Here is a 57671-nt window from a genome sequence, read left to right on the forward strand (position 1 = left end):
GCGTCCCATGAAATAAAAAACGCTCCGCGAGGATCGCACTGCGGCAATAAGGAATCATGTCGCCAAAGCGACCCGCCGCAGGCGGAGAATCCCGCAAGCGGGATTCTTTCTTATTTCATAGGAAAGTGAAAATGCGTCCCATGAAATAATAAGCCCTCCGGGCAGGATGCACACAATGCATCCATATTGACTTAGATTCGTATTTATTTCTTTCTTCACAAGACCACGGGGATAGTATGGCGGTTTCGAGGCTGTGCATCTGTGGTCTATATTTTATTGAAAATAAAAGTTAGATGTGATGGCGGGCAGAAGGGTGCCCAAAAAAGAAAGGAATCTATTATGAAAAATCAATCATTAATGACATTAGGATATTATCAGGTACTGGAACGATTAAAAGAATATGCATTTTCAGCAAGTGCAAAAGAGCGCATCGGAAATATGAAGCCTCTCTTGTCTGAATTGGAGCTTAAAAAACATTTAAGGGATACGTCACAGGCCAGGAGTCTGACAGAACTTTACGGAACACCGCCTCTGCCGGCCATGGACCGTATAGATGAATATATAGAAAAAGCAGCCAGGGAAGCATTGCTTCTTCCGGAAGAGTTGGAAGAGATCGGTATGTTTTTAAACTCAGTAAGGCGTCTCAAAGCTTACCTGCAAAAAGGGGAGGACCAGCAGATTAGTCTTGCATTTTACAATCAGAATCTGGAGGCTTTGGACGATTTGGCAGAAGAGATTCAGAGATGCATCAGAAACCGAAGGGTTGATGATTATGCGTCGCCTTATCTGAAGGATATCAGGAAACAGATGATTCTGCTCAGTGAAAAGATTGGGGAAAAAGCAGAAAGAGCATTAAAGGCAAATCAGGCCTATCTCAGTGATTCTTTTGTGGTTAAAAGGAATGGAAGATACTGTATCCCGGTTCGGAAAAAATGCAGAAACATGGTAGCGGGAACTGTAGTGGAACAGTCCTCTACAGGAGCTACTATATTTATGGAGCCGGCATCTGTGTCAGAATTCAGGGAAGAACTGGAGATTTATCAGATCGAAGAGGATTCAGAGGAACGCAGAATTCTTTATACTCTCATGAATCTGACAGCAGAACATGAAGCGGCACTCAGAGAAAATATCCGTGTTATAGAAAAACTGGATTTTATGTTTGCCAAAGGCCGCCTGAGCCTGGATATGGATGCAGTGGAGCCAGAGATCAATCTGGAACATTATATCAGGCTTGAAAAAGCCAGACATCCGATGCTTTCCGGAGAAAGCTGCGTGCCTTTGGATTTTGAAATTGGAAAGAGCAGCCGCGGTGTTGTTATTACCGGGCCTAACACCGGGGGGAAAACAGTGGCGATTAAAACAGTGGCACTGATGAGTGCTATGGCTTGTTCGGGGCTTCATGTGCCGTGCCGGAAAGCTGAGATCTGTATGAACAATGAAATTCTCTGTGATATTGGAGATGGACAGGATATATCGGATAATTTGTCTACTTTTTCAGCTCATATAAAAAATGTGCTGGAAATATTAAAAAGAAGCCAAAAGGACAGTCTTGTCATACTGGATGAGCTGGGTTCGGGGACGGATCCTGCGGAAGGAATGGGGATTGCTGTGGCGATTCTTCAGGAACTGAGAAACAGCGGAGCATTATTTCTTGTAACGACTCATTATCCTGAGGTTAAGGAATATGCAAACCGGTATCCGGAGGTGGTAAATGCCAGAATGGAGTTTGACCGGGAAAGTCTGAAGCCGCTGTACCGGCTGAAGGTAGGAGAGGCTGGAGAGAGTTGTGCCCTGTATATTGCAAAGCGTCTGGGGTTTCCGGGAGAAATGCTCTGTGAAGCGGCCAAAGAGGCTTATGGAGAAAAAAGTGAGGCCGTCATTGACACATTGCAGCTGAGTGACAGAAAAGAAGGCCTCAAAAGAGAAAAAGCGCCTTCTATTCAGAAAATACCGCCTAAAAAAGAAAAGAGAGAAACTGGAAGAAAATTTATTACCGGAGATAGTGTCACCGTTCTGCCAGAGGAACAGATTGGAATTGTCGTGAGGCCGTCAGATGAAAATGGCCGGGTTTTGGTGCAGATTAAAAAAGAAAAAAAGCTGTACAGCCATAAACGGCTGAGATTAAAGGTGGCAGCAGAGGAGTTATATCCGGAGGATTATGATTTTTCCATCATATTTGATTCTGTTGAGAACAGAAAAGCAAGGCATAAGATGGGAAAAGGCTACAGGGATGACCTGGTTATCCGGACAGACGAATAAAAATGAACTGGTTTGAAAGGAGAATTATATGAAAATAAGAAAAGAAGAAGAGAGAGATTACGATGAGGTTTACGATCTGGTGAAAACAGCTTTTGATTCAGCAGAGCATGCAGACGGAAATGAGCAGGATCTGGTGAAAGCACTTAGAAAAAGCAGCGCTTTCGTGCCGGAACTCTCTCTCGTTGCTGAGGAAAACGGGAAGATCACAGGTCATATCATGTTTACAGAAGTAAGAATCGGTGATAAGACAGGGCTTGCCCTGGCCCCGCTGTCTGTGCTGCCGGAATGCCAGAATCAGGGCATCGGAATGGACCTGATAAAAGAAGGTCACAGAATTGCCTCTCAGATGGGGTACGGAATCTCTGTTGTGGTAGGAAGTGAACGTTATTATCCTAAGGCCGGATATCAGAAAGCAGAAGATTATGGCGTGAAAGACCCCTTTCATGTGCCGAGCGAAAATTTTATGATATGCGGTCTCGGAGAAGAAATAGGAAAGTACCAGGGTACTGTTTTATATGCAGAAGAATTTTATACTGAAGAGACAGGAAAAGAACAGGAGGAATCAGAATGACGGAAAAGGAAAAAGCAGCATTGGGAATGCTGTATGATGCCAATTATGATGAAGATCTGAAGGCGGAGAGACTTGAATGCCAGACCTTATGTGCGGAATATAACCGCCTGATGCCCAACGAAATGGAAAAAAGAACAAAGCTTATGAAGAAGATTCTCGGAAAAACAGAAGGAGAATTCGTTATAGAGCAGCCGTTTATGTGTGATTACGGAAGTAATATTGAGATTGGGGAGCGCTGCTATCTGAATTATAACTGTATTATCCTGGATGGAGCTGAGGTTACATTCGGACATGATGTTTTCGTGGCGCCTAATTGTGCCTTTTATACTGCAGGGCATCCTTTTAATATAGAACAGCGGAATGCAGGGCTTGAATATGCCTATCCGATTCATGTGGGGAATAATGTATGGATCGGGGGAAATGTAACTGTGCTCCCGGGTGTGTCTATAGGGGACGGCACCGTTGTAGCGGCAGGAAGTGTGGTGACAAAGGATCTGCCCGAAGGAGTTCTGGCGGCAGGCAATCCATGCAGAGTAATAAGAAAAATCGGGCAGGAGTAAGAGGTTATATGTCCTTTGGGCTGGCGCGCTGATGCGCGATGAGGTATACTTTAATAAAAGAAGAGGGAAGGAAGTGTGATGCATATGACAGGTCTTATTTTACAGCTGGAGTACAGTGTCAGGATTCTGCTGGCCGCAGCCTGCGGCGCATGTATCGGTTATGAGAGAACCAACAGGCTGAAGACCGCGGGCATCAGGACTCATGTGATCGTGTCACTGGCCGCTGCATTGATGATGATCATTTCCAAGTATGGATTTAACGACATTCTGGCAACACATAATGTGGGATTGGATCCATCCAGAATCGCAGCAGGGGTTGTCACAGCCATTGGATTTCTGGGCGCAGGGATTATATTTGTACATAATCAGAGCGTCAGCGGTCTGACTACAGCGGCAGGTATCTGGGCTACTGTGGGAGTCGGCATGTCTGTGGGAGGCGGTCTGTATGTGATTGGAATTTTCAGCACGATTCTGCTTATCATTGTACAGTGGATTCTGCACAGGGACTTTAAGTGGATCAAGACCCCGACTGTTGAAGTCATTACCTTAAAGCTGCCCAACAGCCCGGAAGCTGTGGAGATGATTCAGGAGACAATCCGCGAGGAATCCATAGAGATCCTGAATATCTCAGTGGAAAAGAAGGGGGAGGAAAGCATTAAGGTGAGACTTGATGTGAAGCTGCCTGACAGTTTTGATCTGTATGATGCGATTCAAAGGCTGCTGGAAAACGAAAATATTGAATCTATTGATATCTGAGGCAGAAAAGGAACCCGATATGATCAGAAAAGCACGGCAAGATGATGTAACAAGAATTACAGAGATTTATAATGAGGTGGCAGCCAATTCAGCTGCCACCTTTGATTTGCATGCAAAGTCGTTAGAAGACCGGGCTGTGTGGATGGAAGAACACAAGGGGAACCATCCTCTGCTCGTATACGAAGCGGATGGAACAGTGGCCGGCTATGCAGGATTGTCACCTTACCAGGATAAAGAAGCTTTTGATGCCACCGTGGAACTGTCCATTTACCTGGACAGCCGATACAGAGGCAGGGGAATCGGCACAAAGCTTATGGATGCAATCCTTTCTCTGGCGAGGAGCAGGGATGATATTCATACCGTTGTCTCTGTCATCACAGGAGGAAATATAGTTAGTCAAAAGCTGCATGAAAGCTTTGGATTTTGTTACTGCGGAACTATCAGGGAGGCAGGGTATAAATTCGGAAAATATCTGGATATAGACACCTACCAGTTAATTGTCAGAAATAAATAAGATTTTTGAAATTCTTTCTTTTATTCTATATGATACCCTTAGAAAGAAAAGGGGGCGGTTTTTATGGAAAGAAAGAGAGAAGGAAAGTTTAGGAATGCCGTTTTTAACGGGGTATTCATGTTTTATTTTGTGTTCTTAGTGGAAAATATTTTATTTAAATATGTACAGCCCTGGCAGATGTTCCAGTCCGGCAGGTATTTCGGGAGATCGCTGAATCTGGTACCGTTCAGACAGATCTTATCATCTTCCGGAATTGGGGATCTGAATATTTATGGAAACATTATTTTATTTGTTCCTCTGGGGATTTACCTGATGTTCTATATGAAAAAGAGTAAGACGGTGAAAAGCCTGGCATTTATTTTTATCTTAAGCTTATTTTTTGAATCATTTCAGTATGTGGCAGCCATCGGAGCTACCGATATTGATGATATTATATTAAACTGTTTAGGAGGACTTATGGGCATTATATGCTACAAGTTTCTTGTATTTATATGCAGAGGAAAGGAACAGACGGCAAAGACAGCTGTCACATGGATTGCAGCGGCGGCGGGATTACTTACTGCGGTTCTTGTAATACTGCTTTTTGCATATAATTAATGGTTTACAAGAGGCCGGATATATTTTATACTGAGTTTATAAAAAAGAAATGAGGTGGAAGGATGATTATTATTTCTTGCTAAAAATGAATCTGCATAGATTAAGAAGGACTGCCTTCTGATTTTATGCGTTCTGCAAGAAAGATCATCCAGACTGCTGCTATATAGAGTAATGTCAATGTACGCCCGGCGTGCCTGATGTTTTTGTATGCAAACCTGCAGGAAGATTCTTTCCTGCAGGTTTTTTTCGTAGGAAAGTTCTTGGAACCTTCCTGCGGTTTGCTGATTTAAGACTAGGAGGTATATATATGTCGGCCATTCAAATATCAAATTTAACATTTTCCTATGACACAAGCTTTGATTATATTTTTGAACATGTCAGTTTTCAGATTGATACAGACTGGAAACTGGGACTCACCGGACGGAACGGCCGGGGAAAGACAACATTTCTGAACCTTTTAATGGGAAAATATGAATATCAGGGCTCCATTCAATCGAATATGAAATTTGACTATTTTCCATTTCAGGCAGATGATCCATCTCTGATGACGCTGGATATTTTGGAGACTATGAATCCGCAGTATGAGCTGTGGAAGATTATAAAGGAACTGTCGATGCTGGATATTTCAGATGAAGTGCTGTACCGGCCGTTTGAAAGCCTTTCCAATGGAGAGCAGACGAAAGTACTGCTGGCAGCGCTGTTTTCCAAAGAAAATCGTTTTCTTCTCATTGATGAACCGACCAATCATCTGGATGCCGGTGCCAGGAGAAAGGCGGCAGAGTACCTGAAATCAAAGAGAGGATTTATCCTTGTCTCGCATGACCGGATGTTTCTGGATGAGTGCACAGACCATATTTTGTCTATCAACAAAACAAACATTGAAGTGCAGAGAGGGAATTTTTCTTCTTGGTATGAAAATAAGATGCTCAATGACCGGTTTGAGATGGCGGAGAATCAAAAATTGAAAAAAGAAATCGGAAGGCTCACAGATACACAGAAAAGAACAGCCGGGTGGTCCTGTGAGGCGGAAAAGACGAAACGGGGTACAAGGAACTCCGGCCTGCGTCCTGACCGGGGGTTCATCGGCCATAAGGCGGCAAAAATGATGAAGCGGTCGAAGGCCTCCGAGATGAGAAAGGAGGAGGCTGTCAGAGAGAAATCAAAGCTTCTCAAAAATATTGAGAGTGTGGACACCCTGAAGCTGGCTCCGCTTGTTCATCATGCAAAGAGGCTGGCAGAGTTTAAGGATACAGCAGTCTTTTACGGAGACAGGGCAGCGGCAGAACATCTGAACTTTACAGTGGAGCAGGGGGATCGGATTTCGCTTTCCGGGCCAAACGGATGCGGGAAATCCAGTGTTCTGAAACTTTTGACAGGAGAGGAAATTTCATATACAGGATCACTGTATATTGCAAAAGGTTTAAAAATATCTTATGTGCCTCAGAACACAGCAGGATTAAAGGGTGATCTGAAAGATTATGCCTGGCAGTATGGAATCGATGAAAGTCTATTTAAAACTATTTTAAGAAAATTAGACTTTTCAAGAAACCAGTTTGAAAAAAGAATGGAAGAATTCAGTGAGGGACAGAAGAAAAAAGTCCTGATTGCAAGGAGCCTCTGTGAAAAAGCACATCTGTATATCTGGGATGAGCCGCTGAATTTTATTGATGTATTTTCAAGGATACAGATAGAAGAGCTGCTGCTGAAAAGCCGCCCAACGCTTCTGTTTGTAGAACATGACCGGGCGTTTGGAGACAAGATCAAGACAAAAGAAGTAAAAATGAGATAAAAAACATAAATTAGCTGCGGATCTGGCCTGAATGAAGACTCTTTTTTATGGAAAGAATATCTCCTGATAAGCAAAAGGAGGTATCTATGAAAAACTGGATAGAAAAGCAATTTCATTTAAAACAATATCATACAGATTTAAAGACAGAATTTCTGGCCGGGATCACAGTATTTGTAACTATGGCCTATGCACTGGCAGCAATACCGAACATGCTGGAGGAAACAGGAGTGGATAAGCATGTGATGATGACCATAATGGTACTGCTCATTGCAGTCACTACTCTAGCAATGGCATTTTACACAAACCGGCCGTTTGCACTGGCTCCGGGCTTAAGCAGTGCAGGGATTGTGGCGGCTATGATCGCAGGGGATCAGGTGCCTGTAAAGATTGCCGGAGGCATCGTCTTTTGGAGCGGGATTTTGTTTCTGCTGATTACCTTCTTTGGGCTAAGGGAGGCGGTAGTCAGGGCCATACCTGCCAGCCTGAAATATGCTGTAAGTGCAGGAATCGGTTTGTTTATCGCGCTGATCGGAGCCAAAGGAGCGGGGCTTATTGCGGCAGACCAGGCCAGGAACAGTCTTTCTTTTGGAAATCTGGGCTCCCCGGAGGTTCTTATCGCCGTGCTGGGATTTGTTGTTCTTCTGATTTTAAGGGCAAAGAGAGTGCCCGGGGATATGATCCTTTCTATTTTGACTGCCACGGCAGCAGGAATACCGCTTGGTGTCACAAAACTGCCTGACAAGATAATATCCATGCCGGCCCCTATAGGGGGACAGCTGTTTAATATTGACATTTTAGGGGCGCTGCATGTATTATATTTGCCTTTTTTGATCGCCTTGTTTGTACCGGATTTTTTTGCCACAGTAGGAACAATTCTGGGGGTAGGAGCCAGAGCAGGATATTTAGATGATAACGGAAATTTTGACGGCATTGACAGATGCTTTCAGGTGGATGCTGCCGCCACCAGCTTTGGAGCTTTGTTCGGAATGCCGGGGATGACAACGTACCTGGAGTCTTCAGCGGGGATAGAGGCCGGAGGCAAGACAGGACTTACGGTAGTGTTTACCAGTATCTTTTTTCTGCTGGCCCTGTTTTTTGCACCGGCAGCCCTGATTATACCCTCTGCTGCTACAGCACCGGTGCTGGTCTACATTGGGATCAGCATGCTGGAAGCTATGAGACACATTCATTATGATGATATAACAGAGAGTATGCCGGCGTTTATGTGTGTTGCCTTTACGGCTCTGGCAGGAAATATTGCCAATGGGATCTGCACAGGGATTCTTTCTTATCTGGTTATGAAAGCGGCAGCAGGGAAAGTAAAAGAGATACATGTGTTCATGTATCTCTTGGGTGCGGTCAGTGTGCTTTACCTTTATACACTTGTCTAGGCAGCAGGTGCTTATTGTTTTTTTCGGAATTGCAGATAGGAGAAAATAAACGGTACAATAACTATGACGGCCAGGACTGACAGGAAGACGGGAACTTGAAGGGAAGCTGGCGCCAGGGCTGCCAATGCGGTCACAAGGCCTCCTGTAACCCACAGCTTTCCGGTAAAACGGTGTGTTCTGAACCAATTTTGTTCATCAGCCAGAGCCCAGGGAGTGCGGATACCTATAAAGTAATTATGCTTGGTCTTGGGCAGAAGGTTACCCAGAAAGATGAACAGGGAGCCTATGCCCAGGCAGAAGATGAGATTTACATTAAAATCAATGCGGAAAGCTGCGGCTATTGTCATAATCTGTACTGCAAAGAAGACCAGTCCGATTACAAAATTATATCGGTTATATTCTTTTTGGAACTTTTTATAATTGCCGGAGTTGGGATCCGTCCGCCGCATGGCCTGAAACAGTACTGTCATCAGAAAGATGAATACAGGAAACAGGAATATAATAAGTTTTGGGGCATACCGGTCTATGGCTCCCTGGGTATTCCAGTGTGCAGGAATCTGTTCCGGCAGGGAAGAGAAGACTGCAAAGGAAAGCAGCAGGGAGACTGCTGTTAATAAAAGGCTTGGTTTATATTGTTTCATTTATTTATCCTCCTTAAAACTCTGAAACCAATGGATTACTTCTTCAAATACAGAAAGATTTAATTCGTAATAGATATATTTTCCTTGTTTCTGATCAGTGATCAGATTTGCATGTTTTAAAATGTTCAGATGATGGGATACGGTAGCACCTGTCATCTGAAAATGGCTGCATATTTCTCCTGCTGACATGGAGCCGTCTTTCAGCAAGTCTAAAATCTCCCTTCTGGTAGAATCCGACAATGCTTTAAATGTTTCCTGAAAACCCACGGTACCTCCTCTCTGAATCATTTAGAAGTTTATCTAAATGAATTGTATCACAAGGTTAATACAATGGCAAGAACATTTAGAAAAATATCTAAATGTTCTGGGCAATATCATGCAAGATTTTTAACATGGGTTTGTGTTAAACTTAAAAATATGAAAGAAATAAGAGAAATATTTTATGACAAACAATTAAATATCGAAGCCTATGGGTTTTATGGCCTGAAGCAAAAGTTCCCCAATCATTTTCATGATCACTATGTGATCGGATGCATTGAAAGCGGAATGCGTAAAGTAACATGCCGGGGAGAAAAATTTCTGATTGAGCCGGGTGATCTGCTGTTTTTCAACTATAGGGAAAACCATGCCTGTGAACAGGTTGGAGATTTTCCGCTGAACTGCAGATTTATCAATATTAAAAGGGAAAGGATGAAAGAGATCACAGAAGAAATCACCGGAAAGAGTGAATATCCGGAGTTCGTTAAACCAGTGATCCGTCAGTGCTCAAAATCAGAGATGCTCCGGGAGGTCTACCGCATGGTGGCAGAGGGGAAGGAAGAGTTTGAAAAGGAGGAATTCTTTTATCTTCTGATGGAGCAGCTTCTGTCAGAATACGCAGTATTTGAAAAAAAAGGTGTCCAGGTGCCGGATACAGAAAGGCTCAATGCCGTCTGTGACTATATCAAGGAGCACTATAGTGAGAATATCTCCCTGGAGCAGCTCTGCAGAATCGCCGGGGTCAGCAGATACAGCCTTATCCGGTATTTTACTAAATATAAAAAGATAACACCATACCAGTATTTGGAATCGACTCGGATTAACCAGGCAAAGCTGTATCTGGAGGAAGGGATGGAACCGGCGGAGGCAGCGGTAATGACCGGATTTTCTGACCAGAGCCATTTCACCAATTTTTTTAAGCGGCTGTTCGGCTTGACGCCTGCCCAATATCAGCGGATTTTTACAGATAAGAGAGGATATTAGTTATGGAAGACAAAAAATACATACAAGGCCATCTGTTTGCGATGGCTACAATTTTTCTTTGGGGCACCACATTTATTTCAACAAAAATTCTGCTCCGTGAGTTTGAGCCGATCGAGATTCTTTTCTTTCGGTTTCTGCTTGGTTTTTTAGTCCTGATTCTTATTTATCCAAAAAGGATGAAGACAAGAGGCTGGAAAGAGGAAAAATATTTTATAGCTGCAGGTCTGTGCGGCATTACCCTGTACTATTTGTTTGAAAATATTGCACTGACATACACAATGGCTTCCAATGTGGGAGTCATTATTTCGATATCTCCATTTTTTACAGCACTGCTGGCAAGGATTGTGACAGGGGAAAAAGCTCTTGGAAAACGCTTCTTTTTAGGATTCTTTCTGGCTATGTGCGGTATCTGCCTTATTACTTTCGGCGGAAGCACAGCGCTTCATCTGAGCCCAAAAGGAGATTTGCTGGCGGTTCTTGCGGCATTTGTATGGGCAGCATATTCTATGCTCACAAAAAAGATCGGAAGCTTTGGACATAATATTATACAGGCCACAAGACGCTGTTTTGCATGGGGACTTTTATTTATGTCTCCTGTGCTCCTTTTTACAGACTTTTCTCTGGAAACAGAACGGTTTTTGGAACCGTTAAATATGGGAAATCTTTTATTTTTAGGGATTGGAGCATCCGCCGTCTGTTTTGTAACATGGAATACGGCGGTGAAACGTCTGGGAGCAGTGAAGACGACCGTCTATATCTATATGGTACCGGTAGTAACCATTGTTACTTCTGTCCTTATACTCGGGGAAGTGCTGACGGTAAAAGCCGCAGCTGGGGCATTTCTCACCATAGCCGGTCTGTTTTTATCAGTGGAAAGGAAGAAAAAAAGCAAAGATTGTGACTTGCTCACAGAAGTATTTCAGAAAAGCGATATAATGGGATCAGAAAGTAAATAATGATTTGATAAAAAGGAGTGACCATTATGTCAGTATTAAAAATAACAAGTGCAAATTTTGAGAAGGAAGTATTAAATGCAGAGGAGCCGGTGCTGATTGATTTCTGGGCAGCCTGGTGCGGACCATGCCGGATGATGTCACCGGTCATTGATGAGATTGCAGAGGAACTCAAAGGAATAAAAACAGGAAAGATTAATGTTGATGAAGAACAGGAGCTGGCGGTAAGATACCGTGTTATGTCCATTCCTACAATTCTGATCTTTAAGAATGGAAAAATTGTTCAGAGCTTTGTAGGAGCCAGAGACAAACAGGAAATTGTGAGGGCGCTGAAATTGCAGATGGCAGAATAAGATGATACGGGAATGTGCTATAATAAGAAGGAAAAAAGACAAGTAAAGAAAGGGGTTTCCTTATGAAGATTTATGATTTGATTATCATCGGCGCGGGTCCGGCAGGTATGTCCGCAGCCATTTATGCAAAAAGAGCCATGCTTGAAGTGCTGGTATTAGAAAAAGAGGCGATGTCAGGAGGACAGATCGTACAGACCTATGAAGTTGACAATTATCCTGGGCTCCCCAAGATGAACGGAATGGATTTGGGGGATCAGTTCTTTAACCATGCGTCTGATCTGGGAGCAGAAGTAAAAACAGGGGAAGTACTGGAGATTAAGCATGACCAGCCTGTCAAAGAGATCGTGTTAAAAGACGGAGAAGTACTGAAGACTAAGACTGTCATGCTCGCAACGGGAGCTACTCACAGAAAGCTTGGTGTTCCCGGCGAGGAAGAATTGATCGGGCTGGGTGTCTCCTACTGTGCAACCTGTGACGGAGCTTTTTTCAGGAATAAAACTGTAGCTGTCGTAGGCGGCGGCGATGTAGCTCTGGAAGATGCACTGTTTCTGAGCAGGATGTGTGAAAAAGTATATTTGATCCACAGAAGAGATGAATTCAGAGGTGCCAAGATCCTTCAGGATCAGGTGGCGAAAAACGACAAAATTCAAGTGATTTGGAATACAGTTGTGACGAAAATCGACGGAAATGAGAGAGTAGAATCTATTTCCATCAAAGATGTGCATAACGATGTGGATAAGTCACTCGATGTCGACGGATTATTTATCGCTGTGGGAACGGCTCCGCAGAGCACTCTCTTAAAAGATGAGCTTAAAATGGATGAAAGAGGCTACATTGTAGCAGGAGAGGACGGGGTAACGAATATTCCCGGAATTTTTGTAGGTGGGGACCAGAGGACCAAAAATCTGCGCCAAGTGGTGACTGCTGCCGCAGATGGGGCAAATTGTGTGGTATCAGTGGAGAATTATCTCCAAAAGTTAGAATTGCCAGACAATTAGAGGAACAGCCTAAAAACTTAAAAATCAAGGGTAAAAGTTTGTTTTGTCATATTTGTATAAGAGTCATATTTTCAAGTATTAAATCGAAAAATACAGAAAAAAAACATCACATTTTATCCACACCCTAAAATAGCGGTTCTTCGCTGTAATACAGTTATACACAAAGTTATCCACATTATCCACAGTTGATAAAGGTCGAAACAGCGGAAAGAAATTCGACAAAATGAAACATCTGTTTTGTATAGAATTTATAAAAAGATTTGTTTTCAATGGAAAAGCTATATGATATAATAATTAATATCAAATAGTAAAGGAGTTGGAAGCCATGAATTTCATTATTAGCGGTAAGAACATCGAAGTAACAGAAGGAATCAAGGCGGCAGTAGAAGAGAAATTGGGCAGGCTCGACAAGTACCTGACTGATGACATTGACATCATCGTTACTTTGAGTGTTCAAAAAGAGAGACAAAAGATTGAAGTAACAATTCCTATGAAGGGGCACATTATACGTGCAGAACAAGACAGTGCGGATATGTACGTATCCATTGATTTGGTAATTGATATTCTCGAACGTCAGATCAGAAGATATAAAACCCGTTTGATGAGTAAAAAATATGAAAGTGCAGGATTAAAGCAGGAGTTCATCGACAAGGACGAGGATGTGGATGATGATGAGATTCGTATCATCAGAAGCAAAAAGTTTGCGATCAAGCCGATGGATGTGGAGGAAGCCTGCATCCAGATGGATCTTCTGGGCCACAATTTCTTCGTATTCCGTAATGCCGACACTTTTGAAGTGAACGTAGTATATAAAAGAAAAGGCAGTACATACGGACTGATCGAACCAGAATTTTAGATGTAAGATGTATGATTTTTTAGGGAGCCGAGGCTCCCTTTTTTTATTGCATAGGAAATTCCTTTGGAATCCCCTATGCAATAAAAAGCACTCCGTGCAGGATGCGCACAAATGCATAGAGAAATTATTTGCCTGTGGCAAATTGCATTTGGCGCGCAAAGTGAACAAGCCCTTCAAAGAGTGAGGGGTTGGGGAGATGAGGTGGGCGTGCCCACTTTGTTATTTCATTTCATAGAAATGAATGCTATTAGGCTTAGAGATAAAACCAGAAATAATAAGAAACTATTAATGGAAAGAATCGAAAAGAGTTATATGGATTGAAATTAATCCATATCAGTTTATGGGCTGTAGGGAGACTTTTCTAAAAAGCAAAGGATACAAAGAAGCAAAAATACCAGACATGAATTATATCCTTATATTTCGAATAGAAAAAGGTGTTGTATATGTGCTTGGCATCTTTCACCTATTAGAAAATTACATGAATAAATTATAAAATTGGCACTGGATCTCGCAAGAGTCTAGTGCTTTCCTTTTATCAAAAGAATGGCGGTATACTCTTTATTGGAGAAACACATTTTATCTGCTATGGATGCGGCAAAGATTTGGAGATATTCATTTACTTGTCTGTTTTGTATTTAATAAGAAAGTACTCAGGCGGGCAGGGCCGCTTAAAAAGCGGTTCTAAATGCGATAAAAGTGTACTTGTATGCGGGTAACTGCATATTCTTTTTAACAAAAGCTTTTGTTGCCTACCTATTCCATAAGTGTTACAATATCATAGATTACATGTGAATTTGATTATTTGGGAGTGAAACTATGAGTTTAATAGGAAAAATTTTTGGTTCGCACAGCGAAAAAGAGCTGAAGCGGATCAGTGGAATAGTTGATAAAATCGAAGCATTGGATGAACCAATGCAAAAATTATCCGATGAGGAATTAAGAAATAAGACCGCTGAATTTAAAGAACGGCTGAGCAGCGGGGAAACCTTGGATGATCTTCTGCCTGAGGCCTATGCGGTTGTCAGAGAAGCCAGCGCAAGAACCATCGGGCTGAAGCATTACCGGGTTCAGCTGATCGGCGGAATCATTCTTCACCAGGGAAGAATCGCAGAGATGCGTACTGGTGAAGGTAAGACTCTGGTCTCCACTCTTCCTGCTTATCTGAATGCCCTGGAAGAGAAGGGTGTCCACATTGTAACAGTCAATGATTATCTGGCTACCCGTGATGCCGAATGGATGGGACAGGTCCACAGCTTTTTAGGTGTTACCGTGGGCGTTGTCACCAATGATATGGAAAACGATGAACGCAGGGCCGCTTATAACTGCGATATTACGTATATCACAAATAATGAACTCGGATTTGATTATCTGAGAGACAACATGGTGATTGAAAAAGAAGATCTTGTACAGCGGGATCTTCATTATGCCATTGTGGATGAGGTCGATTCCGTTTTGATTGATGAGGCCAGAACGCCGTTGATTATTTCCGGCCAGAGCGGAAAGTCTACAGAGCTTTACCGTGCCTGTGACATTCTGGCAAGACAGATGGAGCGGGGTACTTCCAACGGAGAGCTTTCCAAGATGGATATTCTTATGAATGAGGATATTGAGGAAGACGGAGACTTTTTGGTCAATGAGAAGGATAAGCACGTGCTTCTGACTGCCCAGGGTGTGAAGAAGGTGGAAGAATTCTTCCATATTGATAATCTGGCAGATCCGGAAAACCTTGCAATCCAGCACAATATCATCCTGGCACTGCGTGCCCACAATCTTATGTTCATCGATAAAGATTATGTGGTAAAAGATGACGAGGTACTGATTGTTGATGAATTTACCGGACGTATTATGCCTGGAAGACGGTATTCAGACGGGCTTCATCAGGCTATAGAGGCAAAAGAGGGAGTTAAGGTAAAGAGAGAGTCCAAGACTCTGGCTACCATTACATTCCAGAATTTCTTCAATAAATATGATAAGAAATCCGGAATGACCGGTACAGCGGAGACAGAGGAACAGGAATTCCGTGAGATCTACGGAATGGACGTTGTGGTTATCCCAACCAATAAGCCGGTCGTACGTGTTGACCATGAAGATGCGATCTATAAAACAAAACATGAAAAGATGAATGCGGTTGTGGAAGAGATTGCTGCCTCCCATGCCAAAGGACAGCCGGTTCTTGTAGGTACGATTACCATCGATATGTCAGAGGAACTGAGCCGTATGCTTAAGAAGCGCGGCATCAAGCACAATGTGCTGAATGCTAAGTTCCACGAAAAGGAAGCGGAGATCATCTCTCATGCAGGTGAGATAGGAGCAGTTACCATCGCTACCAACATGGCAGGCCGTGGTACGGATATTGTTCTGGCAGACGGAGTATCTGATCTTGGAGGACTTAAGATCATCGGTACGGAGCGTCATGAATCCAGGCGTATTGATAATCAGCTGAGAGGACGTGCAGGCCGTCAGGGAGACCCGGGTGAGTCCAAATTCTACCTGTCTCTGGAAGATGATCTGATGAGACTGTTCGGGTCTGAGCGCATGATTTCTGTGTACAATGCTCTGGGAATACCGGAAGGAGAAGAGATTCAGCATAAATCTATCAGCAGAACGATTGAAAAGGCTCAGAAGAAGATTGAGAATAATAACTTTGGAATCCGTAAAAACCTTCTGGATTATGACCGTGTAAACAATGAACAGAGAGAGATCATGTACAAAGAGCGCCGCCGTGTACTGGACGGGGAAAATATGAAAGACTCTGTTCTTCATATGATTAAGGAAACTATTTCTGACTACGTGAATCAGTGTGCCAGTGAGGATGCAGCACCGGAAGAATGGGATATGGACACTCTGAATGCAGAACTGCGTCCGATCATTCCGTTTGGAAAGATTGAGCTGAGCCAGGAAGAGATCCAGTCAGGGAAACCGGAAATGCTTGCTGAGCGTCTGCAGGATGAGGCTGTGGAGATGTATGCGCAGAAGGAAAAAGAATTTGAAGATTATGACCTGAGAGAGATTGAACGCATTATTCTGCTGAAGGTCATTGACCGCAAGTGGATGGATCATATTGATGATATGGACCAGCTGCGGGAAGGAATCGGCATGCAGGCATACGGACAGAGAGATCCCGTCGTGGAATACCGTATGGCAGGGTTTGAAATGTTTAATGTGATGACAAAGGCAATCCAGGAAGAAACAACCGGAGCTCTGTTCCATGTAGAAATCGAACAGAAAGTGGAAAAAGAGCAGGTTGCCCAGGTCACAGGCACAAATAAAGATGACAGCGGTGTAAAGACTCCGTATAAGAGAAAAGGGGAGAAGATCGGAAGGAATGATCCATGCCCATGCGGAAGCGGAAAGAAATATAAAAACTGCTGTGGAAGAAATTAAGGAGTTTTTAGAGTGATTGAATTAGATCAGTTAAAATATAATCTGAATTCCTACCGGGAGCCGCTTGAGAAATTAAGCGGTTCTCTTGGCTTGGAAGAAAAAAAAGAGCGGATTGAGCAGCTGGAGCTTGATATGGAAGCGCCGGGATTTTGGGAGGACTTAGAAGAATCCCAGAAAGTAGTAAAAGAGGTCAAAGGCCTGAAGGACCAGGTAGAGGGCTATGAAAGCCTGACCGGGCAGTTTGAAGATATTGAAACTTTAATTGAGATGGCGGCAGAGGAAGAAGATGAAGAACTGGCAGCAGAAACCCAGGAAGCTTTTGCGGAGTTTGAGGCGTCCTATGAAAGCCTGCGTATTTCTACGCTTCTGAGCGGGGAATATGACAGGAATAATGCGATTTTGAGCCTTCATGCAGGAGCCGGAGGAACCGAGTCCTGTGACTGGGCCAGTATGCTGTACCGGATGTACACCCGCTGGGCCGGCAAAAAGGGATTTGAGACAAAGGTCATTGACTATCTGGACGGGGATGAGGCAGGGATCAAATCTGTCACTGTAGAGATTAAAGGCGAGAATGCCTATGGGTATCTGAGGTCTGAGAGAGGTGTCCACCGTCTGGTGAGGATATCGCCGTTTAATGCAGCCGGAAAGAGGCAGACATCCTTTGCATCCTGCGATGTGATGCCGGAGATTGATGAAGACTTAAACGTGGAGATTGCCGATGAGGATATCCGCATTGATACCTACAGGGCCAGCGGTGCCGGGGGCCAGCATATTAATAAGACAGACTCTGCTATCCGGATTACCCATCTGCCTACTGGAATTGTTGTCCAGTGCCAGAATGAGAGGTCACAGCATAAGAATAAAGACCAGGCCATGAAAATGCTTAAGACAAAGCTGTATCTTTTGAAGGAACAGCAGCATTTAGAAAAGCTTTCAGACATACGGGGAGATGTGGGAGACAATGGATGGGGCAGCCAGATCCGTTCCTATGTGCTCCAGCCTTATACTATGGTAAAGGATCACAGGACAGGAAAAGAGAGCGGCAATCCTTCTGCTGTACTGGACGGAGACCTGGATGGATTCATGAATGCATACCTGGCATGGAGTGATGATTAAGAAGACGCTGCGGTATGTGGCCGGAACAGTTGCTGTTCTGGTCCTGTCCGCGGCGTTGTTTTCTTTGTTCTGTTTTTGGCAGGTTGCATCTTCGGATGAAGTGTTGTATATGGAAGATCAGCAGTCTATACCAAAAGCCGATGCTGTGATTATACCGGGGGCTAAAGTGGCAGACGGCATTCCTTCTGACCCTCTGAAAGACAGGGTGGAGACGGCGGTAAAACTGTACAGGTGGAAGAAAGCCCGCAAGTTTTATCTTTCAGGAGGAAAAGATGAAACTGAGGTGATGAAGAAAATGCTGTTATTACAAAACATTCCTGAAGATTCTATTGTGGTGGATGAAGGGGGAATGGATACATATGATACCATCTTCCGGATCCGCAGCCAGGCAGAAGATAAAACATTTCTTATTTCAACACAGGAGCAGTATGCAAAGAGAACAGCATTTTTGGCTGAAAAACTTCAGCTGAAGGCAAGATGTGTCCGGGCGGATCAGATGTTTTATAAAAGTGCAGGGAAGACAAAGGTGAGAGAATATTTTGCATGTACTAAGGCCTGGCTGGAGGTAGTCCTGTTCAAACCGGAGCCCTATTATTCACTCAGGGAACTTCCAATCAGGGGAGAAAACGACAGATGAAAAGACGAATGTTCCTGCTTTTTGCTGCAGTGTTCCTTCTGTCCGGATGCCGGCAGGAGATAAAAAAGAATCCGAACAATGAAGGATATGACCGGCAGAAGGCAGTGGATTATGCAGTAAAATATGCGGAAAAAAGAAATCCTGAGTACCCAAATATGCAGCTTAACTGTACCAATTTCGTATCCCAGTGCCTGATAGCCGGAGGGAAAAAAGAAGATGCGGGAAAAGCACCGAAAAGCGGGCATGGCATCAGCTTTGACAGAGATAAAAATAAATGGTACAGTAATAAAAAAGTGTGGAACAGCAGGCGTCCTGCAAGTTTTTACACATCGGCAGCTTTTGTGCGCACTGATGCCTTTTTTGAGTATTGGACCAAGGGAAGAGGGCTTGAATTAAAGAAATACAGGAATACATTTGACGGACGAGGGAAACTGATCAAGGAAGCAGAGCCGGGGGATGTATTTCTGTTTTATGATGGGGAAGGAACTATCGTCCATTTTGGACTCATTACCAAAAAAACGGATCATGATTTGTTTTTTTCGGCAAATACAAAGGATAGAAAAAACTTCAGTATATGCAGTATTAATTCAAGTTATTATCCTTTATACGGAGTTTTATTTGTAAAGTAGCAAAACTTAAAATCACAAAGGAGGGTCTATATGAGGAACATCAGAAAGTGCACCGGAACGGGGCTTGATATGCTGACCGCAGAAGTTAAAATTGAGAAGGGCAGCACAGGAGACCGTACCTATACGGCCAACTGGGAGGAAGTTAAGAATACCTCCACAGAAGAAAGTACGGCAAGGGAACAGACAGCAGATACTTCTGAGACAACGACAGGCGGTAAGGAAACAACAACATCCAAAGAGAAAACAGAAGAAAAGAAAGGAAGTAATGTTGCCGGAACAGGTGATTTTACTTCTGCGGAACTTGTGAAATACATTTCGCTGTCTGCGGCAGCACTGCTGTGTGTTATTTGGCTGATCTTCAGATACTTAAAAAAATAGAGACGGGATTACTGCAGGGCATACATTCTGCATGGATTGTATGCCCTGTCTTTTTAATTAATTATTAAATGGTTGCTTCTTTTATGAAAATATGATAGTATCGTCTGGAAAAACAAGTGTGTTCAGCACACGTACAGAGGTGGACTATGTTAGAAGATTCAAAGTATTATGTTATTAAGAAAAAGGCAGTTCCTGAGGTTCTGTTAAAGGTCCTGGAAGTGCAGAAGCTTCTGGATGCCGAGCAGGCAAAGTCCATTCAGGAGGCAACAGAGATTGTGGGGATCAGCCGGAGCTCTTACTATAAGTACAAAGATGACATTTTCCCTTTTCATGCAAGCAAGAAGGGACGAAACATCACATTTGTAATTGAAGTGGAGGATCAGCCGGGTGTCATGGCCTCGGTACTTCAGGTGTTTGCTAAGTATAAGGCCAATATCCTGACAATTCACCAAAGCATTCCAATCAATGGGAAAGGGGTGCTGACTGTCAGTGTGGACATTGTTGATATGGAGACGGATGTGTCTGCCATGATCGAAAGTGTAGAGAAGCTTGATAACATAACATATGTAAAGATAATTGCAAAGGAGTAAAGCAGATGATAAACATTGCAGTATTAGGATACGGAACGATTGGTTCAGGAGTTGTAGAGGTTATTGAGACAAATCACGAGAGCATTAACCATAAGATCGGAGAACCGATCCATGTCAAATATGTGCTGGACAAAAGGGATTTGTCTGATACACCGGTGGCCTCAAAAGCAGTCACAGATTATAATACAATTTTAAATGACGATGAGGTAAGCATCGTAGTTGAAGTTTTAGGCGGTGTGGAACCCGCATATACTTTTGCAACGCAGGCATTGGAGCATGGAAAAAGCGTGGCAACGTCAAACAAAGAACTGGTGGCTGAAAAGGGAGCAGAGCTTTTGGCCCTTGCAAAGTCCAAAAACCTGAACTTCTTATTTGAAGCCAGTGTGGGAGGGGGAATCCCGATCATCCGTCCATTAAACCAGTCTTTGACGGCTGATGAGATCAATGAGATCACCGGAATTCTCAACGGTACGACAAACTATATTCTGACGAAGATGGCAGATGAAGGAGCTGATTTTGACGAAGTCTTAAAAGATGCCCAGAATAAGGGGTATGCCGAACTTCATCCGGAAGCAGACGTAGAAGGTTATGATGCGTGCAGGAAGATCGCAATTCTGACTTCCCTGGCATTTGGAATGCAGGTAGATTACGAGGATGTACATACCGAAGGCATCACAAAGATTACAGAAACCGATATGAAATATGCGAAAGCCTTGAACATGAGCATCAAACTTCTTGGAACAAGCAAAAAAATCGGAGATAATGTATATGCTATGGTATGCCCTATGATGATTGGAAAGGACCATCCTCTCATCGGAGTCAACGATGTGTTTAATGGTATTTTTGTAAACGGAAATGTGATTGGAGATGTGATGTTCTACGGAGCGGGGGCAGGAAAACTTCCTACAGCCAGTGCTGTCGTAGCTGATGTCATTGACGCGGCAAAACATAAAGAGAGAAATATTATGCAGATTTGGAGTGAGAAGAAGCTTCATCTTGCAGATATCGGAGAGTTTGAACATAAATTCTTTATACGTCTGCCGAAAGACTGCGACAGTTCAAAAGTAAAAGAAGTTTTTGGGGATGTAGAAGAAGTTTCAGCAGAAGGGGTGACAGATGAATTTGCATTTGTTACACTGAAAATGAAAGAAAAAGACTATCAGGAGAAGATCAAAGCGTTTGAATCCGTTTTGGGAATGATCCGTATTAATGTAAAATAGATTTGGAGGACTAGTTTATGAAATATGTTGTTGTGTTGGGAGACGGGATGGCCGATGAGCCTATAGAGCAGCTCGGCGGAAAAACACCGCTCCAGGCGGCCAGAACCCCGGTTATGGATGCCATGGTAAAGGTATCTGAACAGGGAATCGCCTATACAGTACCGGAGAACCTTCCGGCCGGAAGCGATGTGGCAAATCTGGCTATGCTGGGGTATGATCCCCAGAAATATTATTCCGGAAGATCTCCGCTGGAGGCTCTGTCTATCGGCGTGGATATGAAGGATACCGATATTGCTTTGCGCTGCAACATTGTCACTTTGTCAGAGGACGAAGTTTATGAAGAAAAGACGATCATTGATCACAGTTCCGGTGAGATTACCACAGAGGAAGCAAAGATCCTGATCGATGCAGTAAAAAAGGAACTGGAGACAGAAGAGTTTCACTATTATCCGGGAGTGAGCTACCGCCATCTTACCATATGGGATCACGGATATACTGCGGAACTGACACCGCCGCATGACATTCTGGGCAGAAAGATCGGAGAATATCTGCCAAAAGAAGAAAAACTCCGTGCGATGATGGAAAAGAGTTTTCAGATATTAAATCATCATCCGGTCAACCAAAAACGCAGGGAGATGGGACTGAATCCAGCCAACAGCATTTGGTTCTGGGGTGCAGGAACCCGTCCGGCATTGGATGATTTTGAAGCTAAGACCGGAAAGAAGGGTGCCATGGTCTCTGCTGTGGATCTGCTGAAAGGCATCGCAGTGGGCACGCATATGCTGAATTTAGATGTAGAGGGTGCCACAGGCGGCCTTGATACAAATTATAAAGGGAAAGCCATGGCTGCCGTGGATTCTCTGACTGAGCAGGGAGCAGACGTTGTCTATATCCATGTGGAAGCTCCTGACGAGATGGGGCACCAGGGAAGTGTGGAGAATAAAGTCAAAGCTATTGAATTTCTGGATGACCAGGTTATCCGTGTGGTGGCAGAGGAACTGAAAAAACGGGGAGAGGATTTCCGGATGCTCATCGGACCGGACCACCCGACGCCGATCTCTATCCGTACTCACTCTAAGGATCCCATTCCGTTTATGATCTATGACAGTACAAAGAAGACAGAAGGACAAAGCGAATACAGCGAAGAAGCGGCAAAGAGCACAGGGCTTGTGATGAATCACGGACACGATCTGATGAACCGGCTTTTACAAAAATAAGAGAAAATTTTAGGAGGCAAGGATGCTAATTGTTAAGAAATTCGGAGGTACATCCGTAGGAAATAAAGAAAGGATCTTAAATGTGGCAAACCGCTGCATTGAGGAATACCAGAAAGGAAATGATGTGGTTGTGGTTTTGTCTGCCATGGGAAAGATGACAGACGAGCTGATCGCGATGGCAAAAGACATAAATCCAAATCCGCCGAAACGGGAGATGGATATGCTTCTGACCACCGGAGAACAGACATCCGTTGCTATGATGGCTATGGCTATGCACTCTATGGGAGTGCCTGCTGTGTCCCTGAATGCATTTCAGGTAGCTATGCATACCACACATGCCTACAGCAACGCCAGAATTAAACGGATTGATACAGACCGCATTTTTAACGAGCTGGAACAGAGAAAGATTGTTATTGTGACCGGCTTCCAGGGAGTAGACCGTTATGATAATTATACGACTTTAGGGCGGGGAGGCTCCGATACTACGGCAGTTGCCCTGGCAGCAGCATTAAATGCCGATGCCTGTGAAATTTATACAGATGTTGACGGGGTTTACACAGCAGATCCAAGGAAGGTTTCTACAGCTAAAAAACTTCAGGAGATCACTTACGATGAAATGCTGGAGATGGCTACACTGGGTGCAGGAGTTCTCCACAACCGTTCCGTAGAGCTTGCGAAAAAGCATGGAGTGCAGCTGGTGGTCCGTTCCAGTCTGACCAAGGAAGAAGGAACTGTTGTAAAAGAGAGAATTATGATGCCTCAGGCTGAGATCAGCGGCGTAGCGGGAGATGACGATGCAGCGCGTATCTCTGTAACCGGGCTGGAAGATGAGCCGGGGGTTGCTTTTAAACTGTTTAATATTCTTGCAAAGAGAAATATTAATATTGATATCATTCTGCAGTCTGTTGGACAGAACAAGAAGAAAGATATTTCTTTTACAGTGAAGGAAGACGATGCTGAACTGGCAGTCAAAACGATTAAAGAACACCTTCCGGTGGGAACTTATGCGGACGTGGATGCGACTACAGATGTGGCAAAAGTATCCATTATCGGAAGCGGACTCATCGGCCATTCCGGAATGGCTGCCCGCATGTTTGAGGCACTGTATGAAGTGGGTGTGAATATCCGGATGATTTCAACATCTGAGATCCGGGTAACTGTTATCGTGGACCGGGACGACATGGTAAAAGCCATGAATGCAGCCCACAATGCGTTTGAACTGTAAGAAATGTACAAAGAGGGAACACCGCCTGCATTCCGGGCGGTGTTTTGTTTTTGAGGAAAGGAGAGACAGATGAAGAGAACCGACTATTTATCATGGGACCAGTATTTTATGGGTGTTGCACTGCTGTCTGCACAGAGAAGCAAGGATGACCACACTCAGGTGGGTGCCTGCCTTGTCAATGATCAAAATAAAATATTATCTGTGGGCTATAATGGGATGCCTACAGGATGCAGCGACGACGAAATGCCGTGGGAGAGAGAGGGGGACCCTCTGGATACCAAATATTTTTATGTCTGCCATGCAGAGCTCAACGCGATTCTGAATTACGGAGGCGGATCTCTGGACGGAGCAAGAGTGTATGTCACTTTGTTTCCGTGTAATGAATGTGCTAAGGCAATCATTCAGAGCGGCATGAAGGAGGTCATCTATATGCAGGATAAGTATGCGGATGATGACATGACGGTGGCATCCAAAAAGATGTTTGATATGGCCGGAGTCAAATACCGGCAGTTTGAACCAAAAGACCAGACAATAGAACTGAACTTATAAGGAAATGTAAAAATGGATATCATCAATATTTTAAAAGACGAGTTGGGAATCAAAAAAACACAGGCTGAGACAGCTGTAAAGCTGATTGACGAAGGAAATACCATCCCCTTCATTGCCCGGTACCGGAAGGAGATGACCGGTTCTTTAGACGATGAGACACTTCGGAATCTGGATGAGAGGCTGAAATATTTAAGGAACCTGCAGGACAGGAAAGATGCTGTGTTAAAGAGCATTGAGGAACAGGGGAAATTAAACGGTGAACTGAAAAGACAGATTGAGGAGGCTGTCACATTGGTGGCGGTGGAGGACCTGTATCGGCCGTATAAACAAAAGAAGCGTACCAGAGCCATGATTGCCAGGGAGAAAGGATTGGAGCCTTTGGCTGATCTGCTTTTCCTTCAGGCATCAGAAAGACCGGAAGAGGAAGCCAAAAAGTTTGCCGATCCGGAAAAAGGAGTGGAATCCGCGGACCAGGCACTTCATGGAGCCAGGGATATTTTGGCCGAGAGGATTTCAGATGACGCCAAATACCGGGAATGGATCAGAAGATCCTTTAAGGAACATGGCAAGATCCTTTCCTCTGCCAAAAAGCCGGAAGAAAAATCAGTCTATGAAATGTATTATGATTTTGAAGAGTCTGTTAAAAAAGCCGCAGGCTACAGAATACTGGCAATGAACCGGGGAGAAAAGGAAGGATTTTTAAATATAAAGATTGAGCCCGATCATGCGAAAATAGCAGCCTATCTGGTCAGAAATGTGATAAAAAAACAAAATCACCCTTCTGCCAAGTTCCTTCTGGAGGCTATTGATGACAGCTATAAGCGTCTGATTGCACCTTCCATCGAAAGAGAAATAAGAAATGAACTGACAGAGCAGGCTGAGACGGAAGCGATTAAGGTTTTCGGAAAGAATTTGGAACAGCTGCTTATGCAGCCGCCGATCGCAGGACAGATAGTCCTTGGATGGGATCCGGCATTCAGGACTGGATGTAAGCTGGCCGTAGTGGATTCTACCGGAAAAGTACTGGATACAGTAGTCATTTATCCCACAGCGCCGCAGAACAAAGTAAAAGAAGCCAAGAAGACAGTGGCGGACCTGATTAGAAAATATGGGATTACGCTGATTTCTATCGGGAACGGAACTGCATCCAGAGAATCTGAGCAGATTGTAGTGGAACTTCTGAAGGAGATAAAAGAACCAGTGCAGTATGTGATTACAAATGAGGCTGGGGCATCCGTTTACTCTGCCAGCAAACTGGCTACAGAGGAGTTCCCCAATTTTGATGTGGGGCAGAGAAGTGCGGCCTCCATCGCAAGAAGAGTCCAGGATCCGCTCTCTGAGCTGGTAAAGATCGAGCCTAAAGCGATTGGCGTCGGACAGTATCAGCATGATATGAATCAGAAACAGCTTACAGGTGCACTTGCAGGTGTGGTGGAAGCAACGGTGAACAAGGTCGGAGTGGATTTAAATACTGCCTCTGCGTCTCTGCTGGAATATGTGTCCGGAATTTCAAAAGCTGTGGCAAAGAATATTGTTTCTTACAGAGAAGAAAACGGGAAGTTTGAGAGCAGAAGAGAGCTTTTAAAGGTTGCAAAGCTTGGACCTAAGGCCTATGAACAGTGCGCAGGATTTTTAAGAATTGCAGGCGGAAAGAATCCTTTGGATGCCACCGGGGTACATCCGGAAACCTACAAAGAGACAGACCAGCTCTTAAAGAGCCTTGGTTATTCTGTGAAAGAGCTGTCAAGCCAGGGATTTCAGGACATTGGAAGAAAGATCACAGATTATCAAAGGCTTTCCGAGGAACTGGGAGTGGGGGAGATAACACTCAGGGATATTGTGAAAGAGCTTGAAAAGCCCGGCCGTGATCCGCGGGAAGATATGCCGAAGCCGATTCTGAGGACGGACGTTATGGAGATGGAGGATCTGAAGGAAGGGATGAAGCTGAAAGGAACCGTGAGAAATGTCATTGATTTCGGAGCGTTTGTAGACATAGGAGTACACCAGGACGGTCTGGTACACATCTCCCAGATGGCGGACCGTTTTATTAAGCATCCGCTGGAAGTGGTCAGCGTTGGAGATGTGGTAGATGTGACCGTACTCAGTGTGGATCTGGATAAGAAAAGAATACAGCTTTCCATGAGGGAATAACACGTTTACCATCCCCCGGAGAAGGTAATGACCTCGCCGGTCAGATACCGGGGAGCAGTACAGGTGTGATAAATCATCTCTGCGGCCTCCCCCGGTGAGGCAATCCGGTCTGCCGGAATTTCCTGCCGGATCATTTCCTTTTCTTCTTCTGTGAATCCGGCGTTCATTTCAGTGTCGATCATACCGAAAGCGACGGCATTCACAGCAATGCCGCTCGGGGCAACTTCTTTTGCGAGAGCCCGGGTAAAGGTATTGACAGCTCCTTTGGCAGCCGAATACAGAACTTCACAGGAAGCGCCTGTGTTTCCCCAGACGGAAGATACGTTGAGGATTGTACCGGATTTCTTCCGGATCATGTGGGGGAGGGCACTTCGGCAGGCAGCAATCACTGGAAGTACATTCGTATCCAGCATTTCAGCCCAGTCGGCTTCAGAGGTATCAGTAAACAGGCCGGTTCTGGAAATTCCCGCATTGTTTACAAGACAGTCGATGTTTCCAAAATGAGAAGCCGTATCCTCTGTCATCTGTTTTACAAAGGATAGGTCACGGATATCACCGATAAAAGAAAGACACTGAGATCCCATGGATTTTATTTCCTGTTCGAGGACTGAGAGCTGATCGGGATGATGAAAGCCATGGATGGCCACGTTCCAGCCGTTTTGGGCAAAAACCAGGGCAGTCTCCCTGCCGATTCCTCTGGAACTGCCGGTGATAAGTACAGTATTCATAGCTTCTCCTCCTTGATTTAAGAAAACTTTAAGGTGAGTATAGCATATAGTTTTGTTGAAATAAATCGATTTATTTGGTATACTGAACGCAGTTTTAACGGAAGGAGCATGAAAAATGGCCAGAAGAGCAAGAAGAAAAGCGGGAGCCGGAGCGATCATCCTGCGCATATTGGTAGTCATTGTATTATCAGCAGCAGTAGGAATAGGTTCTTTTGCAGGGAGCAAAGCATTTTTTCTGAATAGATTAAAAAAAGATAAGAAGGATAAGATAGCAGAGGCATTAAAAGCGGAGAGCCAGGAGAGGGTTGATGTATCCCTGGTAAGAGTAAAGGATGCTTTATGTATCCGTATTTATCACAACAAGGACAAGCAGATGATCTTTGTACCTGTCAGGAAGGATACGATCCTCACTCTGGATAACGACGGAGTCAAAGCCATGGGAGGAGACAATAAAACTGCCACGGTTGAGGAACTGGCGGCAAAAGTAAAGGATATTAAGGTCATCAAAGCACAGGTAGAAAAAACGTTTGGGATTACCATAGGCAATTATGAGAGCCTGTCCCAGAAGAATTTTACAAAGGCCATTAATAATTCCGGAGAAGTTGAATTAAACCTTGACAGTGAAGTGTCTTATAAAGACCAGAATAAAATGCTGGTCCACATTCCGGAAGGAAATAATACCATAAATGGAAATCAGGCGCTGGGGCTGATACTGGACAGCAGCCAGTTCAGCAATGAAGATGATCATATTACTCTGGTAGGAGACCTGATTACAAAGATTGCACAGAGCATCACCAAAAAATCACTGAGTGATTACAAGAGCTTTGTGAAAACATATTATAATGACTATGCAAAGAGCAATGTGTCTTATGACAGCATTAAAGACAGTTTAAGCAGAATGCATGAGATCAGCTCTAAAGACTTTACCTATCAGATCCTGCCGGGAACGGATGAGGGAGAGAATTTTAAGCTGGATACAAAGAAGACAAAGGAGATGTTTGACGAACTTCTCTCTGAAAACGGAGAAGTGCCGGAGTCAGCCACAACCGAGACATCAGCAAAGAAAGATACGACGACGACAGAGAAAAAGAAGAGTACAGAAGTCTCATCAAAAGGCATCTCTATTGAGATCCAGAATTCCACACGGATCAGCGGTCTGGCAGGAAGCTGGAGAGACAAGCTCTCAGGGGACGGGTTTACGGTCGGAAGCGTGAAAACAAACCGTCAGGGAGCTCTGACAGACACAAAAATCATTGTTGCTAAAAAAGGAATGGGTGAAGATTTAAAGAAATATTTCAAAAATCCATCCATAGAAGTCGGAAGTGTTGCGAGCGGTGCACAGATCTGCATCATACTCGGAAGCAATGACGATATTTAGCAAGACAGAATAAAGGGCTTAAAAGGGGCCATACTAACAATAAACAAGGTTTATGTTAGGAGGCGCCCGGTGAAGCGTAAAGAAGCAGTCAGTATCATAATCGGAACATTTTGTATGGCATCAGCTACCAATACAGTATTTCAGCCGTTCGGAATCGTCACAGGCGGTTTCGGCGGTCTTGGAATCATTTTTGATAAGCTGTGGGGCATCCCGCTGTGGATGACAAATGTCACACTGAATGTTCCTCTTTTTTTACTCGCATTCCGCTACAAGACAAAAAAATTTATGGCAAGAACGATATGCAGTGATCTTATGCTGTCTGTTTTTCTGGGAGTCCTGCCCCGTTTTTCGTTTTTTCCAAAAGACTTTTATGTAAACCTGATCCTTGGTGCTATTCTCATGGGTATCGGTCTCGGGCTGGTGATGAAGGAGAGAACTTCCACAGGGGGAACCGATTTAATGGCTTTTCTCCTGCACATCGTATTTCCGCATATGAGTATCCCTATGCTTCTGGGAATGCTGGACGGAGTGATTGTACTGACTGGTGCATTTATATTCGGAGTGGAAAAAACAAGCTTTGCACTGCTGGTAATTTATGGAATAACAAAGATTACAGACAGTGTGGTGGAGGGATTCCAGGTTGCTAAGCTGGTGTATATCATCAGCGGTCATCAAAAGCAGATTTCAGAACAGATTTTATTCCGTCTGGGCCGCGGTGCAACGAAGCTGTCTTCTGTAGGGGCCTATACAGGCCAGAGCCAGGAAACTCTTATGTGTATTGTATCAAAGAAAGAAGTGCCGGTTCTGAAGAAGATTGTCATGGAAACTGACCCAAAAGCTTTTGTCATTATATCTGACACAAGAGAGACAATTGGGGAGGGGTTTGTGGATTATACACAATAAAATAAAAAAGTTACTATCTTTCTCTTTTTTTTTTGTACATTTTGCTATATAGTAGTAGAAAAGGTCGGTAAAAAGAAAGGGCGTGTGAAAATGATTTCAAATCAAATCCTGCAGGAGACATTAGACGGAATCCACAGTATTTCCAATGTGGATTTATATGTAATAGATTTAAACGGCAAGGTTTTGGCAAAAACGAAAGAGACGGAGGCTGAGGATGAGGATACCCTGAAAGGGTTTATCAATTCTGTGGCAGAAAGCCAGGTGGTGGGCGGAAAACAGTATTTCAAAATCTTTGATGATAAGCGCCTGGAGTATGTGCTGCTGGCAGACGGAGAGAGCGAAAGCATGTATATGGTGGCAAAGATGGCAGTCTTTCAGATTGAAAATCTGCTTGTGGCGTATAAGGAGAGGTTCGACAAGGACAATTTTATTAAGAACCTGCTGCTTGACAATCTGCTCCTGGTGGACATCTATAACCGGGCCAAGAAACTGAATATTGACATTGAGGCGAGAAGAGTTGCCTATTTGATCGAGGCTACTTACGGCAAAGATCAGAACCTTGTGGAGACAGTAAAACAGCTGGAGGATACCACGGATGATGACTTTATTGCCGCTGTCGATGAAAAAAGCATTGTTTTGGTAAAGGAAGTCTGCGAAAAAGCCCAGTCGAAGCAATTTGTAAAGACTGCAGAGAAGCTTCTTAAAGGCCTGAAAAAAATCGGGATCAATGATGCAAGGATTGCTGTCGGTACTATAGCAAAGGGAATCAAGGATGTGTCCCGTTCCTATAAAGAAGCCCAGATTGCGCTGGAAGTAGATAAGATTTTCTACGAGAACAAAGAAGTGGTAGCCTATGACCAGCTTGGTATCGGAAGGCTGATCTACCAGCTGCCTCTGCCGCTGTGCAAAATGTTTATCAAGGAAGTATTCGGAGACTATTCTCCGGAAGAGATTGATGATGAGACTCTGGCTACGATTTATAAGTTCTTTGAAAATAATCTGAATGTCTCTGAGACATCCAGACAGCTGTATATACATAGAAATACTCTTGTATACCGGCTCGACAAAATACAGAAAAGCACCAATCTGGACCTGAGGAATTTTGAGGATGCCATTGCCTTTAAGATTGCCCTGATGGTTGTACAGTATATGAAGCACATGAATACGCTTGGCTAAATGTATGAGAGGGGAGTCGCTTTATGATTACACTGCAGAATGTAACGAAGGAATATCAAAAAGGCAGTATTGGGCTGGACAATGTGTCACTGGAGGTAGATAAGGGGGAATTTGCCTTCATTGTCGGGAAGAGCGGATCCGGCAAGACAACACTGATCAAACTTTTATTAAAAGAACTGGAAGCCACTTCCGGTGATATTGTAGTAAACGGCTATCATTATCAGAAGATGAAGAGGAGGCAGATACCGTATCTGAGGAGACAGATCGGGGTAGTATTCCAGGATTTCCGGCTGCTCAGGGACCGGACAATCTATGAGAATGTAGCATTTGCCCAGCAGGTTATTGAGGTGCCGAAAAGAGCCATGAGACGGCAGGTGCAGAATGTTCTTGAGATGGTGGGGCTGGGAAACAGACTCAGAGCACGGCCGGATGAATTGTCGGGCGGTGAGCAGCAGAGAGTGGCCATTGCCAGGGCTCTGGTCAATCATCCGGCGCTTTTGCTGGCAGATGAGCCTACCGGAAATCTGGACCCGCAGAATGCCAAAGAGATCATGGATCTTTTGGTGGAAATCCAGAAGAGAGGCACTACAGTTATCGTTGTAACCCATAATAAAGAGATTGTAAATGAGATGGGAAAACGCGTTATCGTTCTGAATGACGGAGCTCTTCATCACGACGAGAAAGGCGGTACTTATGATATTTAGACGGCTGGCTTACGGCTTTAAGGAAGGGCTTAAAAATATTTTCAGAAATAAGATTTTTTCCCTGGCAACGGTAGGAACGATCATGGCATGTATTTTCCTGCTGGGAGTTACACTGTCCGTACTTCTTAATGTGCGGGCCACAGTAAAGCAGGCGGAGGATTCTGTGACCATATCCGTATTTTTTGACGAGAAGCTTCCCAAAGATCAAAAGGATGCCATAGGCAAAAGAATCAGGGATCAAAAAGAGGTTCAGTCTGTCCGTTATGTGTCGGCAGAGGAAGCATGGGCCAAATATAAAAAAGAAGTGTTTAAGAACAATGAAGATCTTTTGGAAGGATTTGAGGGAAAAAATCCTCTGAATGAGTCAGACTCCTACGAAGTCATGTTAAAGGATGTGAAGTTCCATGAAAAGATGGTTACACAATTCCAGTCCCTGGACGGAGTGAGAAAAGTAGAGTATGCAAAAGGTGCAGCTGAGGGGATATCCAAAGCCAATCTGCTGGGAGCTTATGTGGCAGGAGCTATCATACTGATCCTGTTATTTGTATCCGTCTTTCTCGTGAGCAATACAGTATCGATCGGTATTGCTGTGCGGGGGGAAGAGATTGCTATTATGAGGCTTATCGGTGCCACGAACCGGTTCATACGTGCTCCGTTTATCGTGGAGGGGGCAGTGATCGGCGTTATAGGTTCTTTGATCCCTGTGGGTGCCATTTACATAGGATACAAGGTGATTGTCAACTATATTATGGATAAATTTCATGTTCTGACCAACTTCATGGAATTTGTTCCGGTGCATCAAATCATGGTGTATCTCATACCGGCATCACTTCTGGTAGGACTTGGAATCGGATGTCTCGGAAGCAGCTTTACCATCAGAAAATATTTGAGAGTGTAGGAGGGACTGCTATGAAGAGAAGATATTGGACTGCACTGGCATTCCTTTTGATTGGTTCCCTCTGTTTGACTGCGCTGCCGGACTGGACGGTAAAAGCCAAGAGCAAAACAGAGGATTTGAAGGACAAGTCCAAGAAAAAGGAAGAGGAAAACAAACAGCTTGAGAAAAAGGTTGCCGATATGGAAAAACAGATCCAGGAGATGGATCAGAAGATTGAGAAGGCATCGGATAAGGCAGACAAGCTTGAAAAGAAGCTGAAGGATACAAAAAAACAAGTGGAGGATACAAAGCAGAAGCTCAGTGAGGCTAAGTCTTCCAAAGAAAAACAGTATAAGATTATGAGCAAAAGGATCAAGTACTTATACGAAAATGGAAGTGCCGGTTATATTGACGTGATTGTCCAGGCTAAGTCCTTTAATGAATTTTTGACAAGGCTTGACTATGTATCAAAAATTTCTAACTATGACAACAGCATGTTCAGGAAGCTCAGGAAGACCCAGGATAACATTGCGCTGGCTTCCAGGAAGCTGGAAAAAAGCTATAAAGAGATAAAGGCTGTCACAAAGGAGGCAAAAGAGGAGGAGAACAAGATCATCAGTCTGGCGGATGGGAAAAAGTCAAAGCTGATGCAGTTTCAGCGTAAGATTGCATCCAACAAAGATCTGATGCAGAAGTATCAGGACCGCCTGAATTCTTATGATACGGCATCCAATACCCCGTCGGGCCAAAAACCTGGAAGCAATTCCTCATCAGGCAGCTCAGGGAGCAGTTCCTCCGGAAGTTCAGGGGGCTCGTCTTCCGGCAGCCATCAATCCGGAGGAGGCAGCTCCTCGTCATCTTCTTTGACCTGGCCGGTACCGTCCTGCCACACGGTCACTTCATCCTACGGCAACAGGACGCATCCGGTGCAGGGAGGCACCAAGTTCCATGAGGGGATTGACATCGGCGCCCCGAAAGGCTCCACAGTGGTGGCAGCGGGAAGCGGCACCGTTGAGGTGGCAGGCTACAGCCCGTATAACGGAAACTGGGTAAAGATTGATCATGGAAATGGACTGGAGACACTGTACCTGCATAATTCTTCTCTGAGTGTTTCAGCAGGGCAGAGGGTCAGCCGGGGACAGAAGATCGCATCCTCAGGTTCTACCGGGATGTCTACAGGGCCGCATGTTCATTTTGCTGTTAAGAAAAACGGCAGCTATGTGAATCCTATGAATTATTTGTAATAAGACGGATGGAATCAGGGGTATGAAAAAATATCATACCCCTGTTCTTATTTTATCTGAAAGATTCATAGTATAATGGATTTATATGGATAATTAAGGAAAGGAGCGGAGTATGAATTTAAAACAGCTGACCTACTTTGTTGCCCTGGCAAAAAATCAAAATTTTACCACCGCGGCAAATGAACTGTTTATCTGCCAGTCGGCGCTGAGCAAAACCATCAAGGCTATGGAAGCAGACTTGGATGTGCAGCTTGTAGACCGGACAGCCAAGCATTTCTGTCTGACACCGGAGGGACGCATGCTCTACCAGGAAGGACAGGATGCACTGGAGAGTATAAACAATCAGATGGAGCATTTACGGGACTGTATCAATGCAGAGAACGGTGAGATTTCTGTGGGAATCCCGCCTGTGATCAGTACGATTTATTTTGCATCAATCATTCAGGGATTTAGAAAGGCTTATCCGGGCATCCGGCTTAATATCGCTGAGGAAGGTGCCAATATGGTAAAGGAAAAAGTACAGTCCGGGGAAATCGATATCGGAGTGGTGATACTTCCCTTTGCATCGGATGATTTTCATATTCTGCCGGTGTTTAAGTCGGATAATGTACTGACCGTCAGTACGGAACATCCGCTGGCAGACCGGGAAAAAGCGGCTTTCCGTGAGCTTCGGAATGAAGAATTTATCTCCCTGGATAAGACCTTTATGCTTCACAGCAGGACGAGGGAACTGTGCCATATGTCCGGTTTTGAGCCGAATATCGTCATGGAAAGCTCACAGTGGGATTTTGTTGCTGAGATGGTTTCCCTGAATCAGGGCGTGGCGATCCTGCCCCGGCCTATCCTGTCCCGTTTTAATTCCAATAAGATCAAGATACTGACCTTGACAGAGCCTGAATTCCCCTGGGATATAGCGCTGATTATAAGGAAAGATAAATATGTTTCGAATCCAATAAAAAATTTTCAGGCTTATGTAAAGCAGCATGGGAATATTAAATAAGGAAAATGCAAAGAACTAATTCTGAGATGTAATTCAGACTTAGTTCTTTTTTTCATACTGTCTATGAATTTTATGTATTTTACTGTGAGAATCAACCAAATATATAATGGATTTAGCAAAGTGATTATGCAATATGATGATTCAATGGTAGAAGGGAAGGAGTAAAAATGGGAAATTGTGCATTAAAAGTGGGAGATGAATGTTCTTTTTGTAAACAAATCAGCAATGAGGATGTTCTGGCATTTGCAGAAGTGACGGGGGATAAAAATCCTCTGCACCTGGACGACAGCTATGCAAAGAATACAGTATTTAAAGAGAGGATTGCTCATGGAATGATCAGTGCCGGAGTTATCTCTGCGGCTATTGCCATGAAGCTTCCGGGACCCGGAACCACATATCTGGGGCAGTCGCTGAAATTTACCGGACCTGTAAAGATCGGCGATACGGTGACGGCAAGACTGAAAGTGAAAGAAATGAAAGAGAAGCCCAAGTTTACCATTGCCACCATTGAGACTACCTGTGTCAATCAGGAAGGCAGGGTGGTAGTTGAAGGAGAGGCGACGGTCATTCCGCCGGAATGTAAGGAGGGCAAAGAATGTCTAAATTAAAAAGCGCTGAGGAAGCGGTTAAACAGATCAAGGACGGTGATACCGTAGCTGTCAACGGTTTTGGATTTGGCTTCGGGTTTGCAGAGGAGATAGCGAAAGCTTTAGGAGCCCGTTATGAAAAAGAGGGGCATCCAAAAGGGCTGACTCTGCTGTTTGCATCCGGATGCGGGGACGGAGGTGCACTGGAGGAAGACTTCGGGCTGGACCATCTGGCAAAGGAAGGGCTGGTCAAACGGATCATTGCCGGCCACGTGGGTCTGGCAAAAAAGCTGAGCAAAATGATAAATGATAATAAAATCGCTGCGTATAATTTCCCTCAGGGAGTTGTTGTACATTTGTTCCGGGCTATCGCAGGCGGCAAACCGGGGGTGCTGACCCAGGTAGGATTAAAGACCTTTGCTGATCCCCGGGTGGAAGGCGGACGCATGAATGAAGCCGCAAGTAAAGAAAGCTTTGTGGAGGTTATGGAAGCTGGCGGAAAAGAGTATCTGTTTTACCGCTCTATTCCTGTGGACGTGGCGGTCATCAGGGGAACAGTAGGCGACGAAAAAGGAAATATGACAGTAGAGGAAGAAGGCGTTCTGCTGGAAACACTTCATATTGCTGAGGCTGCCAAAAATTCCGGAGGAATTGTCATCGGACAGATCAAAGAAGAGGCAAAGGCCGGAACCCTGGATCCGAGGGATGTGTATATTCCGGGAATTATGGTGGATACACTGGTGAAAGCCAGGACTGAAAATCATAAGATGAACTGTACGCTTTTATATGATCCGTCATTTACAGGAGAAGTGAAGGTTCCTTCTGACAGTATTGCCCCTATGGAAATGGGGATCCGAAAAGTTATTGCAAAGAGATGTGCCAAGGAACTTCAGCTGGATACTACTATCAATCTTGGCATCGGGGTGCCGGAAGGAGTGGCTGCTGTAGCTTTGGAAGCCGGAATAGCCGACCGTCTCACGATGACCATTGAGGCAGGGGCGATCGGAGGTGTGCCGCAGGGAGGACACAGTCTTGGTGCGGCCGCAAACGTAGAGGTGCTGATCGGACAGCCGAATCTGTTTGATTTTTATGACGGCGGCGGTCTCGACCTGACCTGTCTTGGTCTTGCACAGGCAGATGCCCGGGGAAATATCAATGTGAGCAAGTTTCATGGAAGAATGGTTGGCTGCGGCGGATTCGTAAATATCTCTCAGAATACTAAAAACGTTATCTTCTGCGGAAGCTTTACTGCAGGGAAATCTTTGATTGAGGTCAGGGACAAAGGCCTTCAGATTGTACAGGACGGAGAATTCATAAAATTTGTAGATAAAGTGGAACAGATCACCTTCAGCGGAGACTACGGGGCCCAGACCGGGCAGAATGTACTGTACGTTACAGAGAGGGCGGTGTTCCGGCTCACAAAGGACGGCCTGGAACTGATCGAAATCGCACCGGGTATTGATCTTGAGAAGCATATTCTTGAGAAAATGGAATTCAAGCCTCTGATATCCAAGAATCTCAGAGAAATGGATGCAGATATATTTGAAAACACACCGCTGAAGATAGGAGGCGAATAGGATGATTGGAATTGTTTTAGGGCTTGCACTGCTGGTTTTTCTGGCATACAAGGGATATTCAATTATATGGGTGGCTCCTGTGTCTGCTATGGTAGTGGCTCTTACGGGAGGCCTGTCTCTTCTGCCCGCCTATACGGACACCTATATGCAGGGGCTTGTGGATTTTGCAAAGTCATGGTTTCCGATGTTCCTTTTAGGTGCTGTCTTCGGCAAGGCAATGGAAGTTACAGGAGCAGCGCACTCTGTAGCGAAAAAGCTGTCTTCTCTGATCGGTGCGCAGAGAGCAATTCTGGCTGTGATTATCAGCTGCGGTATTTTAGTCTATGGGGGAATTTCTTTGTTTGTAGTGGTATTTGCCATTTATCCTATCGCTGTCTCCCTGTTCCGGGAGGCGGATCTTCCCAGAAGGCTGATTCCAGGCTGTATTGCCTGTGGAGCTTTTACGTTTTCTATGACTGCTTTTCCGGGGAACCCTCAGCTGAATAATATTATTCCTACAAAATATTTCGGTACGAATGCAATGTCAGGCCCGGTTATGGGTATTGCCGGAGGGCTTGTCATGCTGATAGGAGGCTATCTGTGGCTGTCCTTCCGTGCAAAAAAGATGACGGCAGCAGGAGAACATTTTGATGAGCCGGATAATATGAAAGAAAGTTCATCTGAGAAACTTCCAAATCCTCTGGTGTCCGTGATTCCTCTTCTGATTGTTGTGGCATCGCTGAATATTCTCCCAATGTTTGTTGCGTTTCCGGATGATAAAAAATCCACATATGCGATTATCATTGCACTTTTGCTTGGAATCGGAGCTTCTGTGCTGCTGAATCTGTCTCATCTGAAAGACATCATTGGTGCGGTCAGTGAAGGGGCCAACGGATCGGTTATGGCAATTATGAATACGTCTGCGGCTGTGGGCTTCGGGGCAGTGGTGAAGGCAGCTCCCGGATTTGCAGTGCTGACAAAAGCGGTTCTGGGCATCAAAGCAAGTCCTTTGATCTCAGAGGCACTGGCAGTGACGCTGCTTGCCGGAGCGACAGGATCTTCTTCCGGCGGTATGGGAATTGCACTGGAGGCACTGGGGCCAAAGTATATGGAAATGGCAGCAGCACTGAATATTGATCCGGGAGCATTTCACCGGGTGGCGTCCATTGCTTCAGGAGGCCTCGATTCCCTGCCTCACTGCGGAGCTGTTATCACACTGCTTGCAGTGGCGGGGATGACCCATAAGAAATCCTACGCGGATATTGGGATGGTAACCTGTGTCATACCTATTTTAGCTACCGTTGTTGTAGTTGCCATGGGAATGATGGGGATCGTGTAAGGTTTTTATTTGCCCACAATGTCCATAGATATCATGTTATAGTTTGTATAGAAAAAAGAAAGGAGGAAAAACATGAATCTATGGGAAAATGCAGTAATTACAGATGAAGGGCTTGCGTTGCAGGCGAGAATTATAAATGAACATTCGTTAAAGATTTCGAGGGCTGTGACAGGAGCCGGGTTTGTACCGCTGGTAAATTTGAGGCAGCAGACAGAAGTATCAACTCCAAAGCAGGAAATCAGGCTTCTGCAGCCGATTGTCAAAGGTGATAATATAACGATTCCTTTGATTTTAGAAAATACAGAGCTGAAGGAAGGTTATGAGCTGTGGCAGGTTGGATTTTATGTGGAAGATCCGGAAGGCGGAGAAGTCTTATATTGTCTTGCCCAGGCAAATAAGGAGAAAATGATACCATCTGCCGCTGAGTCCCCCGGTTTTTCAATCACCTGGAACTTTAATTTAAAAAGTTCAAATACCGTGCCGTTTGAAGTGACAATTGATTACGCCGGAATGGTAACAGTGGAGCAGTATGAGATTCATACGAAAGCCATTGAAAAGTTAAATGGGCAAGTAGGGAATTTGGATAGTTTAAAAACATCAGAAAAAAATAATCTGACGGGTGCTGTAAATGAGGTTAAGGATCAGGCAGGACAAATTAGTTCAAACTTAACGAAGTATCTGCCCTTATCCGGAGGCAGAGTGACTGGAGACCTTTATTTGAATAAAGGATTTAATGTTCTGTCTTCCGGTGACGGCGGCGGTGCTGCAGGATATCTTTTGATGGCAGAGATTCGTTTGAGTGGAAATTATGTAAACTCTCCTATTAAGCTGGAGATCTGCAGAAGAGGGGATATATTCTCCACGGATGTTTATATTCAATTTTCTAATGATTCAGGCACAGATCCTAATGTGTATTCATTCTACTATAATAATAACGGTATGAAGAATATGAACATGTATCTGTACCGAAATTCTGCAGGTGTCTGGTATTTTTATGTGGGAAAATCTGAGTCATATGATCATGTGGCAATTTTGGATGTTAAAACAAATTTGTCTTATATGAGTTCTGTACAAATAAAAACCAATGGCAAATATGTAGCAAGTGTTCCGTCTGGAAGTCTGAAAGCTACAAACTACGGTGATTCAGGATGGGTAGATTGTGGAATGGGAAATGGCATTAGTGCTTACGGCAGTACAAGTAATCGTCCACAGGTCAGAAAAATGGGAAAGATTGTGCATATCAGAGGGATCGTGACAAATAGTACCACTTGGCAGAGTCATGACAGCTTTATTACTATACCTTCCGGTTTCCGTCCTTCAATGAATGAATATTATGTGATGCAGGGAAGCGGATCAAATCGATACTTGTTTACCGCAGCCGCCAGCGGAAAGTGTATGGCCCAAAAATATAGCAATAATACAACTGCTAATAATACAGTACCGGCCGGAAGCTGGCTGAACCTTCACTGCAGCTGGTTTGTTGAATAAATGATATAAGATATTCTTTGGAATTTGCTTCCACTCCTTCAGCTGAGGGTTGTGGGAGCTTTTTTTCAGTGTTATAATGAAACACATATTTGCAGGATGCTTTTGTATACGCACAAGTATCCGGACGTGGAGGTCGAAATGAAAAAACAACTCTCAAAAATTATAATTGCAGTCCTGCTGGCCGTTTCCCTGGGTGAAGGATTCTTATTATACCGTGCATATTCGGTATCGGGAGATCATCTGGAGGTTGCAGAAAAGCTTGACCGCCTGGAAAAAACCGTGGACCAGTATTATACTGGAAAGGTAGACAGGAAAAAGCTGGAGGATTACACATACAAAGGATATCTGGCAGGTTTGGGGGATCCTTATTCTGCTTATTACTCAGAAAGTGAATTCAAGGAGCTGATGGAAGCTACAGAGGGAGTGTTCTCAGGAGTGGGTATTTATCTGTCCCAGGATACGGTGACGGGAACAATCAAGGTAGTCAAAGTCATTAAAGGAGGACCAAGTGACGGAAAGGGTATCAAGTCAGGAGATATTCTTGTAAAGGTAGACGGAAAGTCTGTCAGTGACAAGGATCTGGATAAAGTTGTTTCAGAGGTCAAAGGGGAAGAAGGCACAAAGGTAAAACTGTCATTTCTCCGGGGAAAAGAAAAGGACACAAGGAATTTTACTATCACAAGGAAAAAAGTTGTGACTCAGACCGTAGAGACAAAAATGCTGGACGGAGGCATGGGATATCTGTCTATTTCTGAATTTGATGAGGTGACAGTCGGCCAGTTTAAGGAAGGGATCAAAAAGCTGAAGAAGCAGGGCATGAAGGGCCTGATTATTGACGTCAGAGATAATCCGGGAGGCCTTGTGGACGCTGTTGTAGATATTGCCGATGAATTGCTTGGAAAGGGCAGGATCGTTTCAATCAAGGATAAGCAGGGAAAAGAAAAAGTATACAGGTCAGATGCTTCCCAGTCAGTGGAAGTCCCGGTCTGCGTCCTGGTGAACGGAAACAGCGCCAGTGCGTCAGAGATTTTATCCGGTGCACTGAAGGATCATAAAAGAGGTACTTTGGTAGGAGAGAAGACGTTCGGAAAAGGAATTGTCCAGGGATTTTTTAAACTGGGTGACGGTTCCTATGCCAAGCTGACATATGCTTCTTACTATACACCTTCAGGACAGAACATTCATAAAAAGGGTATTAAGCCGGATGTGGAAGTCAAAGACAACTCCAAAACAAAAGCCGATGAACAGCTCCGGAAGGCAGAGCAGATTCTTCGCAGGCAGATGGATAAATAGCACAATTTGAAAAAGGGGCACAAAGTGATGAGAGAGAGAAAGGATGGTTTTACTTTAGTGGAACTTATTGTAGTTCTGCTGATTCTGGCAATATTGATTGCTCTGCTGGTTCCGTCGCTTACGGGATATATCAGAAAAGCTAAGGAGAAAGCGGCCATTGTTGAATGCCGTAATTGTGTCCAGGCGGCCCAGGCAATTTTGTCAGAGCAATATGGGGAAACAGGAACTGCAGTATTGACTCCGCCTTACAGTCAGGTTCTGGATCAGGCGGAGGAAAAGGGTACGATCCGCGAGATCCGTTATAATACAGACTATAAAGTGACCTACCTGAAATATACCACAAAGGGGAAAATCACAGTTGTCTACGAGGACGGAACGTACAGGATTGTCAGAGATGAAACGGGCGGAGACAACACAGAGTCCGGAAAGGACGATGAAACCGGCGGCGGAGTGACGATTACAGACAGCAGCGGTGCAAAGCATGAAATCACGGCTTCTTCAAAAGATGGATGGGAGCAGAAAAAAGATGCCATAAATAACGGGTATGGAGCAGGATTTGGAAATGGAATCTTATACCAGGATAAAACAGGTCTTTATGCGTCCATTAATGACCCTTATTTCGGAACGGATAAGAATCCGGATCTCACACTGGCTGACCTGGCTGGGAAGAATCCGGGGCAGCTGATTAAGATTGATTCCGGCACAAAGCTGTATATTAACAAGGATATAGAAAATGAATCAGGCCCTTATTTAAAAAATGTAAAGAGGGGTGATCTGTGTTATGCCGGAGGCAGTTATTATATTGCTCCCGGGCCTGTGGGCGAATGGGAAAAGCCCGGGCAGGGAAGCTGGATCAAACTCAATTTTTAACATATGCGCCAACTTCAAATTTCAGAATCATCCAGAGACTTCTGAGGCAGAACAGCTTCAGGAGTCTTTTTGCTGCATAGGAACGTGCGCCCTATGAAACAAAAAACGCTCTGCGAGGATCTCACTGCGGCGATCAGGAAAATCTTTCTTGCTTCCTGTTGCCATTCCGCAGGAACTGTGCTAAAATTTATTAATATATATATGAGCAGAGTTTGGTGATATATTTCAACAGATATTAAAACATGAGGTGCGGCAAATATGGAGTTAGAATCCGGGATATATAAGCTTGTTTTTGAATACTATGAGGCCAGAATTGTTTATGGATATTATGAATATGGGGATAAGCTTCCGTCCATTCCAAAGATTTGTGCAGTGTTCCATATGGCTCCTGCCACAGTGCGGGCCGGTTTAGCGGCTTTGGAAAAGCAGGGATATATACGCATTGATGCCAGAAAGGCATCAATGGTAACCTATAAGGCAGACAGAGTGAAAAGAAGAAGACTGGCAGCTGAATATTTTGTACCAAGAAAAAAAGAGATTCAGGATCTGATTGATTCAAACGGGATTTTTATAAAACCCATATGGGACCTGGCTGTAAACAGCTTAAAAAAAGAGGATTGGATCAATATCAAGCAAGAACTTGGGCAGTCGTCGGAAGTCTGGGGAATGATGACGATTCGATTCTTTCTTTTAGTTCTCTCTAAGCTAAACAACAGTCTGATGATTAATCTGTACTGGGAATTGATTCGTTTCCTCCGCTTTCCCTACACAGGAATCAGCGGAAAGAGGGAACCTGAGTGTAAAGAATTTGTCCATGAGACAATGCAGGAACTGATGGATCGGTATGAGACAGGATTTAAGGACGGTGTCAGCAGGCTGTTTGAATTCATTGAGGAGGCCCGGAAGGAATATTCTATAGAGGAGACAGAGCAGATTCCATTTGAATGGAATATTTACCGCCAGAGGCCGCAGCTGTGTTATACACTGGTTTGCCATGTGATCCGTGATATTGGAAAAGGAATATATCCTGTGGAGAGTTTTCTGCCGTCCCTGCCGCAGATGGCAAAGCATTACGATGTATCCGTAAGTACTGTCCGCAGGTCCTTAAGTATTTTAAACAGTGCAGGGATCACGCAGTCCTTTCAGGGAAAAGGAACACAGATCAAGATGAATGTCCGGCAGATTAATTTTGAACAGCCGGAGATCGCAGATGGGCTGAGACTCTATCGTGAAAGCCTGCAGCTGATGCATATAACCATACGGCCGGTTTTGACTTATACATACGGGAATGCTTCAGAAACAGAGAGAAACATATACAAACAAAGATTTCTGCGTCTGCTGGAAGAAAAAAACAGTTATCTTTGCTTTGAGATCAGCCTGACTTTTATAGTGGAGCATTGTCCGCGCTCCATCATACAGGAATGTTATGCAAAGCTGCGTGAACTGACGGCATGGGGTTATCCGTTTACTTTGTACCGGCTGAATGGAAAAAGTATGCATACGGAATACGCCAGGACCATACAGGAGGCCGCAGATTTTCTGAACGCCGGTGACTTGTCTGCATTTGCGGGATGCCTGGAAGATTTGATTGAACGGGAAGAACAGAATATCCGCACTGTTTTTTCTAAGTATTAGATTTGGTGAAAAGCAACATAAAGATGTACGAAGCGGGGGCTTTCTTCTGCGCGTTTTGTCAATAGAAAGGGAATAATATGCTGTCTCAGAAAAAGGTATTGGTAGTAGAGGACAATCAAATGAACCGGCAGCTGCTGTGCGAGATATTGGCTTCTGATTATGATGTCCTGGAAGCGGAAAACGGAAAAGAGGCTTTGGAGGTATTGAAGCAGTATGGAGAAGGAATTTCCCTTATACTGCTTGATATTGTCATGCCTGTAATGGACGGGTATACATTCCTGTCCGTCATGAAGGCTGACAAAGCTTACTCATCGATCCCTGTCATTGTTACAACACAAAATGATGCGGAGTCCGATGAATTGTCGGCTCTGTCCCATGGGGCAGCAGATTTTGTCGCCAAGCCTTACAGGCCGCAGATCATTCTGCACAGGGCAGCAGGCATCATTAACCTGAGGGAGACAGCCGCTGTCGTAAACCAAGTCAAGTTTGACCGGCTGACAGGCCTGTACAGCAAGGAGTTCTTTTATCAGCTTATAAGAGATGCACTCATGCGAAATCCGGAAGGACAGTACGATATTATTTGCTCTGACATAGAGAATTTCAAGCTGGTAAATGATGTGTTCGGCGCTCCGGCAGGAGATCATCTGCTCTGCGGAGTTGCACGGATGTATAAAGAGGGGATCGACGGAAACGGGGTCTGCGGAAGGCTGAATGCAGATCAGTTTGTGTGTATGATTGAACACCGCCGGGATTATAGTGATGAAATGTTCCAGAAAGTAAATGAGAAGGTCAATGAGCTGATGGAAGCAGGAAGCATCGCCATGAAGTGGGGGATTTATACAGTGGAAGACCGGGAGCTTTCAGTGGAACAGATGTGTGACCGGGCGCTTTTGGCTGCACGCAGTATCAAGGGGCAGTATGGCAAATATTTTGCCTTCTATGATGATAAGCTTAGGAGCAGGCTTCTCCATGACCAGGCTATTACAGACAGCATGGAAGAGGCGCTGGAAGAGAATCAGTTCCAGGTTTATCTGCAGCCGAAGTACAGGATCATGGACGGCAGCCTGGCAGGGGCGGAGGCCCTGGTGCGGTGGGACCATCCTGAGTGGGGACTGCAGTCTCCGGCGAATTTTATTCCGCTGTTTGAAAATAATGGTTTCATCACAAAGATGGACCAATATGTCTGGGAAAAAACATGTGAGAAGCTCAGAGAATGGAAGGATAAAGGGTATCCGGCGATTCCGGTATCAGTCAATGTGTCCAGAGCGGATATTTATAATGCTGATCTTCCTGATATCCTGCAGAGAATCCTGCAGAAATATAAACTTGATCCTTCCTGGCTGCATCTGGAGATTACAGAAAGTGCCTATACAGAGACGCCGTCCCAGATCATTGAAGTTGTTTCCCGCCTGAGAGAGCTGGGGTTTGTCATTGAGATGGATGACTTCGGAAGCGGATATTCTTCGCTGAACATGCTGAATAATATGCCTATTGATATTTTAAAACTGGATATGAAATTCATTCAGAGCGAAACTGCAAAGCCAGTAAGCCAGGGTATCCTTAAATTTATCATTAATCTGGCACGGTGGATGCATCTCAGCGTGGTGGCAGAAGGCGTGGAAACAAAGGATCAGCTGGAACGCCTCAGGGAAATAGGATGTGATTATGTGCAGGGGTATTATTTTGCAAAACCTATGCCATGTACAGAGTTTGAGAAACTGCTGTCAAAAGGTGCGGCAAACTCTCTGGTCACTGAAAAAAGTGAGACAGTGTGCCGGACAGGGGGGAAGAGTATACTTTTGATTGCAGAAGAAGATCGGGTATTCAGGGAAAAGATAAAAAAGGACCTGGAAGAAGAGTATCAAGTGCTTGATGCGGACGGCGGAGACGGAATCATGGATGCAGTAAAGGAACATGAAAATGAGATAGCAGCAGTCGTATTAAGCCTGACATACCCTGAATTGGACGGCTGTCTTATGTTAAAACAGATGAAAGAAGACAGAACATGCAGAAATATACCAGTCATTGCTGCTGCAGAACCAGATGCCCGGACGGAGGAGAAGGCACTGGAAGCGGGGGCGGATGATTTTATCGGCAGGCCGTTTTTTGCAAAGAGTCTGCTGAACAGAATACGGCGGGCATCAGATATTAATGCATATCATATGCATGAGAGGGTTCTGCAGGATGAAGAATTCCAGGATTATCAGACAGGACTGCTGAACCGGAAAGGGCTGAAAGCGGCTGTAAAGTCACTCAGGGAAGAAGACATGCCTTTGGCGGTTTACTTATTCCGCCTGAATACATCGGAACAAAAGAACAATATAAGAGATGAGCAGATTTATGAACTTGGCACAATTTTGCGTACATATACAAGAAGAAGCGATATACTTGGCAGGTTCAGCGGGAATGAATTTCTGGCTGTTATGAAACAGGCAGGATCAGGCGATTTTATTGTGAAAAAAGGGGAAGAAATCTGCACAGCAGTTAAGGATGCCTGCGGCGGAGGAAAAGACATCATCTGTTCAGCAGGGGCAGTTCTGTTAGAAGAAGGCGATACAATAGCTGCAGCCATTGAACGGGCAGGGCAGGTGCTGAACTGTACAGAAACAGAAGGTATGGAGGGCTGCCGTTTATGGAGGGGAGAAATCTATGGGCAAACTAATGAATGCAAGTGAGACTGTCCGGGAGCTCTGTACCTGCTGGTTTGAATTGCGCGATGCAGAAAAAACAGCGGAGTATCTGTCGGATGATATTAAATTTATCGGTACAGGAGAGAAGGAATATGCCTGCGGCAGAGAGGAAATGGTCCAGTATCTGCATCAGGATATCAGAGAGATTCCTGAGCCGTTTCAAACGGAATGTGAGGTTGTCTATGAACAGGTTTTGGATGACCGCATCCGGATGATATTTGAAGAGATCACACTCAGAAACTCTGTATATGCCTGGCGTGTACGGGGAATCTTCAATATGGAAAAGCACGGGACGCGGTGGCTGGTGCGCAGTCTCCATTTTTCTGAAGCAGCGGCGAGCCAGGGGGAAGAGGAGCATTATCCCAAGACATTGGTAGTTGAAAATATTTCAGGACAGCGCCAAAAGATACTGAATGATTCACTTGCCGGAGGAATGATCGGAGGATATCTGGAAAAAGGATTTCCATTTTATTTCATCAACCGGAGAATGCTGCAGTATTTGGGATATGAGAATGAAGAAGAGTTTGTCGGAGATATCCATGGACTGCTGCCCAACAGCATTCATCATGAGGACCGCGCAGAAGCTGTAGCCAGCGCAAAGCGGCAAATGGATGAAAACGGCGAATACACACTGGAATACAGGATGCGGAAAAAAGACGGATCTTATATATGGGTTCATGATGTAGCACACCGGGTGGAGACTGAGGACGGACGTGATGCAATAATTTCAGTGTGCATTGATGTGACGGCCCAAATGAAGGCTCAGAACGAAATATCACATATGTATAATAATATTCCCGGAGCTGTTTTCCGCTGCCGGTTTGATGAGGGCTTCTCTGTTATAGCGGCAAATGACGGGCTGTATGAGTTCTTAGGGTATACCCGGGAAGAATTTGCGGCCATGGGGAATCAAATGGCTGCAGTGATTTATCCGGATGATTTGATTATAATGGCGGACAGTCTGAAGGAACAGCTTAAGAAAGGGAATACACTGCACAATGAAAGCAGGCTGATACGGAAAGACGGTAAGATCAAATGGATCTCCATTAAGGCACAGCTGCTCACTGAGGAGGATGGAGAACAGTATTTTTACTGTGTTTTTGTGGATATTACAGAAGAAAAACTTCTGCAGGAGCGTGTCAAAGAGCTCTATGAAAATGAACTGGCCTATTTTGCTGAATTGTCTTCTGACGGAAGAAGCATTCAGGGACGGATGAATGTGACCCAGGACGTGGTGGAAAATTATGTGGCTGCCCCGGAAGTGGCCCTGACTGGTGCAGGAAAGAGTTACACGTACACAGTCCAAAAGCTGATTGAGTCGGCAGCTGATCCTGAATACGGGAAAAAAATCGGTAAGGTATTAGAGCGGGAAAATATAATAAAGGATTTTGCAGCAGGTAAAGTGGATTATAAATTCCATTATCTCAGAAAGAGGAAAGACGGGAGTGCTTTTTGGAGCAATACGAATTTCCGGTCCTATTTAAACCCCGAGACCGGGGATATCATTGTGTTTTTTTACACCTATGATGAGACAGAACAGAAGATGCAGAAAAAACTGCTCAACAAAATCACAGACCTGGACTTTGATATGATTGTGGATATTGATATTGTCCATGATACTCACCGGCTGTTTACGCTTAATCAAAAGGTCAGGAACACAGTTCCTATACAGGGGGAATTCCAGAAGGAAATCCATAAGATGGCCGAACAGTTTATGGAGGAAGAAGCCAGAAAGACCTACCTTGAAAATTTAAATTATGAGTATATGATCCGTAAGCTGTCAGAGCAGGATTCTTATTCTTTTTTGGTGGAAATGAAAGACCTGGAGGGAAATCTGCAGGTGAAGCGGTGTGAAGTGTTTTATATTGACAGGGATCTGGGGCGTGTTTGTCTGGCCAGGACAGATGTGACGGATATTGTCCGGCAGGAACAAAGGCAGAAACATGAACTGGCTGCCGCTCTTGCAGGGGCAGAGCAGGCAAATGCAGCGAAATCAGACTTTCTGTCCCGGATGAGCCATGAAATCCGTACCCCTATGAATGCTATCATTGGTATGTGTGCCATAGCAGCCCAGTCTATAGGAGACGATGCCAAGGTGGAAGACTGTATTTCCAAAATCGGCATTTCTTCAAGATATCTGCTGGCATTGATCAATGACATTCTGGATATGAGCCGGATTGAGAGCGGAAAAATGCTTCTGAAAAATGAAAAGATCCCTATGGAAGAGTTTCTCAATGGAGTTAATTCCATCTGCTATGCCCAGGCAGAAGCAAAGGGGGTCGACTATGAGTGCATTGTTGACCCAATGATTGCTGATTTCTATATCGGTGATGCGATGAAGCTTCAGCAGGTATTGATTAATATCATTGGAAATGCAGTAAAGTTTACGGAGGAGGGAGGAAAGATTACCTTTTCTACCGTCAGATATAAAAAGACGAAAAATGATGTGATACTGCGTTTTATTATAAATGATACGGGAATCGGCATGAGTGATGATTTCCTTCCGCATATCTTTGAAACCTTTTCCCAGGAGAGCGGGGGAATCACTTCAGTTTACGGCGGAACCGGCCTTGGGCTGCCCATCTCCAAGAGTATTGTGGATATGATGGACGGAAGAATCACAGTCCGCTCTATCAAGGGTGTGGGATCTGAATTTACAGTGGACGTGAAGCTGGGTATTACAGAGGAAGAAAAGCACAGGCACAATCAAAAACAGCAAAATTATAATTTCTCACATCTCAGCACGCTGGTTGTTGATGATGACGTGGCGGTATGCGAAAGTGCCATTGTCACACTGAAGGAAATGGGAATTAAAGCAGAGTGGGTAGACAGCGGGCGCAAGGCTGTGGAACGGGTACAGTTTTTATGGGAAAATGAAAAATATTTTGATATGATCCTGATCGACTGGAAGATGCCGGAGATGGATGGCATTGAGACTGCCCGGCGTATACGGAGCATTGTGGGACCGGAAGTGACGATCATTATTATGACCGCCTATGACTGGACTTCCATTGAGCATGAGGCGAAACTGGCAGGAGTGAACCTGCTGATGAGCAAGCCGATGTTTAAGGCCTCCCTGGTTTCTGCCTTTACAAAAGTATTCTGCCAGAGGGAAGAAGAGAAGGAACAGAAGAAAGAACCGGACTTTGATTTTACCGGGAAAAGGGTTCTTTTAGTGGAAGATAATGCCCTGAATACTGAGATTGCAAAGATGCTTCTGGAGGGCAAAGGATTTGATGTGGAGACGGCAGAAAATGGTTTGAGAGCCATGGAGCTGTTCAGTAAATCAGAAGCAGGATACTATGATGCTATTCTAATGGATATCCGTATGCCAATCATGGACGGACTTACGGCCGCTGCCAACATAAGGAATCTGAGCAACAAAGATGCGGAGGACATCCCGATTATAGCTATGACTGCAAATGCATTTGACGATGACGTTGAAAAAAGCAAGGCGGCCGGGATGAACGCTCATCTGGCTAAGCCGATTGAACCGGAACGGCTGTATCGGACGCTGTATGATTTTATATTTTGTGCATCCGAGTGAAAACAGAGAAAAGAAGGCTGCATACATCAGAAATTGACTTGATGTATGCAGCCTTCTTTCATGAACCGGAACTACTTTAGTTTCTTTTTCAAGATCAGGATACAGGCTGCAGAAGCCAGCAGCACAGACGGCCACAATCTAAGATCTGCAGTGTCACCTGCCTTCACCGGTTTAGAATGACTGCCTGCCCCGGTGTTTTGGTGTCCGCTGTCCGCCGTCCTGGTTTTTTCCTTCTTTGACCATTTTGCATAGAGGGTAAAGGAATCCTGCACTTTCGTTTTAAAATCATATACTTCTTTCCCGTCTTTATCTAAGCACCAGTCTATAAATGCAGATCCTTTTTTAACAGGATCTTTTGGTTTCGTGATGACAGTTCCGTATTTGACTGTTTGAGGGGATATCTTTGTTCCTCCCTGGCTGTCAAATGTGATTTCAACATTTTCCGAGGTGAGAACTGCATAAGTGGAGAAACTCTGTGCATAGAGTTCAATACTTCCATTTTTACGGTTTACGTTTTCTGCCGTAAGGATCTCTGCCTTCCCGTTATGGACATGGGCGATTCTCACAGCTTTTTCCCTGATCCATGAAGGATCCACATGGAGCTCAAACAGCAGAGGGGTTTCCAGCGTGGAAAGATTTATGTTTTCTACCCGCCGGACCGTGCCGTCCGGTGATTCGACACGGACAGAAACCGCCACCGAAAGATCAAAATATGCAGCAGCCTGTTCGTCTGCCCGCATGACAGAAGCAAATTTATTCTGCTCATCTTTGGCAGCCTGCTCTTTTCTTTCTGCCTGCAGGGAAAGGACGGTAATGACGGAATCATCTTTTTCTGCTGAATCCAACAGATCTTTAATTCTTCTTGCGTCTTCTGCACTCATTCCAGCAGGCACTTTTCCTGCGGCTATTTCATTCATAATCGTTTTGGCCTGCCGGGCTGATTCAGTGACCGATGTATCTGAGACAGTGACACCCGTACCGTCCGGAGATAATTCAGGCACTTCTATCTGGATGTTTGGATCAGAGGCAAGAGGTGTTAAATTCCAGCGGGCTGTATAAACCGTCGTTCCAGCAGGGAATTTCTCCGGCAGCAGTGCTGCTTTCCTGCCTTTTTGGTCAAACCATCCTGCAAAGCCGTAACCTTTAGGGGCCGTAACCTTTGGCATGGTTCTGTCACGGATGACTTCATCTGTTTTTCCCACCTTGTCAGGGATTGTAATGTCATCTGTCTCTGTTTTAAAGACGATTCTGGATTCTTTTGGGGAGTAAACAGCGGTGTATGTTTTCTTCCCTTCAGAATGTACAGCAATGGTCACTTCCTTTTGAGGGATACTGATACCGTTCCCGGTCCATCCAACAAAATCGTATCCTTCCTTTTGTGGGTTCACCAAAGTAAAGGCACTGTCAAAATAAGTGTATCCGCTGGGATTTTTTCTGCCTTCAGGCAGTTTTCCGCCGGCGTAATCATAGGTCAGTGAATAAGTGCGGGGGACAACGCTATAGAGGTTTTCCTTGTCCTTTTCTTTTTGGCACTCAAAATGAACTGCACAGTAGGCGTCTGAGAGAATACTTGAAAAACGGCCGCCGGAGACTGCCATCGCATCATTGCCGGAAAGAGTGTCAAAGATGACCGCTTCTTTCTGAGCTCCGGAGATGACCCTTAAGTCTTTGTTTTCTCCCTGATAAATTTGTATTTGGTTTATTAATGTTTCCTGGTTATTGGTGCTGTATTCCCGGATCGCTGTATGATGGAGGCTTTTTAGAATACCGCCTGTAATGGAAACATCCAAACTTTTTGCGGCACCGTATTCTCCGCCTCTGGATACAACAGACAGAGCAGCCCCGTCCAAAATGGAACCGTCGCTGGGATCACCAGGAGATATAGAATCAGCAGCAGCTGTGATCATTCCGCCGGTGACAGACAGACTGCCTGCTCCGCAAAACTGGATCCCGTTTACACCTTCTATAATTCCTCCGCTGACGGTCAGATCACCGTCCTGCGGATGATAAATTGCTGTTCCGTCATTGCCCATTGCCCTGACTGTCCCGCCGTTGACTGTGGTATCGGTTGCGTCATTGGTACCGTTTCCGGCAATGCCAAAAGAACCGCCCTCTATGAGTCCTCCGTTGATGACAAGTTCAGGTCTCCTGTTATCTTTCATGTTACTGATGATATTGATTCCGGCTGTGCCGCCTTTGATCAAAGTATTCTTTCCGGAGACTGTGACCTGCGGCACAGATCCATTAGTCAAAGTGGCATTCTTTTCGATTCTCATGCCTGTACTGGAAATATCAGTTACTGGGCGGGCTTCCAGCTTTACATTGTCAAGGATTACATTCCCGCAGCTTCGGACATAAAGCGGCATGCATATACCCATCGCATCATAGTCACGGTCACAGCTGCTGTAGACAGTTCCATCCTTGATGGTTACTGTGATACCGGCTGTATTGTATTTATTAATAAGGATCGTATAATTTTTCAAACCGTCGATACTGTGTCCGTTCAAATTCAGCGTGATGGATTTATCTATTGTATAATATCCCACTTTGGCCGGAATATCTTTTAATAAGATAATCTCCTCTCCGGCCAATACCTTTCTCAGTGCGGTCGCGAAATCAGTATAAAACACTTCTTCTTCGCCGCGGATGATTTTTGCTATATTGTTGTCCTCTTCTGCGTATGGAGACGGAGTTCCGGCAGTGCGGGAAATGGCTGCAGTGGTCTTTTCAGCAGTTTTGCCTGCTGGCTTGGTTTCTTTTACAGATTCGGAAGTCTTTTGAAGAACCACGGAGGTTTCAGCTTCGCTGGATTGTTCCTCTGTCCTGGGTTCCTCAGTCTCTTTAACAGTACTTTCCAGCAGTTCTGTTGAAGCAGCCGGTTCAGCTGCATCATCCGGAGCTTCAGCATTTTTTGCATATAACACAAATCCGTTCATGGACAATGCTGCAGAAAAAAACAGAACCAGCAGACGATTTCTAAAGTGCTTGTTTTTTTTCATTTCCTATCACCCCTTTTTCCTAACCCCTTTTTTAAGAAAAAACGAAAAATAATTTGTTATTTTTAGTTTATACTTCCAGTTTAAATACTGTCAAGTAGTATGTCAAACTTCCCTGTCTTACTTGACTGGGCAGGTATTGGAAGATAGAATAAAATTACGAAGAAAATTGTCATACAGGGAGGGATATGTGCTGATGAAAAAGATTTTAGATGAATCACTGATCTACGAAATTCTCTCTGTAGTGGAGGAAATCCCGGAAGGAAATGTCGCTACATACGGGCAGATTGCAAGGCTGATCGGCAGAGACAAAAATTCCAGATTAGTCGGCACAGTGCTCCGCAGGGCCGCTTTCTACGGGGAATACCCCTGTCACCGGGTTGTCAATCACGCCGGGCGGCTTGTTCCCGGATGGACAGAACAAAGATATTTATTGGAACAAGAGGGAGTTTCTATGAAAAATGACACTCATGTTGATTTGAAACGATTTCAATGGGACTGCTAAAGGGGCAGAAGGAGAAAGATTATGATTTACACGGCACATTATGATTCTCCGGCAGGACGGATTCTGCTGGCTGCAAAGGATGGTGCATTAGCAGGGCTGTGGATCGAGCACCAAAAATATTTCCTTGGGTCTGTGAAGGAAGAACAAAAGGAGCAGGAGAACCATCCTGTTTTGGTGCAGGCAAAGACATGGCTGGACCGTTATTTTGCAGGGGAAAAGCCTGAGATAACAGAGCTGAAGCTTTCTCCTGCGGGAAGTGAATTCCGTCAGGCAGTATGGGAGATCCTCTGCCAGATTCCATATGGGCAAGTGACAACCTACGGAGAAATATCCCGAAAAATAGCCTTGAAATCAGGCAGGAAGCAGATGTCAGCGCAGGCCGTAGGCGGCGCAGTGAGCCATAATCCCATCTCTATTATCATTCCCTGCCACAGAGTAGTGGGTTCCAACGGAAGCCTGACCGGTTACGCAGGAGGAATCGATAAAAAGATTCAGCTGCTCACTCACGAAGGAGCAGACATGGAAGGGCTGTTCATACCCAAAAAAAGCACAGCAAAATAAGGACAAAAGGGGCTGCCCCACTAACTGATTGAATCAAATCCTAAAAGTCAGACCAAAATCTAACAATTAGGAGGTCACATCAATTACTTAGTATGGCAGTGCCTTTTTTCTTTTATTAGAGATATGGTTGCATTCCCTGAAAGATTCTGCTAGAATGGAAGGAACATACGTTCTTGGCACTTTGGATGAAAAGAAGTACGGAGCCAAATAAATTACCAATAATGTGAACATACTAAATAGTCTTTTATTATGTTATACTAGGTCAATATATATGAAGTAAGGGCGGATGACAAATGTTTTTAGGATTTTGTTGAACATATCATTGCAAAGGAGGCTTTGAGCTATGGATCATTTTGAATTAGTATCTGAATTTGAGCCCACCGGAGACCAGCCGGAGGCAATCGCACAGCTGGTCTCCGGATTTAGAAAAGGAAACCAGTTTGAGACTCTTCTGGGAGTTACGGGTTCAGGCAAGACCTTTACCATGGCAAATGTTATTAAGGAGTTGAATAAACCAACCCTGATTATCGCACATAACAAAACGCTGGCTGCACAGCTGTACAGCGAGTTTAAAGCGTTTTTCCCCCATAATGCAGTAGAATATTTTGTTTCTTATTATGATTACTATCAGCCGGAGGCTTACGTTCCTTCCACAGATACTTTTATTGAGAAGGATTCTTCAGTCAATGATGAGATAGATAAGATGAGACACAGTGCCACAGCAGCTCTTATTGAGCGGAAGGATGTTATCGTGGTCTCCAGCGTGTCATGTATTTACGGTATCGGTGACAAAGAAAGCTACACGGAAATGATGATCTACCTGAGGCCTGGTATGGAAAAGGACAGGGACCAGGTGATCGATGAACTGATTAATATCCAATATGTCCGCAACGAGCTGGATTTTAAACGGGGCACCTTCCGCGTAAAAGGAGATGTTCTTGAGATTCTCCCTATATCCACCTTTGAAGAAGCGGTGAGAGTTGAGTTTTTCGGAGACGAAATTGAGCGCATTGTTGAGTTTGACGTGCTGACCGGGGAAGTAAAGAGGAGTATCAATTTCCTGGCAATTTTTCCGGCTTCCCATTATGTTGTGCCTCAGGAGCAGATTGAGCGTGCTATCACGGATATTAAAAAGGAAATGGCAGAGCGGGTAAAGTATTTTCAGGAAAATGACCAGCTCATTGAAGCACAGAGGATTGCAGAGCGGACAAACTTTGATATTGAGATGATGAGAGAAACCGGATTCTGTTCCGGCATAGAGAACTATTCCAGGCATCTCACCGGCGGGAAGCCGGGGGAACCGCCTAATACACTGATTGATTTCTTCGGGGATGACTTTCTGATCATCGTGGATGAGTCTCACATTACGGTGCCGCAGATCGGCGGCATGTATTCCGGAGACCAGTCCAGGAAGTCTACGCTGGTAGACTTTGGATTCCGCCTACCGTCAGCAAAAGATAACCGTCCGCTGGAGTTCAGTGAGTTCGAGAGTAAGATTGACCAGATGCTGTTTGTGTCTGCTACGCCGAACAAGTACGAGGCAGAGCATGAGCTTCTCAGGGCAGAGCAGATTATCCGCCCGACCGGTCTGTTAGATCCTCCGATTGATGTGCGCCCGGTGAAGGGGCAGATCGATGATCTTTTGTCTGAAGTCCATAAGGAAACGGAGCAGGGACATAAAGTTCTTGTAACCACGCTTACAAAGAGGATGGCAGAAGAGCTGACTGATTACATGAGGGAAGTGGGAATCCGTGTAAAGTACCTGCATTCCGATATTGATACTCTTGAGCGGACGGAGATCGTCAGAGATCTCAGGATGGATGTATTTGACGTATTGGTGGGGATCAACCTGCTGAGAGAAGGTTTGGACATTCCGGAGATTACACTGGTTGCCATTCTGGATGCAGACAAAGAAGGCTTTTTAAGATCTGAGACATCTCTGGTCCAGACAGTAGGACGTGCAGCCAGAAACAGTGAAGGACATGTTATCATGTATGCGGATAAAATGACCGATTCCATGAAAGCTGCCATCAGTGAGACTGAGAGGCGGCGGGCGATTCAGGACCAGTATAATAAAGAACATGGGATTACCCCGCAGACAATTAAGAAGGATGTCCGTGACCTGATTAAGATTTCTGAGGACGAGGACGAAGTACAGGCAGATGAAAAAGACGTTGAGTCTATGAACAGGAAAGAACTGAAAGAAAACATAGAACGGCTCACAAAGAAGATGAATAAAGCGGCAGCAGAACTGAACTTCGAGGAGGCAGCAGCGCTTCGTGACGAGCTGAAGGAATACAAAATTGCTTACAGAGATTATGATAAGTAAGGAGATACTATGAAGAAGGATGTTATCCGAATCAAAGGGGCCAAAGAGCACAATCTAAAGAATGTAGATTTAGAGATACCAAGGAACGAATTTGTTGTCCTTACAGGACTGAGCGGTTCCGGCAAGTCCTCTTTGGCATTTGATACGATTTATGCAGAAGGCCAGAGACGATATATGGAGTCTTTGTCTTCTTATGCAAGGCAGTTTCTCGGACAGATGGAAAAACCGGATGTTGACAGCATTGAAGGATTGTCTCCGGCGATCTCTATCGACCAGAAGTCAACAAACCGCAATCCCAGATCTACAGTAGGAACTGTGACAGAGATTTATGATTATTTCCGGCTGCTGTATGCCAGGATTGGGATTCCCCACTGTCCTAAGTGCGGAAAACCTATCAGCAAGCAGACTGTGGATCAGATGGCTGACCGGATCATGGAACTGGAAGAGGGAACAAAGTTCCAGCTTCTTGCGCCGATCGTCAGAGGAAGGAAAGGCAGACATGAAAAGATCTTCTCCAATGCCAAGAGAAGCGGCTATGTAAGGGTCAGAGTCGATGGAAATATCTATGATCTGGAAGAAGAGATTACACTTGATAAAAACAAAAAACACAATATCGAGATTGTAGTGGACCGTCTGGTTGTCAGGGAAGGAATCGAGAAGAGACTTACAGATTCTATTGAGACGGCGTTAGACCTGGCAGACGGTCTGATGACTGTGGATATCATCGGCGGAGAGCCGATGAACTTCAGCCAGAGTTTTTCATGTCCGGACTGCGATATCAGCATTGACGAGATTGAACCAAGGAGTTTTTCCTTTAACAATCCATTTGGAGCGTGCCCGGTCTGTCACGGTTTGGGTTATAAAATGGAGTTTGATGTGGATCTGATGATTCCGGACCAGAAACTGAGCATTGCAGAAGGTGCCATCCAAGTGATGGGATGGCAGTCCTGTACAGACAAAAAAAGTTATACAAGAGCGATCCTGGATGCCCTTGCCAGAGAGTACAAGTTTGATCTGAATACACCGTTTAAGGATTATCCAAAGAGGATCAGAGATATTATTCTTTATGGGACCAACGGAAAAGAGGTAAAGGTTCATTATACCGGGCAAAGAGGACAGGGCATCTATGATGTATCCTTTGAGGGTCTGATCCGAAATGTGGGCCGGAGATACAGAGAGTCTTCTGAGTCTATGAAGGCAGAGTATGAGAACTACATGACAGTGACGCCGTGTGAAGAATGTCATGGACAGAGACTGAAAGCAGAGTCACTGGCTGTCACTGTGGCAGGGAAAAATATTGCCGAGATGTGTGAGATGTCTGTGGGAGAGATTCTGATTTTTCTGGATGAGATGGAACTGACAGAACGCCAGCAGTTTATCGGAAGCCAGATACTGAAGGAAATCAAGGCCAGGGTAGGGTTCCTTAATAATGTAGGACTGGAATACCTGACTCTTTCCAGAGCGACCGGCACGCTTTCCGGAGGTGAGGCTCAGAGAATCCGCCTGGCAACACAGATCGGTTCAGGTTTGGTGGGTGTCGCATATATTTTGGATGAGCCAAGCATCGGTCTCCATCAGAGAGACAATGACAAACTGATCAATACCCTGAAGAACTTAAAGGATTTAGGAAACACCTTGTTGGTGGTGGAGCATGATGAAGATACAATGCTGGCAGCAGACCACATTGTA

At 44.6% G+C, this 57671-nt stretch carries 49 protein-coding genes (1 of these 49 running past the window's edge); 45 read left to right on the forward strand and 4 right to left on the reverse strand.

The genetic code is table 11. From position 1 onward, the window contains the following. The first annotated feature begins 339 nt into the window (after nucleotides 1-339). The 8 genes from KH180_RS13135 to KH180_RS13170 all read left to right on the forward strand — a co-directional run bounded on the left by KH180_RS13135 (nucleotide 340) and on the right by KH180_RS13170 (nucleotide 8437). The gene (locus tag KH180_RS13135; protein ID WP_290761062.1) at nucleotides 340-2259 is read left to right on the forward strand and encodes an endonuclease MutS2; all 1920 of its coding nucleotides are present in this window, start codon (nucleotides 340-342) and stop codon (nucleotides 2257-2259) included. A gap of 28 nt (nucleotides 2260-2287) precedes the next feature. Continuing rightward, entirely contained in the window at nucleotides 2288-2830 is a 543-nt protein-coding gene (locus KH180_RS13140) for a GNAT family N-acetyltransferase (RefSeq protein ID WP_290761064.1), read from the forward strand. Next, nucleotides 2827-3390, forward strand: coding sequence for a sugar O-acetyltransferase (locus KH180_RS13145; protein WP_290761066.1), 564 nt, complete (start codon nucleotides 2827-2829; stop codon nucleotides 3388-3390). The genes KH180_RS13140 and KH180_RS13145 overlap by 4 nt, the downstream gene beginning before the upstream one ends. A gap of 84 nt (nucleotides 3391-3474) precedes the next feature. Further along, nucleotides 3475-4146, forward strand: a complete 672-nt coding sequence (locus KH180_RS13150) for an MgtC/SapB family protein (protein ID WP_330624561.1) — start codon at nucleotides 3475-3477, stop codon at nucleotides 4144-4146. A gap of 19 nt (nucleotides 4147-4165) precedes the next feature. After that, entirely contained in the window at nucleotides 4166-4660 is a 495-nt protein-coding gene (locus tag KH180_RS13155; protein WP_290761069.1) for a GNAT family N-acetyltransferase, read from the forward strand. A gap of 63 nt (nucleotides 4661-4723) precedes the next feature. After that, a complete protein-coding gene (locus KH180_RS13160) occupies nucleotides 4724-5257 on the forward strand; it encodes a VanZ family protein (protein WP_290761071.1) in 534 nt (177 codons plus the stop codon). 307 nt (nucleotides 5258-5564) lie between these two features. Next, a complete protein-coding gene (abc-f, locus tag KH180_RS13165) occupies nucleotides 5565-7046 on the forward strand; it encodes a ribosomal protection-like ABC-F family protein (protein ID WP_290761073.1) in 1482 nt (493 codons plus the stop codon). Nucleotides 7047-7132: 86 nt separating this feature from the next. Continuing rightward, a complete protein-coding gene (locus tag KH180_RS13170) occupies nucleotides 7133-8437 on the forward strand; it encodes an NCS2 family permease (protein WP_290761075.1) in 1305 nt (434 codons plus the stop codon). An 11-nt stretch (nucleotides 8438-8448) separates the two neighbouring features. Here the strand turns inward: KH180_RS13170 and KH180_RS16870 are convergent, their stop codons facing one another. Together KH180_RS16870 and KH180_RS13180 are read right to left on the reverse strand one after the other, a co-directional pair. Beyond that, entirely contained in the window at nucleotides 8449-9078 is a 630-nt protein-coding gene (locus KH180_RS16870) for an SdpI family protein (RefSeq protein ID WP_290761077.1), read from the reverse strand. Then, the gene (locus KH180_RS13180) at nucleotides 9079-9345 is read right to left on the reverse strand and encodes an autorepressor SdpR family transcription factor (protein WP_290761079.1); all 267 of its coding nucleotides are present in this window, start codon (nucleotides 9343-9345) and stop codon (nucleotides 9079-9081) included. A 150-nt stretch (nucleotides 9346-9495) separates the two neighbouring features. Between KH180_RS13180 and KH180_RS13185 the strand changes: the two genes are divergently transcribed. The 17 genes from KH180_RS13185 to KH180_RS13265 all read left to right on the forward strand — a co-directional run bounded on the left by KH180_RS13185 (nucleotide 9496) and on the right by KH180_RS13265 (nucleotide 26576). After that, nucleotides 9496-10320 (forward strand): AraC family transcriptional regulator, encoded by an 825-nt coding sequence (locus KH180_RS13185; RefSeq protein WP_290761081.1) that lies wholly within the window; start codon nucleotides 9496-9498, stop codon nucleotides 10318-10320. A gap of 2 nt (nucleotides 10321-10322) precedes the next feature. Further along, nucleotides 10323-11276 (forward strand): DMT family transporter, encoded by a 954-nt coding sequence (locus KH180_RS13190; RefSeq protein ID WP_290761082.1) that lies wholly within the window; start codon nucleotides 10323-10325, stop codon nucleotides 11274-11276. Nucleotides 11277-11302: 26 nt separating this feature from the next. Beyond that, nucleotides 11303-11626: a thioredoxin gene (gene trxA / locus KH180_RS13195; protein WP_290761083.1), complete on the forward strand. Its 324-nt coding sequence runs from the start codon at nucleotides 11303-11305 to the stop codon at nucleotides 11624-11626. A 62-nt stretch (nucleotides 11627-11688) separates the two neighbouring features. Next, entirely contained in the window at nucleotides 11689-12624 is a 936-nt protein-coding gene (gene trxB, locus KH180_RS13200; protein WP_290761085.1) for a thioredoxin-disulfide reductase, read from the forward strand. 325 nt (nucleotides 12625-12949) lie between these two features. Continuing rightward, entirely contained in the window at nucleotides 12950-13480 is a 531-nt protein-coding gene (gene hpf / locus KH180_RS13205; RefSeq protein ID WP_290761087.1) for a ribosome hibernation-promoting factor, HPF/YfiA family, read from the forward strand. A 111-nt stretch (nucleotides 13481-13591) separates the two neighbouring features. Further along, nucleotides 13592-13801, forward strand: a complete 210-nt coding sequence (locus tag KH180_RS13210; protein WP_290761088.1) for a hypothetical protein — start codon at nucleotides 13592-13594, stop codon at nucleotides 13799-13801. Nucleotides 13802-14296: 495 nt separating this feature from the next. Then, complete coding sequence (gene secA / locus KH180_RS13215) at nucleotides 14297-16864, forward strand: preprotein translocase subunit SecA (RefSeq protein ID WP_290761090.1); 2568 nt, start codon at nucleotides 14297-14299, stop codon at nucleotides 16862-16864. A gap of 12 nt (nucleotides 16865-16876) precedes the next feature. After that, a complete protein-coding gene (prfB, locus tag KH180_RS13220; protein WP_290761092.1) occupies nucleotides 16877-17980 on the forward strand; it encodes a peptide chain release factor 2 in 1104 nt (367 codons plus the stop codon). Further along, nucleotides 17952-18617 carry a SanA/YdcF family protein gene (locus KH180_RS13225; protein ID WP_290761094.1) on the forward strand — a complete coding sequence of 222 codons (666 nt, stop codon included), beginning with the start codon at nucleotides 17952-17954 and terminating at the stop codon, nucleotides 18615-18617. The genes prfB and KH180_RS13225 overlap by 29 nt, the downstream gene beginning before the upstream one ends. Further along, nucleotides 18614-19246: an amidase domain-containing protein gene (locus KH180_RS13230; RefSeq protein ID WP_290761096.1), complete on the forward strand. Its 633-nt coding sequence runs from the start codon at nucleotides 18614-18616 to the stop codon at nucleotides 19244-19246. The genes KH180_RS13225 and KH180_RS13230 overlap by 4 nt, the downstream gene beginning before the upstream one ends. Nucleotides 19247-19276: 30 nt before the next feature. Next, the gene (locus KH180_RS13235) at nucleotides 19277-19624 is read left to right on the forward strand and encodes a hypothetical protein (RefSeq protein ID WP_290761097.1); all 348 of its coding nucleotides are present in this window, start codon (nucleotides 19277-19279) and stop codon (nucleotides 19622-19624) included. A gap of 146 nt (nucleotides 19625-19770) precedes the next feature. Further along, nucleotides 19771-20214, forward strand: a complete 444-nt coding sequence (locus KH180_RS13240; RefSeq protein WP_290761099.1) for an ACT domain-containing protein — start codon at nucleotides 19771-19773, stop codon at nucleotides 20212-20214. 5 nt (nucleotides 20215-20219) lie between these two features. Then, complete coding sequence (locus tag KH180_RS13245) at nucleotides 20220-21434, forward strand: homoserine dehydrogenase (protein WP_290761101.1); 1215 nt, start codon at nucleotides 20220-20222, stop codon at nucleotides 21432-21434. A gap of 17 nt (nucleotides 21435-21451) precedes the next feature. Continuing rightward, entirely contained in the window at nucleotides 21452-22651 is a 1200-nt protein-coding gene (locus tag KH180_RS13250) for a cofactor-independent phosphoglycerate mutase (protein WP_290761103.1), read from the forward strand. Between the two features lie 22 nt (nucleotides 22652-22673). Next, on the forward strand, nucleotides 22674-23876 hold the full coding sequence (locus KH180_RS13255) for an aspartate kinase (RefSeq protein WP_290761105.1): 1203 nt from the start codon (nucleotides 22674-22676) through the stop codon (nucleotides 23874-23876). Nucleotides 23877-23945: 69 nt separating this feature from the next. Beyond that, nucleotides 23946-24425 carry a deoxycytidylate deaminase gene (locus KH180_RS13260; RefSeq protein WP_290761107.1) on the forward strand — a complete coding sequence of 160 codons (480 nt, stop codon included), beginning with the start codon at nucleotides 23946-23948 and terminating at the stop codon, nucleotides 24423-24425. A 12-nt stretch (nucleotides 24426-24437) separates the two neighbouring features. Further along, nucleotides 24438-26576, forward strand: coding sequence for a Tex family protein (locus tag KH180_RS13265; protein ID WP_290761108.1), 2139 nt, complete (start codon nucleotides 24438-24440; stop codon nucleotides 26574-26576). Between the two features lie 5 nt (nucleotides 26577-26581). On the opposite strand, the gene ymfI is transcribed toward KH180_RS13265, so the two are convergent. After that, nucleotides 26582-27304, reverse strand: a complete 723-nt coding sequence (gene ymfI / locus KH180_RS13270; RefSeq protein WP_290761109.1) for an elongation factor P 5-aminopentanone reductase — start codon at nucleotides 27302-27304, stop codon at nucleotides 26582-26584. 115 nt (nucleotides 27305-27419) lie between these two features. On the opposite strand from ymfI, the gene KH180_RS13275 reads away from it, so the two are divergent. The 16 genes from KH180_RS13275 to KH180_RS13350 all read left to right on the forward strand — a co-directional run bounded on the left by KH180_RS13275 (nucleotide 27420) and on the right by KH180_RS13350 (nucleotide 49591). Beyond that, the gene (locus KH180_RS13275; RefSeq protein WP_290761111.1) at nucleotides 27420-28682 is read left to right on the forward strand and encodes an LCP family protein; all 1263 of its coding nucleotides are present in this window, start codon (nucleotides 27420-27422) and stop codon (nucleotides 28680-28682) included. 69 nt (nucleotides 28683-28751) lie between these two features. Beyond that, nucleotides 28752-29585, forward strand: coding sequence for a YitT family protein (locus KH180_RS13280; RefSeq protein WP_290761113.1), 834 nt, complete (start codon nucleotides 28752-28754; stop codon nucleotides 29583-29585). A 90-nt stretch (nucleotides 29586-29675) separates the two neighbouring features. Next, on the forward strand, nucleotides 29676-30761 hold the full coding sequence (locus KH180_RS13285) for a PucR family transcriptional regulator (RefSeq protein WP_290761114.1): 1086 nt from the start codon (nucleotides 29676-29678) through the stop codon (nucleotides 30759-30761). 23 nt (nucleotides 30762-30784) lie between these two features. Further along, nucleotides 30785-31465, forward strand: a complete 681-nt coding sequence (gene ftsE, locus KH180_RS13290; RefSeq protein ID WP_290761116.1) for a cell division ATP-binding protein FtsE — start codon at nucleotides 30785-30787, stop codon at nucleotides 31463-31465. Then, entirely contained in the window at nucleotides 31455-32363 is a 909-nt protein-coding gene (ftsX, locus tag KH180_RS13295) for a permease-like cell division protein FtsX (protein WP_290761117.1), read from the forward strand. The genes ftsE and ftsX overlap by 11 nt, the downstream gene beginning before the upstream one ends. A gap of 11 nt (nucleotides 32364-32374) precedes the next feature. Next, nucleotides 32375-33586 (forward strand): murein hydrolase activator EnvC family protein, encoded by a 1212-nt coding sequence (locus KH180_RS13300; RefSeq protein WP_290761119.1) that lies wholly within the window; start codon nucleotides 32375-32377, stop codon nucleotides 33584-33586. 112 nt (nucleotides 33587-33698) lie between these two features. Beyond that, complete coding sequence (locus tag KH180_RS13305; RefSeq protein WP_290761121.1) at nucleotides 33699-34586, forward strand: LysR family transcriptional regulator; 888 nt, start codon at nucleotides 33699-33701, stop codon at nucleotides 34584-34586. Between the two features lie 167 nt (nucleotides 34587-34753). Continuing rightward, nucleotides 34754-35194, forward strand: a complete 441-nt coding sequence (locus KH180_RS13310; protein WP_290761123.1) for a MaoC family dehydratase — start codon at nucleotides 34754-34756, stop codon at nucleotides 35192-35194. Next, nucleotides 35182-36750 (forward strand): acyl CoA:acetate/3-ketoacid CoA transferase, encoded by a 1569-nt coding sequence (locus tag KH180_RS13315; RefSeq protein ID WP_290761125.1) that lies wholly within the window; start codon nucleotides 35182-35184, stop codon nucleotides 36748-36750. Before KH180_RS13310 ends, KH180_RS13315 begins: the two co-directional genes overlap by 13 nt. Before the next feature lies 1 nt (nucleotide 36751). Further along, complete coding sequence (locus KH180_RS13320) at nucleotides 36752-38068, forward strand: GntP family permease (RefSeq protein ID WP_290761127.1); 1317 nt, start codon at nucleotides 36752-36754, stop codon at nucleotides 38066-38068. Between the two features lie 72 nt (nucleotides 38069-38140). Beyond that, nucleotides 38141-39556 carry a hypothetical protein gene (locus tag KH180_RS13325; RefSeq protein WP_290761129.1) on the forward strand — a complete coding sequence of 472 codons (1416 nt, stop codon included), beginning with the start codon at nucleotides 38141-38143 and terminating at the stop codon, nucleotides 39554-39556. Nucleotides 39557-39694: 138 nt separating this feature from the next. Continuing rightward, nucleotides 39695-40849 (forward strand): S41 family peptidase, encoded by a 1155-nt coding sequence (locus tag KH180_RS13330; protein ID WP_290761131.1) that lies wholly within the window; start codon nucleotides 39695-39697, stop codon nucleotides 40847-40849. Between the two features lie 27 nt (nucleotides 40850-40876). After that, the gene (locus KH180_RS13335; protein ID WP_290761133.1) at nucleotides 40877-41719 is read left to right on the forward strand and encodes a prepilin-type N-terminal cleavage/methylation domain-containing protein; all 843 of its coding nucleotides are present in this window, start codon (nucleotides 40877-40879) and stop codon (nucleotides 41717-41719) included. A gap of 258 nt (nucleotides 41720-41977) precedes the next feature. Next, nucleotides 41978-43354 carry a GntR family transcriptional regulator gene (locus tag KH180_RS13340; RefSeq protein WP_290761135.1) on the forward strand — a complete coding sequence of 459 codons (1377 nt, stop codon included), beginning with the start codon at nucleotides 41978-41980 and terminating at the stop codon, nucleotides 43352-43354. A gap of 77 nt (nucleotides 43355-43431) precedes the next feature. Beyond that, nucleotides 43432-46029, forward strand: coding sequence for an EAL domain-containing protein (locus KH180_RS13345; protein ID WP_290761138.1), 2598 nt, complete (start codon nucleotides 43432-43434; stop codon nucleotides 46027-46029). Continuing rightward, the gene (locus KH180_RS13350) at nucleotides 46004-49591 is read left to right on the forward strand and encodes a response regulator (RefSeq protein ID WP_290761139.1); all 3588 of its coding nucleotides are present in this window, start codon (nucleotides 46004-46006) and stop codon (nucleotides 49589-49591) included. Before KH180_RS13345 ends, KH180_RS13350 begins: the two co-directional genes overlap by 26 nt. Before the next feature lie 71 nt (nucleotides 49592-49662). Here the strand turns inward: KH180_RS13350 and KH180_RS13355 are convergent, their stop codons facing one another. Then, nucleotides 49663-52590 carry an InlB B-repeat-containing protein gene (locus KH180_RS13355; protein WP_290761140.1) on the reverse strand — a complete coding sequence of 976 codons (2928 nt, stop codon included), beginning with the start codon at nucleotides 52588-52590 and terminating at the stop codon, nucleotides 49663-49665. A gap of 193 nt (nucleotides 52591-52783) precedes the next feature. Between KH180_RS13355 and KH180_RS13360 the strand changes: the two genes are divergently transcribed. From KH180_RS13360 to uvrA, 4 genes are all read left to right on the forward strand, one after another. Next, the gene (locus KH180_RS13360) at nucleotides 52784-53092 is read left to right on the forward strand and encodes an MGMT family protein (protein ID WP_290761141.1); all 309 of its coding nucleotides are present in this window, start codon (nucleotides 52784-52786) and stop codon (nucleotides 53090-53092) included. Between the two features lie 21 nt (nucleotides 53093-53113). Then, nucleotides 53114-53653, forward strand: coding sequence for a methylated-DNA--[protein]-cysteine S-methyltransferase (locus KH180_RS13365; protein WP_290761142.1), 540 nt, complete (start codon nucleotides 53114-53116; stop codon nucleotides 53651-53653). 343 nt (nucleotides 53654-53996) lie between these two features. Next, nucleotides 53997-55982, forward strand: a complete 1986-nt coding sequence (gene uvrB / locus KH180_RS13370) for an excinuclease ABC subunit UvrB (RefSeq protein ID WP_290761144.1) — start codon at nucleotides 53997-53999, stop codon at nucleotides 55980-55982. A gap of 9 nt (nucleotides 55983-55991) precedes the next feature. Beyond that, on the forward strand, nucleotides 55992-57671 hold the 5' portion of the coding sequence (uvrA, locus tag KH180_RS13375) for an excinuclease ABC subunit UvrA (protein WP_290761145.1). The gene runs 1146 nt beyond the window's last position; only the first 1680 of its 2826 coding nucleotides appear in the window; it begins with the start codon at nucleotides 55992-55994; the stop codon falls past the right edge of the window.

Origin of the sequence: Anaerostipes sp. (assembly GCF_018381315.1) — a bacterium.
GTDB lineage: Bacteria > Bacillota > Clostridia > Lachnospirales > Lachnospiraceae > Anaerostipes.

Excerpts from the sequence above, each read along its gene's own strand:
- ftsE (WP_290761116.1), top strand. The coding sequence starts at position 30,785 with ATGATTACACTGCAGAATGTAACGAAGGAATATCAAAAAGGCAGTATT.
- KH180_RS13345 (WP_290761138.1), top strand. The coding sequence starts at position 43,432 with ATGCTGTCTCAGAAAAAGGTATTGGTAGTAGAGGACAATCAAATGAAC.
- uvrB (WP_290761144.1), top strand. The coding sequence starts at position 53,997 with ATGGATCATTTTGAATTAGTATCTGAATTTGAGCCCACCGGAGACCAG.
- KH180_RS13310 (WP_290761123.1), top strand. The coding sequence starts at position 34,754 with ATGGGAAATTGTGCATTAAAAGTGGGAGATGAATGTTCTTTTTGTAAA.
- KH180_RS13230 (WP_290761096.1), top strand. The coding sequence starts at position 18,614 with ATGAAAAGACGAATGTTCCTGCTTTTTGCTGCAGTGTTCCTTCTGTCC.
- KH180_RS13315 (WP_290761125.1), top strand. The coding sequence starts at position 35,182 with ATGTCTAAATTAAAAAGCGCTGAGGAAGCGGTTAAACAGATCAAGGAC.
- KH180_RS13240 (WP_290761099.1), top strand. The coding sequence starts at position 19,771 with ATGTTAGAAGATTCAAAGTATTATGTTATTAAGAAAAAGGCAGTTCCT.
- KH180_RS13225 (WP_290761094.1), top strand. The coding sequence starts at position 17,952 with ATGCATACCTGGCATGGAGTGATGATTAAGAAGACGCTGCGGTATGTG.
- KH180_RS13145 (WP_290761066.1), top strand. The coding sequence starts at position 2,827 with ATGACGGAAAAGGAAAAAGCAGCATTGGGAATGCTGTATGATGCCAAT.
- KH180_RS13170 (WP_290761075.1), top strand. The coding sequence starts at position 7,133 with ATGAAAAACTGGATAGAAAAGCAATTTCATTTAAAACAATATCATACA.
- KH180_RS13285 (WP_290761114.1), top strand. The coding sequence starts at position 29,676 with ATGATTTCAAATCAAATCCTGCAGGAGACATTAGACGGAATCCACAGT.
- KH180_RS13210 (WP_290761088.1), top strand. The coding sequence starts at position 13,592 with ATGCATAGAGAAATTATTTGCCTGTGGCAAATTGCATTTGGCGCGCAA.
- KH180_RS13335 (WP_290761133.1), top strand. The coding sequence starts at position 40,877 with ATGAGAGAGAGAAAGGATGGTTTTACTTTAGTGGAACTTATTGTAGTT.
- KH180_RS13255 (WP_290761105.1), top strand. The coding sequence starts at position 22,674 with ATGCTAATTGTTAAGAAATTCGGAGGTACATCCGTAGGAAATAAAGAA.
- KH180_RS13235 (WP_290761097.1), top strand. The coding sequence starts at position 19,277 with ATGAGGAACATCAGAAAGTGCACCGGAACGGGGCTTGATATGCTGACC.
- ymfI (WP_290761109.1), bottom strand. The coding sequence starts at position 27,304 with ATGAATACTGTACTTATCACCGGCAGTTCCAGAGGAATCGGCAGGGAG.
- KH180_RS13320 (WP_290761127.1), top strand. The coding sequence starts at position 36,752 with ATGATTGGAATTGTTTTAGGGCTTGCACTGCTGGTTTTTCTGGCATAC.
- KH180_RS13275 (WP_290761111.1), top strand. The coding sequence starts at position 27,420 with ATGGCCAGAAGAGCAAGAAGAAAAGCGGGAGCCGGAGCGATCATCCTG.
- KH180_RS13300 (WP_290761119.1), top strand. The coding sequence starts at position 32,375 with ATGAAGAGAAGATATTGGACTGCACTGGCATTCCTTTTGATTGGTTCC.
- KH180_RS13250 (WP_290761103.1), top strand. The coding sequence starts at position 21,452 with ATGAAATATGTTGTTGTGTTGGGAGACGGGATGGCCGATGAGCCTATA.
- KH180_RS16870 (WP_290761077.1), bottom strand. The coding sequence starts at position 9,078 with ATGAAACAATATAAACCAAGCCTTTTATTAACAGCAGTCTCCCTGCTG.
- KH180_RS13340 (WP_290761135.1), top strand. The coding sequence starts at position 41,978 with ATGGAGTTAGAATCCGGGATATATAAGCTTGTTTTTGAATACTATGAG.
- KH180_RS13305 (WP_290761121.1), top strand. The coding sequence starts at position 33,699 with ATGAATTTAAAACAGCTGACCTACTTTGTTGCCCTGGCAAAAAATCAA.
- ftsX (WP_290761117.1), top strand. The coding sequence starts at position 31,455 with ATGATATTTAGACGGCTGGCTTACGGCTTTAAGGAAGGGCTTAAAAAT.
- trxB (WP_290761085.1), top strand. The coding sequence starts at position 11,689 with ATGAAGATTTATGATTTGATTATCATCGGCGCGGGTCCGGCAGGTATG.
- KH180_RS13135 (WP_290761062.1), top strand. The coding sequence starts at position 340 with ATGAAAAATCAATCATTAATGACATTAGGATATTATCAGGTACTGGAA.
- trxA (WP_290761083.1), top strand. The coding sequence starts at position 11,303 with ATGTCAGTATTAAAAATAACAAGTGCAAATTTTGAGAAGGAAGTATTA.
- KH180_RS13185 (WP_290761081.1), top strand. The coding sequence starts at position 9,496 with ATGAAAGAAATAAGAGAAATATTTTATGACAAACAATTAAATATCGAA.
- KH180_RS13330 (WP_290761131.1), top strand. The coding sequence starts at position 39,695 with ATGAAAAAACAACTCTCAAAAATTATAATTGCAGTCCTGCTGGCCGTT.
- KH180_RS13160 (WP_290761071.1), top strand. The coding sequence starts at position 4,724 with ATGGAAAGAAAGAGAGAAGGAAAGTTTAGGAATGCCGTTTTTAACGGG.
- KH180_RS13190 (WP_290761082.1), top strand. The coding sequence starts at position 10,323 with ATGGAAGACAAAAAATACATACAAGGCCATCTGTTTGCGATGGCTACA.
- KH180_RS13325 (WP_290761129.1), top strand. The coding sequence starts at position 38,141 with ATGAATCTATGGGAAAATGCAGTAATTACAGATGAAGGGCTTGCGTTG.
- KH180_RS13355 (WP_290761140.1), bottom strand. The coding sequence starts at position 52,590 with ATGAAAAAAAACAAGCACTTTAGAAATCGTCTGCTGGTTCTGTTTTTT.
- KH180_RS13265 (WP_290761108.1), top strand. The coding sequence starts at position 24,438 with ATGGATATCATCAATATTTTAAAAGACGAGTTGGGAATCAAAAAAACA.
- hpf (WP_290761087.1), top strand. The coding sequence starts at position 12,950 with ATGAATTTCATTATTAGCGGTAAGAACATCGAAGTAACAGAAGGAATC.
- KH180_RS13260 (WP_290761107.1), top strand. The coding sequence starts at position 23,946 with ATGAAGAGAACCGACTATTTATCATGGGACCAGTATTTTATGGGTGTT.
- KH180_RS13140 (WP_290761064.1), top strand. The coding sequence starts at position 2,288 with ATGAAAATAAGAAAAGAAGAAGAGAGAGATTACGATGAGGTTTACGAT.
- abc-f (WP_290761073.1), top strand. The coding sequence starts at position 5,565 with ATGTCGGCCATTCAAATATCAAATTTAACATTTTCCTATGACACAAGC.
- KH180_RS13150 (WP_330624561.1), top strand. The coding sequence starts at position 3,475 with ATGACAGGTCTTATTTTACAGCTGGAGTACAGTGTCAGGATTCTGCTG.
- secA (WP_290761090.1), top strand. The coding sequence starts at position 14,297 with ATGAGTTTAATAGGAAAAATTTTTGGTTCGCACAGCGAAAAAGAGCTG.
- KH180_RS13360 (WP_290761141.1), top strand. The coding sequence starts at position 52,784 with ATGAAAAAGATTTTAGATGAATCACTGATCTACGAAATTCTCTCTGTA.
- KH180_RS13350 (WP_290761139.1), top strand. The coding sequence starts at position 46,004 with ATGGGCAAACTAATGAATGCAAGTGAGACTGTCCGGGAGCTCTGTACC.
- KH180_RS13155 (WP_290761069.1), top strand. The coding sequence starts at position 4,166 with ATGATCAGAAAAGCACGGCAAGATGATGTAACAAGAATTACAGAGATT.
- KH180_RS13365 (WP_290761142.1), top strand. The coding sequence starts at position 53,114 with ATGATTTACACGGCACATTATGATTCTCCGGCAGGACGGATTCTGCTG.
- KH180_RS13245 (WP_290761101.1), top strand. The coding sequence starts at position 20,220 with ATGATAAACATTGCAGTATTAGGATACGGAACGATTGGTTCAGGAGTT.